This window comes from Streptomyces sp. CA2R106, from assembly GCF_037034245.1.
GTDB lineage: Bacteria > Actinomycetota > Actinomycetes > Streptomycetales > Streptomycetaceae > Actinacidiphila.
Genome location: NZ_JBAGKC010000018.1, coordinates 1 through 57,671, shown reverse-complemented (window position 1 = coordinate 57,671; position 57,671 = coordinate 1). Strand labels below are relative to the sequence as shown.

At 73.9% G+C, this 57,671-nt stretch carries 42 protein-coding genes and 2 pseudogenes (1 of these 44 running past the window's edge); 30 read left to right on the top strand and 14 right to left on the bottom strand.

Going from position 1 to position 57,671, the window contains the following annotated elements:
- From WA788_RS23530 to WA788_RS23495, 8 genes are all read left to right on the top strand, one after another.
- On the top strand, positions 1–955 hold the 3' portion of the coding sequence (locus WA788_RS23530) for an FAD-dependent monooxygenase (protein WP_443034084.1). Its footprint begins 314 nt before the window's first position; 955 of the gene's 1,269 nt are visible here — the last part of the coding sequence; its start codon lies beyond the left edge, outside the window; its stop codon occupies positions 953–955.
- Positions 956–1,191: 236 nt separating this feature from the next.
- A complete protein-coding gene (locus tag WA788_RS23525; RefSeq protein WP_335980510.1) occupies positions 1,192–1,800 on the top strand; it encodes a TetR/AcrR family transcriptional regulator in 609 nt (202 codons plus the stop codon).
- A 268-nt stretch (positions 1,801–2,068) separates the two neighbouring features.
- The gene (locus WA788_RS23520; protein ID WP_335980507.1) at positions 2,069–3,043 is read left to right on the top strand and encodes a phosphotriesterase; all 975 of its coding nucleotides are present in this window, start codon (positions 2,069–2,071) and stop codon (positions 3,041–3,043) included.
- Positions 3,044–3,092: 49 nt separating this feature from the next.
- On the top strand, positions 3,093–4,049 hold the full coding sequence (locus tag WA788_RS23515) for a phosphotriesterase (protein ID WP_335980506.1): 957 nt from the start codon (positions 3,093–3,095) through the stop codon (positions 4,047–4,049).
- A gap of 12 nt (positions 4,050–4,061) precedes the next feature.
- Complete coding sequence (locus tag WA788_RS23510) at positions 4,062–5,240, top strand: FAD-dependent oxidoreductase (RefSeq protein WP_335980505.1); 1,179 nt, start codon at positions 4,062–4,064, stop codon at positions 5,238–5,240.
- 5 nt (positions 5,241–5,245) lie between these two features.
- Complete coding sequence (locus WA788_RS23505) at positions 5,246–6,169, top strand: alpha/beta hydrolase (protein ID WP_335980503.1); 924 nt, start codon at positions 5,246–5,248, stop codon at positions 6,167–6,169.
- A gap of 37 nt (positions 6,170–6,206) precedes the next feature.
- On the top strand, positions 6,207–7,145 hold the full coding sequence (locus WA788_RS23500) for an MBL fold metallo-hydrolase (protein ID WP_335980501.1): 939 nt from the start codon (positions 6,207–6,209) through the stop codon (positions 7,143–7,145).
- Between the two features lie 15 nt (positions 7,146–7,160).
- Positions 7,161–8,894, top strand: coding sequence for a CocE/NonD family hydrolase (locus tag WA788_RS23495; protein WP_335980500.1), 1,734 nt, complete (start codon positions 7,161–7,163; stop codon positions 8,892–8,894).
- 82 nt (positions 8,895–8,976) lie between these two features.
- Here WA788_RS23495 and WA788_RS23490 read toward each other — a convergent pair whose 3' ends face one another.
- Positions 8,977–9,618, bottom strand: a complete 642-nt coding sequence (locus WA788_RS23490; RefSeq protein WP_335980498.1) for a DNA-binding response regulator — start codon at positions 9,616–9,618, stop codon at positions 8,977–8,979.
- 96 nt (positions 9,619–9,714) lie between these two features.
- On the opposite strand from WA788_RS23490, the gene WA788_RS23485 reads away from it, so the two are divergent.
- Together WA788_RS23485 and WA788_RS23480 are read left to right on the top strand one after the other, a co-directional pair.
- Entirely contained in the window at positions 9,715–10,611 is an 897-nt protein-coding gene (locus WA788_RS23485; protein ID WP_335980496.1) for an oxidoreductase, read from the top strand.
- Positions 10,612–10,631: 20 nt separating this feature from the next.
- Positions 10,632–11,501 carry a class I SAM-dependent methyltransferase gene (locus tag WA788_RS23480; protein ID WP_335980494.1) on the top strand — a complete coding sequence of 290 codons (870 nt, stop codon included), beginning with the start codon at positions 10,632–10,634 and terminating at the stop codon, positions 11,499–11,501.
- A gap of 46 nt (positions 11,502–11,547) precedes the next feature.
- Here the strand turns inward: WA788_RS23480 and WA788_RS23475 are convergent, their stop codons facing one another.
- Positions 11,548–12,408, bottom strand: coding sequence for an NmrA family NAD(P)-binding protein (locus tag WA788_RS23475; RefSeq protein WP_335980493.1), 861 nt, complete (start codon positions 12,406–12,408; stop codon positions 11,548–11,550).
- A gap of 124 nt (positions 12,409–12,532) precedes the next feature.
- On the opposite strand from WA788_RS23475, the gene WA788_RS23470 reads away from it, so the two are divergent.
- On the top strand, positions 12,533–12,916 hold the full coding sequence (locus WA788_RS23470; RefSeq protein ID WP_335980491.1) for a winged helix-turn-helix transcriptional regulator: 384 nt from the start codon (positions 12,533–12,535) through the stop codon (positions 12,914–12,916).
- 60 nt (positions 12,917–12,976) lie between these two features.
- Here the strand turns inward: WA788_RS23470 and WA788_RS23465 are convergent, their stop codons facing one another.
- From WA788_RS23465 to WA788_RS23445, 5 genes are all read right to left on the bottom strand, one after another.
- Positions 12,977–15,130: an AAA family ATPase gene (locus WA788_RS23465; RefSeq protein ID WP_335980489.1), complete on the bottom strand. Its 2,154-nt coding sequence runs from the start codon at positions 15,128–15,130 to the stop codon at positions 12,977–12,979.
- A gap of 295 nt (positions 15,131–15,425) precedes the next feature.
- A complete protein-coding gene (locus WA788_RS23460; protein ID WP_335980487.1) occupies positions 15,426–15,617 on the bottom strand; it encodes a hypothetical protein in 192 nt (63 codons plus the stop codon).
- Positions 15,618–15,734: 117 nt separating this feature from the next.
- Positions 15,735–19,136 (bottom strand): type 2 lanthipeptide synthetase LanM family protein, encoded by a 3,402-nt coding sequence (locus WA788_RS23455; RefSeq protein WP_335980485.1) that lies wholly within the window; start codon positions 19,134–19,136, stop codon positions 15,735–15,737.
- 174 nt (positions 19,137–19,310) lie between these two features.
- On the bottom strand, positions 19,311–20,168 hold the full coding sequence (locus tag WA788_RS23450; protein ID WP_335980483.1) for an NmrA family NAD(P)-binding protein: 858 nt from the start codon (positions 20,166–20,168) through the stop codon (positions 19,311–19,313).
- A gap of 45 nt (positions 20,169–20,213) precedes the next feature.
- A complete protein-coding gene (locus WA788_RS23445) occupies positions 20,214–20,822 on the bottom strand; it encodes a TetR/AcrR family transcriptional regulator (protein WP_335980482.1) in 609 nt (202 codons plus the stop codon).
- A 209-nt stretch (positions 20,823–21,031) separates the two neighbouring features.
- On the opposite strand from WA788_RS23445, the gene WA788_RS23440 reads away from it, so the two are divergent.
- The 7 genes from WA788_RS23440 to WA788_RS23410 all read left to right on the top strand — a co-directional run bounded on the left by WA788_RS23440 (position 21,032) and on the right by WA788_RS23410 (position 28,953).
- Positions 21,032–21,970 (top strand): DUF5996 family protein, encoded by a 939-nt coding sequence (locus WA788_RS23440; protein ID WP_335980480.1) that lies wholly within the window; start codon positions 21,032–21,034, stop codon positions 21,968–21,970.
- A 65-nt stretch (positions 21,971–22,035) separates the two neighbouring features.
- Positions 22,036–23,514, top strand: a complete 1,479-nt coding sequence (locus WA788_RS23435) for an aminotransferase class I/II-fold pyridoxal phosphate-dependent enzyme (RefSeq protein WP_335980478.1) — start codon at positions 22,036–22,038, stop codon at positions 23,512–23,514.
- Between the two features lie 187 nt (positions 23,515–23,701).
- Entirely contained in the window at positions 23,702–24,472 is a 771-nt protein-coding gene (locus WA788_RS23430; protein WP_335980476.1) for a sigma-70 family RNA polymerase sigma factor, read from the top strand.
- A 395-nt stretch (positions 24,473–24,867) separates the two neighbouring features.
- Positions 24,868–26,496: a cytochrome bc1 complex cytochrome b subunit gene (gene qcrB, locus WA788_RS23425; RefSeq protein ID WP_335980472.1), complete on the top strand. Its 1,629-nt coding sequence runs from the start codon at positions 24,868–24,870 to the stop codon at positions 26,494–26,496.
- Positions 26,497–26,582: 86 nt separating this feature from the next.
- Complete coding sequence (gene ctaD / locus WA788_RS23420) at positions 26,583–28,226, top strand: aa3-type cytochrome oxidase subunit I (protein WP_335980608.1); 1,644 nt, start codon at positions 26,583–26,585, stop codon at positions 28,224–28,226.
- The gene (gene ctaF, locus WA788_RS23415; protein ID WP_335980469.1) at positions 28,223–28,618 is read left to right on the top strand and encodes an aa3-type cytochrome oxidase subunit IV; all 396 of its coding nucleotides are present in this window, start codon (positions 28,223–28,225) and stop codon (positions 28,616–28,618) included. The genes ctaD and ctaF overlap by 4 nt, the downstream gene beginning before the upstream one ends.
- Before the next feature lie 110 nt (positions 28,619–28,728).
- Positions 28,729–28,953: a hypothetical protein gene (locus WA788_RS23410; RefSeq protein WP_335980466.1), complete on the top strand. Its 225-nt coding sequence runs from the start codon at positions 28,729–28,731 to the stop codon at positions 28,951–28,953.
- Between the two features lie 114 nt (positions 28,954–29,067).
- Here the strand turns inward: WA788_RS23410 and tkt are convergent, their stop codons facing one another.
- The 3 genes and pseudogenes from tkt to WA788_RS23395 all read right to left on the bottom strand — a co-directional run bounded on the left by tkt (position 29,068) and on the right by WA788_RS23395 (position 34,551).
- A complete protein-coding gene (gene tkt, locus WA788_RS23405) occupies positions 29,068–31,284 on the bottom strand; it encodes a transketolase (protein WP_335980463.1) in 2,217 nt (738 codons plus the stop codon).
- Positions 31,285–31,482: 198 nt separating this feature from the next.
- Positions 31,483–32,701: pseudogene (locus tag WA788_RS23400) on the bottom strand (pectate lyase family protein); the annotation flags it as partial.
- A 116-nt stretch (positions 32,702–32,817) separates the two neighbouring features.
- Positions 32,818–34,551, bottom strand: coding sequence for an RICIN domain-containing protein (locus WA788_RS23395; protein WP_335980461.1), 1,734 nt, complete (start codon positions 34,549–34,551; stop codon positions 32,818–32,820).
- 605 nt (positions 34,552–35,156) lie between these two features.
- On the opposite strand from WA788_RS23395, the gene WA788_RS23390 reads away from it, so the two are divergent.
- From WA788_RS23390 to WA788_RS23360, 7 genes are all read left to right on the top strand, one after another.
- Positions 35,157–35,828 (top strand): GntR family transcriptional regulator, encoded by a 672-nt coding sequence (locus WA788_RS23390; protein ID WP_335980459.1) that lies wholly within the window; start codon positions 35,157–35,159, stop codon positions 35,826–35,828.
- 7 nt (positions 35,829–35,835) lie between these two features.
- Positions 35,836–36,777, top strand: coding sequence for a dihydrodipicolinate synthase family protein (locus tag WA788_RS23385; protein ID WP_335980458.1), 942 nt, complete (start codon positions 35,836–35,838; stop codon positions 36,775–36,777).
- Positions 36,774–38,525: an IlvD/Edd family dehydratase gene (locus WA788_RS23380; protein ID WP_335980457.1), complete on the top strand. Its 1,752-nt coding sequence runs from the start codon at positions 36,774–36,776 to the stop codon at positions 38,523–38,525. The genes WA788_RS23385 and WA788_RS23380 overlap by 4 nt, the downstream gene beginning before the upstream one ends.
- Positions 38,526–38,654: 129 nt before the next feature.
- Positions 38,655–39,887: an extracellular solute-binding protein gene (locus tag WA788_RS23375; protein ID WP_335980455.1), complete on the top strand. Its 1,233-nt coding sequence runs from the start codon at positions 38,655–38,657 to the stop codon at positions 39,885–39,887.
- Between the two features lie 17 nt (positions 39,888–39,904).
- A complete protein-coding gene (locus WA788_RS23370; RefSeq protein WP_335980454.1) occupies positions 39,905–41,167 on the top strand; it encodes an ABC transporter ATP-binding protein in 1,263 nt (420 codons plus the stop codon).
- Positions 41,164–42,096 carry an ABC transporter permease gene (locus WA788_RS23365; protein WP_335980452.1) on the top strand — a complete coding sequence of 311 codons (933 nt, stop codon included), beginning with the start codon at positions 41,164–41,166 and terminating at the stop codon, positions 42,094–42,096. The genes WA788_RS23370 and WA788_RS23365 overlap by 4 nt, the downstream gene beginning before the upstream one ends.
- On the top strand, positions 42,093–42,971 hold the full coding sequence (locus WA788_RS23360; RefSeq protein ID WP_335980450.1) for an ABC transporter permease: 879 nt from the start codon (positions 42,093–42,095) through the stop codon (positions 42,969–42,971). Before WA788_RS23365 ends, WA788_RS23360 begins: the two co-directional genes overlap by 4 nt.
- A 72-nt stretch (positions 42,972–43,043) precedes the next feature.
- On the opposite strand, the pseudogene WA788_RS23355 reads toward WA788_RS23360, so the two are convergent.
- The 3 genes and pseudogenes from WA788_RS23355 to WA788_RS23345 all read right to left on the bottom strand — a co-directional run.
- A pseudogene (locus WA788_RS23355) lies at positions 43,044–43,253 on the bottom strand (Gfo/Idh/MocA family oxidoreductase); the annotation flags it as partial.
- Positions 43,254–43,440: 187 nt separating this feature from the next.
- Positions 43,441–45,003, bottom strand: a complete 1,563-nt coding sequence (locus tag WA788_RS23350; RefSeq protein ID WP_335980449.1) for an MFS transporter — start codon at positions 45,001–45,003, stop codon at positions 43,441–43,443.
- Complete coding sequence (locus WA788_RS23345; RefSeq protein ID WP_335980447.1) at positions 45,000–45,452, bottom strand: MarR family winged helix-turn-helix transcriptional regulator; 453 nt, start codon at positions 45,450–45,452, stop codon at positions 45,000–45,002. Before WA788_RS23345 ends, WA788_RS23350 begins: the two co-directional genes overlap by 4 nt.
- A gap of 386 nt (positions 45,453–45,838) precedes the next feature.
- On the opposite strand from WA788_RS23345, the gene WA788_RS23340 reads away from it, so the two are divergent.
- Positions 45,839–48,736: a helix-turn-helix transcriptional regulator gene (locus WA788_RS23340; RefSeq protein WP_335980607.1), complete on the top strand. Its 2,898-nt coding sequence runs from the start codon at positions 45,839–45,841 to the stop codon at positions 48,734–48,736.
- 115 nt (positions 48,737–48,851) lie between these two features.
- Here the strand turns inward: WA788_RS23340 and WA788_RS23335 are convergent, their stop codons facing one another.
- Positions 48,852–50,084 (bottom strand): macrolide family glycosyltransferase, encoded by a 1,233-nt coding sequence (locus WA788_RS23335; RefSeq protein ID WP_335980445.1) that lies wholly within the window; start codon positions 50,082–50,084, stop codon positions 48,852–48,854.
- Between the two features lie 556 nt (positions 50,085–50,640).
- On the opposite strand from WA788_RS23335, the gene WA788_RS23330 reads away from it, so the two are divergent.
- The 4 genes from WA788_RS23330 to WA788_RS23315 all read left to right on the top strand — a co-directional run.
- Positions 50,641–51,663 carry a methyltransferase gene (locus WA788_RS23330; protein WP_335980443.1) on the top strand — a complete coding sequence of 341 codons (1,023 nt, stop codon included), beginning with the start codon at positions 50,641–50,643 and terminating at the stop codon, positions 51,661–51,663.
- Between the two features lie 74 nt (positions 51,664–51,737).
- A complete protein-coding gene (locus tag WA788_RS23325) occupies positions 51,738–52,550 on the top strand; it encodes a hypothetical protein (RefSeq protein ID WP_335980440.1) in 813 nt (270 codons plus the stop codon).
- A 157-nt stretch (positions 52,551–52,707) separates the two neighbouring features.
- Complete coding sequence (locus WA788_RS23320; protein ID WP_335980438.1) at positions 52,708–54,948, top strand: condensation domain-containing protein; 2,241 nt, start codon at positions 52,708–52,710, stop codon at positions 54,946–54,948.
- Positions 54,949–55,112: 164 nt separating this feature from the next.
- The coding region (locus tag WA788_RS23315) for a beta-ketoacyl synthase N-terminal-like domain-containing protein (RefSeq protein WP_335980435.1) at positions 55,113–57,671 on the top strand (2,559 nt) is incomplete at its 3' end.

Genomic DNA, 57,671 nt, shown 5'->3' with positions numbered 1-57,671 from the left:
CGGCCTGCTGCTGCGCGCCTGCGAGCGCGCCGGCGTCGAACTGGTCACCGACGCCCAGGTGACCGGCTACCGGAACACCCCCGGCGGCGCCGCGGTGACCCTCGCCTCCGGCGCGGTCCACGAGGCCGCCGTCGTGATCGCCGCCGACGGCCTGCACTCCCTCGCCCGCAAACTGCTCGTCGACGACGAGCCGGTCTCCTCCGCCTACGTCGCCTACCGCGGCACCGTGCCCGCCGAGCTGCCGCGGGCCCGCTCCGCCGACCTCGGCGAGGTCGTGGTCCACGTCGGCCCCGGCTGCCACTTCGTCCACTACGGCCTGCGCGGCGGCGAACTGCTCAACCAGGTCGCCGTCTTCGAGTCGCCCAAGGCACGGGCCGGCGAGCAGGACTGGGGCACCCCCGACGAACTCGACGCCGCCTTCGCCGGCACCTGCGACTTCGTCCGGGACGGCCTGCCCTTCCTGTGGCGGGACAAGTGGTGGCGGATGTTCGACCGCGACCCGGTCATGACCTGGGTCCACGGCCGGATCGCGCTGCTCGGCGACTCCGCGCACCCGCCGCTCCAGTACATCGCCCAGGGCGCGATCATGGCGATCGAGGACGGCTGGGTACTGGGCCGGCACGCCGCCGGCCACCGCGCAGCCGACGGCACGGTCGACTGGGACGCCGCGCTTGCCGCCTACGAGGCCGTCCGCCCCGAGCACTGCCGCCGCGTGGTGACCACCTCCCGCGCCTGGGGCGAGCTGTGGCACCTCGACGGCACCGCCCGGCAGGAGCGCAACACCCTGCTGCGCGCCCGCGACACCCGCGACTACGCCTTCACCGACTGGCTCTACGGGCCGACCGCCCTCACCCCGGACCAGGAGCCGCCCATGTTCACGCCCGTCCCGCTCTCCTCCGCCCGCACCGGCCGGCTGGAGACGGCCGAGCCCCTGACCGCGGGGCGGCCCCGGTGAGCGACGCCTACCTGTACGCCGCGCTGCGCACCCCCTTCGGCAGCTTCGACGGAGCCCTGGCCGCAGAGGGGTACGGGCGCGGGAGACGTACGGCATCACGCGCGCCGAGCTGCGCCGGCGGCTGAGCGTCGACCTGATCGGCTGAGGCTTTACGCGCCGTCAAGGAGCCGTGCGGGGTGTGCGCCGGCGAATCGGCGCGTACGGCCGCTGAGCGGTGGCGCGTTAGGATCGCCGGCATGGCGAACCTTCGACAGGCGCAGAAGCAGATGACGCGCCGGCTGCTGCTGGAGTCGGGCCTCGAACTGTTCACGACGAAGGGATACGCCGCCACCACGGTCGACGACATCGCGAGCGCGGCGGGCACCACCCGGGTGACGTTCTACGCCTACTTCCCCTCCCGCAGCGAGCTGATGAAGGCGCTGATCGACGAGCGGCTCAACGAGGCGCTCCAGCGCGTCAGTTCGCCCGAACACGGCTCCACCGCCCTGGGCCTGGTCGCGACCGTGGCCGACGGCACCCCGGAGGCGGTCGCCGCCTGGCTGCGGCGCACCGCCGACAGCTGGCCGGCGATCCGGCCGATCATCCGCGCGGGCCGCGACGCCGCGGCGGTCGACCCGGAGCTGACCGACCTCGTGGAGCGGTGGCTGGAGGAGGCCATCAGCGACATCGAGGACGGACTCGCGCAGGCCGGCCGGCTGGCCCCCCACCAGCGCCGCTTCCGCGGCGCGCTGGCGATGGCGGAGCTGGACTTCGTCGCCCAGCACTGGGACGGCGCCGACTGGAAGCTCACCCGCGAGCAGATGCTCGCCGAGCTGAGCGCCAGCTGGGTGCGGCTGCTCGCCTGATCCGGGCTGTTCCGACGGACCCGACCCGACCCGGCCCGACTTGGCCCGACCCGACCTGACCCGTTCCGCGGTCGCGGGCCGGGCCGTCGGCGTGCCCGGGCGCGCCGCTCCGACGTCGCTTGACAACGTTGTCAAGCGCCCTTGTGAAACTCAATGGCCAATCTATTTTCATGACGTTCGTTTCATTGACGTTGCGTAAAGTGAACGGTTAGCGTGGCCGAAGCCACCGGGTGCACAGCCGCACCCGCACCGGACACGTGAGGCAGTCATGAGCGAGAGCAGCAAGGTCGTGCACACCGTCCTGGGCCCGGTACCGGCCGGCGAACTGGGAGTCGTCTCGGTGCACGAGGCGCTGCTGTCGGTGCTCCCCGGCGCGGAGCACGCCTTCGACATCACCTTCGACCGGTCCGCGATCTTCGAGACGCTGGCCGCGAAGCTGCGGGATTTCCGCGCGTGCGGCGGCGGCACGATCGTCGACAGCACCGGGATGTTCCACGGCCGGGACGTCCGGCTCTACGAGGCCCTGTCGCGCGCCACCGGAGTCCACCTCGTCGCCTCGACGGGCCAGGGCCCGGAGGAGCTCCTCGGCGGGTACTTCCTCACCCCGCAGACCAACCCGCCCACTCCCTGGCCGGCCGAGCGGTTCGCCGACCTGTTCACCAAGGAGATCACCGAGGGCATGGCGGTCCCGCGCGTCGAGCGCCGCGGCCCGGCCGGCCTGGTGGCCACCGCCGTGACGCGCGGCGGGATGACCGCGACGGACGAGAGCCTGCTGCGGGGCGCGGCGCGCACCGCGCTGGCCACCGGCGCCGCGCTCTCGGTCCGGTACGGCGCCGACCCCGTGGCCGAACTCGGCGTCGTCCTCGACGAGCAGCTGCCGCCCGGGCGGGTCGTGGTCGGCGGGCTGGACCGCAAGGACGCCGTCGCCGCCGGCGCCCCCGCGAAGGTCGCCGCCATGGGCGCCCACGTCGCGCTCGACCACGCCGGCACCGAGGACGCCGCGCACGTCACCGACGCCGAACGCGCCCGTTTGGTCGCCGAGTTGGTGGCGGCCGGACACGCCGACCGGATTCTGCTGTCCACCGGCGCGACCGGGGTCGCCAAGGGGCACCCCGCCACCGACACGCCGTACGGCCATGTCCTGACCGTCCTGGTGCCGCTGCTGAAGGAGCAGGGCGTCGGCGACGACGACGTGCGGCGCATCCTCGTCGCCAACCCGCGCGACCTGCTCGCCCTGCGGTGAGCGCGCCGACCCCCACCCCCGTCAAGTCCTCTTCTCAAAGGTGAGTGTTGTGTCGAGAGTGAACACCGTTCTGGGGCCGGTCGCCGCCGAGGAACTGGGTTTTGTGGCGATCCACGAGCACATCGGGTACGGCATGCCCGGCTCCGAGCTGGACACCCGGTGGTGGAAGACGCCCGAGGAGCGCTACGAGGAGACCGTGCCGAAGCTGCGCCGGTTCCACGAACTGGGCGGCGGCACCTTCGTCGACGTGACCGGCATCTGCAACGGCCGCGACATCGACGCCTACAAGTCCCTGTCGGCGAAGACCGGCGTCCACATCGTCGCCTGCACCGGCTTCGTCGGCGGCGACACCGCGCTGCCGCACTTCGCGCGGGCGGACGTCGACTACCTCACCCGGCAGTTCGTGCACGAGATCACCGTCGGCATCGGCGGCACCGGGAGCCTGGCGGGCGTCATCAAGGTCGGCGTGAGCCGCGGCGGCCGCATGACGGACCTGGACAAGCGCATCTACCGCGCCGCGGCCCGCGCGGCGCGCACCACGGGCGTGCCGATCCTCACGCACCTGGCGATCGACGCCGAGAACGCCGTGCGGATCTTCGCCGAGGAGGGACTCCCGCTGGACCGCGTGCTGTTCGGGCACGTCGACGACGGCGTCAACGCCGACAAGACGCGCGACGTGTGGATCGCCGAGCAGGGCGGCCGCCTCGGCTTCGACACCTTCGGCTACGAGACCGAACTGCCGGACCCGCCGTTCTGGGCCCGCCCGCGCAAGGAGCGGCTGGACCACTTCCTGCGGTTCATCGACGGCGGCCGGCGGCTGACCCGGGTCCTCGCCTCCGCGGACGCCAACTGCAGCCCGCTGGGCTGGCCGGGCGTCAAGGGCCACACCGTCAACTACCTCTTCGACGACCTCCTGCCGGACCTGCGGGCCGCCGGGCTGGACGAGGCCGCCCTCACCACGCTCTTCGTCGACAACCCCGCCGGCTTCCTGACCATCCAGAAGTAAGAGAGACCCAGCATGCAGTCCTCGGACCTGAAGAACCTGAAGATCGCCGTCGTCGGGGCGGGGTACGGCGGCGCCGCCGCGGCCAAGGCGCTGAGCCTGCTCGGCGCGGACGTCGGCGTCTACGAGCAGGCGACCACGATCCGAGAGGTCGGCGCGGGCATCGGCCTGCGCCCCGCGACCCTCGAGCGCTTCGGCCAGTGGGGCATCTTCGACGCGATCGCGAAGGTCAGCTCGCCCAGCGACTACTTCGAGATCCTCACCGCCACCGGCGAACCCCTCATGAAAGAGGAGTGGCCGGCGGCCGGGGAGCGCAAGCAGACCCGGCTGATCCACCGCGGCGACTTCATCGACGCCCTGCTCGGTGTGCTGCCCCAGGGCATGGTGCACCTCGGCCACCGGCTGCGGACGGTCCAGGACAAGGGCGGCAGCGCCGTGCTCGCCTTCGAGAACGGCGCCACCGTGGAGGCCGACCTCGTGGTGGGCGCCGACGGCATCAAGTCGGTCGTACGGCAGCAGCTGTTCAGCGACAAGGGACCGGTGTTCTCCGGCGAGCACGCCTACCGCGCCGTGGTCCCGGTGGACGACACCCACGGGATGGTCACCGACGACAACCTGCGCATGTACATCGGCCGCGGCACCAAGGTCTACCTGCTGCCGCTGCGGCACCGCGGCCAGGTGTCGTTCGACATCACCGCCCTGTGCGCGGACAGCACCTGGAACCCCCGGGTGACCAAGGACGACCTGCTGCGGACGGTCGAGGGCTTCGACCCGCGCCTGGTGGACATCACCCGGGGCCTGGACATGAGCACCGTCAACATCCGCGCCGTCTACGACATCGACCCGGTCGACACCTGGCACTCCGACTCCGTGGTCCTGGTCGGCGACGCCGCCCACTCGATGCTGCACCACCAGGGGCAGGGCGCGAACTCCGCCATCGAGGACGCCGGCGCCCTCGCCGACGCCCTGCGCGTGGCCGACTCCCCGCGGGAGGCGCTCGCCCACTACCAGGCCGCCCGCAAGCCGGTGACCGACACGCTCCAGGCCGTCTCGCGCCAGGGCTGGACCGAGGACGCCATCGACGACGTCTTCCCCGGCCAGCGGCCCGCCGGCCAGCAGCCCGCCGGTCGGGCCGCAGGGACTCCCGCCAGCCGGACAGCCGGCACGTCCGCGGCCGCCGCGGCGGGGGAGTGACGGCCGTGCCCCTGCACCCGCAGATCGCCGCCTTCCTCGCCGACCTGCCCGCCCCGGCCGCCGGGCCGATCGACCCGGCCGCGCTGCGCGCCGCCGAGGAGGCTCACCTCGCGCCCGCCGGGGAGCGCCTGCCGCTGCACTCGGTGCGGGACCTGAGAGCGCCGACCGCGGCCGGCGAGGTCCCGGTACGGATCTACACCGCGACGCAGGCTGCCGCACACGGCCTGCTCGTCTACTTCCACGGCGGGGCCTTCTTCCTCGGCAGCCTGGAGACCCACGACCACGTGGCGCGCGCGCTGGCCGCCGCGACCGGGCTGAAGGTGGTGTCCGTCGGATACCGCCTGGCGCCCGAGGCCGCCTTCCCCGCCGGGCTCGACGACTGCCACGCCGTGGTGCGGTGGCTCGCCGAGGAAGGGACGGGCCTGGGCTGGGACGGCACGACCCTGGCGGTGGCCGGCGACAGCTCCGGCGGCAACCTCGCCGCCGCCCTCGTCGCCATGGCGCACGACGAGGGCTTCGACCGGATCACCCACCAGGTCCTCTACTACCCGTCGCTGGACCTGGACTTCGACGCCGACCGCTATCCGTCGCTGCGGGAGAACGCCACCGGCTACGGCCTGGAGACGGCGGGCCTGAAGCCGTTCAACGCCTTCTACGTCGGCAGCGGCGCGGACCCGGCGGACCCGCTGGTCTCACCGGCCAAGCGGGCCGATCTGCGCGGGCTGCCGCCCGCACTCGTCGTCACCGCGGAGCTGGACCCGCTGCGCGACGAGGGCGAAGCGTACGCCCGGCGGCTGCGGGAGGCCGGGGTCGAGGTGGAGCTGCGGCGCTACGCGGGCGCGAACCACGGGTTCGTCCAGCACTTCTCCTTTGTTCCCGAGTTCCACGAGGTCTTCGCGCTGACCCGCGACTTCCTTCGCACGCGGTGACCGCGGGACCGGGTACGCACGTCAGGAAAGAGGGATCATGACGCAGGACGTCGCCGTCCACCCCCTGGTCTCGCCGTGGGGTCGGTTCGGGCTGTACAGCTTCTTCGTCGACGCGCCCGAGCCGGCGATCGTCGACACCGGCATCGCGTCCTCGCCCGCCGCCATGGCACCGGCCCTCCAGGCGCTCGGGCGCCGGATCGAGGACGTGCGCTGGATTCTGCTGACGCACGGCCACATCGACCACGTCGGAGGGGCGTTCGCCCTGTGGAACCTCACCGGGCGGCGTGCCCGGGTGGTCATCCACGAGGCCGACGCGCCGATGCTCCGCTCCCGCGCGGCCCATGTGGCGGAGTACCGCGCGGGCCGCGGCCGGTATCTGCGCGACCCGCAGGGCGCGGCACGGGTGGCGGCCGCCGCGGACGCCGTCATCTCCGGCGAGATGGAGCCCACCGTGCTGGTCCGCGGCGGCGAGATACTGCCGCTCGGCGGCGGCGTCACCGTGTCGGTGCACGCCGTTCCGGGCCACACGCCCGGGTCTGTGGCCTACGCCGTCGACGGGCAGCGGTCGGTCTTCACCGGTGACGCCGTACAGGTCCACGGTGCCGCGAACGGCTTCCCCGGGTACACCGACCCGGCCGCCTACCGCGCGGGCCTGACCCGCCTGCGGGACGAGGTGCGGCCGCGGACGCTGTACCTCGGGCACCCCTACCGCCGCGCCGACGGCAGGCCGTACGGCGTCGCACTCGACGAGGCGCAGACCCGGGAGGCGCTGACCCAGAGCCTCGACGCCGAGCGCCGGGTCGCCGCGGCCGCCTGCGCCTGCCTGGCGGCCGGGCCGGCGGAGAGCGACTCGCCGTACTCGCCCTTCGCACCCGTCGCCGACGCCCTCGGCTACACCGGCGACCCGGCGCTCGAGCCGTCGCCGTTCTTCACCACGCTGCACGGCTACCGCGCGCAGCACCACCGGACCGTGTAGGACAGGAGCCCCACCATGACCGACTTCCGTACGCTGCGGGCCGGCGAGGAGACCATCGCCGTCCGCAAGGACCTGCGGGTGCCGATGCGGGACGGCGTCGAACTCGCGGTGGACGCCTACCGCGGCACCGACGACACACCGCGGCCGGCGCTGATCGCGATGAGCGCCTACGGCAAGGAGCTCCAGGCGCTGGCCCTCACCACGCCGCCGCAGCGCCGCCCCAGCCCGATGTGGGACGGCTGCATCGAGGCCGGCGACATCGCCCGCGTCGTCCGCGAGGGCTACGTCCACGTCATCGGCGACATGCGCGGCACCGGCGACTCGGGCGGCACCATGGTCGGCAACTACAACTTCGGCGGGGTCTCCCAGGGGCAGGACCTGTACGACCTGGTGGAGTGGGTCGCCGCGCAGCCGTGGTGCGACGGCAACGTGGGCATGATCGGCATCTCGTACTTCGGCTCGATGCAGGTGCTCGCCGCCGCCGAGCGCCCGCCGCACCTGAAGGCGATCTTCGTCAGCGGCGGCCACTACGACTTCTACGAGACGACGTACCACGGCGGGATCATGTGGTTCATGCCCCGCGCCGCCCGCGAGGGCCGCGGCGGCGACTCCGGCATCGCGCACACGGACGTCAGGTCCCGCATGCAGGACGTGTACGGCCCCGAGGAGCTGAACACGCTCGTCGACGCGCGGCTGGCCGACCCGGACGTGGCGGCCTGGCCGAACCTGGTCCACGTGCTGAAGTACCCCAAGAACCGCGAGTTCTGGTTCGACATCGTGATGAACCCGCTCGACGGCGACTGGTACGAGGAGCGCAACCCGATCACCCTGGCCCGGAACATCGACATCCCGGTCTACCTCCAGATCGACCAGGGCCGGGGCTGGACCGTCGACGGCCACATCGAGCTGTTCGACGTGCTGAAGGGCCCCAAGAAGCTCGACATCGGCTCCTACCCGCCGATGCAGTCGCGCCCCTGGATCGAGGAGCACGACACGATGTTCCGCTGGTACGCGTACTGGCTCAAGGGCATCGACAACGGGATCATGGACGAGCCGGCCGTGCGCGTGTTCGTGGAGGGCTCCCGCGAGACGGTCACCGCCGCGCAGTGGCCGCCCAAAAAGATCGCCTACCGGCCGCTGTACCTGCGCCCGCGCCACAAGCTGTCGGGCGAACCTGAGTTCATGGGCGCCGAGCACGCCGCCCCCGACGGCTTCTACCAGGCGCCGCTGACCGTCACCGACACGGTGCAGGTGCTGACCTGGCGCACCGAGCCGTTCGCGGAGCCCACCGAGATGATCGGCGCCGGCGCGGCACACCTGTTCGCCGAGATCGACCAGGACGACACGAACTTCATCCTGCGGCTGTGGGACGAGGCGCCCGGCGGCGCCCGGCAGCTGATCACCACCGGCTACCTCAAGGCGTCCCACCGCGAACTGGACGAGGACCGCACCACCGAGGGCAACCCCTACCACCCGCACACCCGGGCGGTGCCGGTGGAGCCGGGGCGGATCGAGGAGTACGTACTGCGGCTCTACCCCTTCGCCGCCACCTTCCGGCCCGGCCACCGCCTGGTGGCCGAACTGTCGAACGACGAGCCGCTGGCCGACGCCCACAACGCGCTCCTGCCGCCGGACGCCTTCCACCTCCCGGTGGGCCGCCCGGTCACCCACAAGATCTACCGGGACGCCGCCCACCCCTCCCGGCTCCTGCTCCCCTTCACCACCCCCGAGCCCCCGACCACGGCATGACCCCGCCGGCCGGCCCGCGGGAGAGCCCGCCGGCCGGCCCGCGCAGATCCGCACGGCGGCCCCCGGACCGGCTGGATCAGTCCTAGATCAGCCCGAGGTCGCGGGCCCGCATGCCGGCCTGGAAACGGGACTCCGCGCCCAGCGCGGACATCAGCTCCGCCACCCGGCGCCGGTAGGTGCGCACCCCGAGGCCCAGCACCCGGGCCGCCGTCTCGTCCTTGCACCCCGACGCCAGCAGCTCCAGCACCCGCGGCGCCATCTCGCGCAGCTCCGCGTACTGCGCGTCGTACACCGCCAGGTCGGTCGCCGACCGCCAGGCCGCCTCGAACAGCGAGGTGACGTTCTGGACCAGCGCCGGTTCAAAGACCACGCTGTAGCTGCGCCGGCCCGCGCTCAGGTCGCCGGCGAGGATCGCGAACCGGCGGTCGATGATGATCGTCTCGTTGACGCTGTCGGCGGTGATCCGGACCTGCGCGTCGGGGCCGGCCGCCACGGCCCGCAGATGCCCGGCCGTCCGCGGGCTCATCAGCGCGCTCGGCTGGTACAGCTTGCGCAGCCGGGGCCGCGCCCCGGACAGCCGGTCCGCGACGTCCTGCCCGAGGACCCAGGTGTTCAGGTCCCGCGCCGCACACCACAGCTCGCCGGCCGTGGCGAACAGGTGCCCGGTCCGGGCGAACACCTCCGCCTCGCCGTGCAGCACGCGTACCCCGCTCTCCACCGTCATGGCCCCAGTCTTCCCCGGCGCCCCCCGTGCCGCCAAGCGCGGCAGGAAGTTGCCACCTGCGGCCGCCGGCCGCCCCGCGGGGGAAGACTTCCTCCCATGACTACGAACAACGCCGGCGCCGCCGGCACCTGGACGCTCGGCGACCGCACCGTCAACCGCCTCGGCCTGGGCGCGATGCGCCTGATGAGCAAGGCCGACGGCAGCCCGAGCGACCGCGCGCAGGCCGTCGAGGTGCTCCAGCAGGCGGTCGAGCTGGGCGTCAACCACATCGACACCGCCTCCTTCTACTTCTCCGCCCTGCGCTCCGCGAACGAGCTGATCAACACCGCGCTTGCCCCCTACCCGGACGACCTGGTCATCACCACCAAGGTCGGGCCCGGGCGCGACCCGTCCGGTGCCTTCCTCAGGGCCCACACCAAGGACGAGCTGCGCGGCCAGGTCGAGGAGAACATCCGCCAGCTCGGCCTGGACCGCCTCGAGGTGGTCAACCTCCGGATCGGCACCGGCCTCGAACGCGGCGAGGGCTCCCTCAAGGAGCAGTTCGCGGCACTGGCCGAACTGCGGGAGGAGGGCCTCATCCGGCACCTGGGCGTCTCCAACATCGGCCCCGAGCACCTGGAGGAGGCGCTGGACATCGCGCCCGTGGTGTGTGTGCAGAACCAGTACGGGCTGACCACCCGCCGGGAGGACGACGTGATCCAGCAGGCCTGCGCCGAGCGGGGTATCGCCTTCGTCCCCTTCTTCGCGGTGGGCGGCGGCCCCGCCGGTGTCACGGCCGCCGCCGACGCCCCGCTGGCCGCGGCGGACCGGGCCGTCGCCGAGGTGGCCGCCCGCCACGGCGCCTCGCCCTCCCAGATCCGCCTGGCCTGGACCCTCCACCAGGGCCCCAACGTGCTGGCCATCCCCGGCACCGGCAACCCCGCGCACCTGCGGGAGAACGTGGCGGCCGCCGCCCTGCGCCTGACCGAGGAGGACTTGGCCCTGCTCGGCTAGGACGGCCACAATGGGGCGCCATGAGTGAGAACGGGCGCGCGGCGAGCCGGACGGCGGTACTGGTCTGCCAGGGGCGGGCGGCCGCGGACGGCAGGACGGACACCGACCGGTTCGCCGACCCGGTGGCGGCGCGGCTGCTGCGCGGCGCGGAGCGCACGCCCGTGGAGCAGGTCCGCGCGTCCGCGCAGCCCGCCGGGTGGGGCGAGCGCATGGCGTACGAGAAGGTGCGGGCGTGCGCGGAGCTGATGGTGCCGCGGACCGTCGCGATCGACGAGGCGCTGGGCGCGCGCGGGGCCGGCCAGTTGGTGGTCCTCGGCGCCGGGCTGGACACGCGCGCCTGGCGGCTGGCCGGCCTGGCGCGGACCGACGTGTGGGAGGTCGACCACCCGGCCTCCCAGCAGGACAAGCGCGCCCGCCTCGCCGAAGCGGAGCCCGCCCTCGCCGCCCGCTCCGTCCGCTTCGTGCCGGTCGACTTCGCCGTCGACGACCTCGGTGCGGCGCTGGACGCCGCCGGGCACGACCCGGCCGCGCCGACCACCTGGCTGTGGGAGGGCGTCGTGCCCTACCTCACGCGCGACCAGGTGCGCGCCACGGTCGCGGCCCTGGCCGCCCGTACGGCCCCGGGCAGCGCACTCGTCGTCAACTACCAGGCGCCCTCGGTCCGGGCGGCGCTGGGGCGGCTGCTGGCCCGCGTGCTCCGCGGCTCCGCCACCTCCGGCGAGCCCTGGCGGTCGCTGTGGCGGCCCGACCGCATGGCGGCGCTGCTCGCGGAACACGGCCTGGCCGTGGCCTCGGACCGCAGCCTCCTCGACCTCGCCCACGACATCGGCAGCCCGACCCGCGGCGGCACGTCCCTGGCGTCCGGCCGGGTGGCCGTCGCCACGGCGTGACCGGAGCGGCGGGCCGGGCGCCGCGGCCGCCCCGCGGGGACGGCGGCTATCCCTGCGCCCGGAACGCGTCGGTGTGGTCGGTGACGAAGGCGCGCAGGGTGCGGGGCGCGCTTCCGGTGAGCGCGGCGACGTCCTCGGACCGCCAGGCCGCGTCACCCTCGGCGATCAGGGCGAAGACCTGGGCGTTGGAGGCGGCGACCGCCTCGGGCACCCCGGCCCGCACCATCAGCTCCCGGTGCCGGTCGGGCGTGAGCCGGCGGTAGGCGATCGCGCGGCCCAGCGCGCGGGTCAGCTCGGCGGCCACGTCGGCGTAGCCGACGAGTTCCGGGCCGGTCAGCAGGTAGGTCCGCCCGGCGTGGCCGGCGGGCGCGGCCGCCACCGCGGCGGCGGCCGCGGACACGTCCCGCGCGTCGACCATGCCGAAGAGGCCCTCGCCGGTCGACATCGCGAACTCGCCGGTCTGCCGGATCGCCGGGGCCGCGAGGAACAGGTTCTGCATGAGCAGGTTCGGCGCGAGCAGCGTGAAGGGCAGCCCGCTCGCCCGCAGGTGGGCCTCGATGCGCGCGTGGTCGCGCCGGCGGTCGACGGGGGAGTCCGCGGTGGCCCGGTGGTTGGTGATCTTCACCAGGTGCCGCACGCCCTGCCGGACGGCGCTGTCGATGACCGCGATCTCCTGGGCCGGCACCGACGGGCTGATGAGCAGCAGCGTGTCGGCGCCGCGCGCGGCCGCGTCCAGGGTGTCCGTCCGGTCGAAGTCGCCCACGGCGAGCTCGGCGCCGCGCCAACTGCCGTCCTGCGGGGCGCGGGAGATGTCGCGTACCAGAGCCCGCACGGGAAGGCCCCGCGCGGCCAGCAGCCGTACCGCCTCGGTGCCGATCGTGCCCGTCGCCCCGGTGACCAGGATCATGGTGCCTCCGCTGTCGGCGCCGGGACGGTCGGTCCGCTGCCCGGCGTGATGAGTGATCACCTCCAGCCTGCACAGCGACGGTTTCGTTTGTGAAGTAGGCACCGGTTGGATATACAGGTACCTGATGGATACCGACTCGACGACCGTCTACGCGAAGGACTGCCCGTCACGCACCGTCCTGGGCGTGCTGGCGAACAAGTGGTCGCTCTACGTCCTGGGCGTCCTCGGCCGGTACGACCGGCCGCTCCGCTTCACCGAGGTGCGCCGCCGGGTCGAGGGCGTCACCCAGAAGTCCCTCACCCATGCGCTGCGCAACCTCGAACGCGACGGCCTGGTCCGCCGGACCGTCTACCCGACGGTGCCGCCCCGGGTCGAGTACGCCCTCACCGCACTGGGGCGCGAGGCGGAGACGCTCACCACGGCCGTCGCCGACTGGTCCAGGACCCGTGCCGACCGCGTCCACCAGGCCCGTGCGGCCTACGACTCCCGCCCCGCCGACGGGAGTTGACGCACCCGAAACCCGGACCCGCACCCCGCACCCGAACCCCGGGCCCGCACCCGCCCGCGCTCAGCCGGCGTCGCGTTCCGGCGCGGTCAGCACGGCCAGGTCGCGGCGGTTGGCGCCGCCGGTCTTGGCCAGGAGGTTGGCGACATGGCGCTCGACCGTGCGCGGGGAGATGTGCAGGTCGGCGGCGATCTCGCGGTTGGTGCGGTGCCGGGCGAGCTGCACCAGCACCTCGTGCTCGCGGACGGTGACGCCCATGAGCCACAGCCGGCGGGGGACGCCGGCGCTGCCGTGGCGGCGCTGGCGGACGGGTTCGCCCAGGCCGCGCAGGAGATCGCGGCAGTGCCGGGCGGCGGAGTGGATGCCGTGCGCGGTGAAGAAGGACTCGCCCTCCTGGAGGGAGCGGGCCGGGTCGCCCCAGCCGTCGCGGGCGGCGGCCGGGGCGACCAGGAGCAGGCCGAGGTGGCGGGCGAGCGGGAAGGGCGCGGAGGCGGCGAGCGCCTGGGCGAGGGCCTGTTCGGCGCCCGCGGTATCGCCCGCGCGCCCGGCCAGCACCGCCCGGCTGAGGTGCACGAACTGGCTGTTCCAGGGCAGCCGGCCGGCCGCATGGCACGCGAGCGCGTCGTGGTCGGCCCGGGTCGCGGCGCCGTGCACCGTCTCCACCAGCAGCCCGAGGCCGTACTGCCCGCACAGGTAGGACGGCGTGGCGGCGCCGGTGCCGTCCAGGCCCTTCAGGTGGGTGCGGGCGGCGGCGGTGGCGCCGTGCAGCAGCGCGCAGACGGCGAGACCCAGCCCGGTGACGAGCGGGACCTCGTCCTTCCGGGTGCCTCGCCACCGGTCGAAGTCGGCCAGCGCGGAGCGCAGTTCGGCCTGCCGGCCGCGGTGGGCGGGTACCAGCGCCCGGACCGCGAGCGCGTAGCTGCCCAGCGCGGGCAGGCGCAGCCGGGCGATGTCGCGCCAGGCGGCGGCGAGCAGTTCCTCGGCGTCGGCGAAGCGGGCGCGCAGCAGTGCGTCGACGGCCAGCGCGAGGCGCAGGTGGCAGTCCTCCACGACGGCGCCACCGGCCTCGAACCGGCCGCGGGCGCCGGTGAGCAGCATCGTCTCGGGCGCGGGCACATGGGCGCCGCCGGTGAGCAGTTCGGGGCGCGCGCCGGGTGCCGCGGCCGGGTCACGAGGGGCGGCCACGGCCACGTGTGCGGTCACGTCCGGTGCCGCCGGGGCCCGTTCGCCGCGCTGCCGGGCGGCGGGCCCGTACGGTCCCGGCCGGCGCGGGCGGGGGGTGAGCGGGGTGACTGTCGCGGACCGGGCGGGCGCCCGCACCGGTGCCGGGCCGCCACCTGGTGCGACGCCGGCCCGGTCCTCGCCCTCGCGCGGCGCGTGGAGCGGCCGCCATGGCGCGGGCACCAACCCGCCGGGCGCCGCCCCGGCGAGCACCGGTCCGCGCAGCAGCTCGGTGACGGCCAGCGGGTTGCCGCCGCTCTGTCGGAACACCGCGTCGCACAGGCCCGCGGGCACCGGCCTGCCCTGCGCCCCCAGGAGCGCGGCCACCAACTCCGCGGTGGCCGACCGGTCCAGGCGCGCCAGGGGCAGCAGCGCGGCCGGGTCGCGCCGCCGGGCGTAGTGCGCGAGGTCCGCCGCCGGGCCGGGTACGTCGCGCAGGGTGCCGATGACCGCGACCGCCTGGCCGGCGAGGTTGTCCACGAGGTACTCCAGGGCCGCCAGCGTGTGCGGGTCGGCGTCGTTGAGGTCCTCCAGGACCAGGACGTACGCGTCCGCGGGCGCCGCCGCCAGGACCCGCAGCACCGCCTCTCCGTGCAGGTACGGTTCCGCGGGGACCGCCGCCGGCAGCAGCGCGCCGCGCCGCCAGTCCGGGACGAGCCGGCCGAGCATTCCCGCGTACGGTTCCAGCCGGGGCGGCGGCGACCAGCCGGTACGGGCCAGCCCGAGCAGCGCCTCGGCGAACGGCCGCAGGGCGGGGCAGCCGGCCGGCCCGGACCGGACCGCGCGGCCGCGCAGCACACCGACGCCCGCGGCCTGCGCGGCGGCGGCCGCCCGGTCGGCCAGCCGCGACTTGCCGACGCCGCCTTCACCCGTCACGAACACCGCGCCGCCGTCCCCGGCCGAGGCGGCCGCGACCAGGTCGCACAGCGCGCCCGCCTCGGCCTCCCGGCCCACCAGACGCGCCGGACGCCTGCTCCCGAAGCGGGGCTCACCCATGCCCGGCACCGGCTGTGCCCTTTGCCCCGGCCGAGGGCCGCACGGGCCGACCCGGGCCTGCCCCACGGGTCCTGACGCGGCGCCAGGAGCCGCGTGCGCTGCATGGTGGAACGGTCCCCACAAGCCTGCTCCGGTCATCAGCAGTCGTTAAGAACGATCACCGGGATAATAGCTGAGATGAATGGCGCGGTCGTGGGGCGGCGCAGGCGGTCACAGGCGCGGGCGGTCACAGGCGTGGGCGGTCACAGGCGTGGACCGCACCCCCCTGAGGTGCGGCCCACGCGAGCGGCGCTGATCAGTTGATGGAGCAGTCCGAACACAGCGTCGTGTCGCAGCAGCTGAACGACCACTGCCAGCTTCCGCCGACGACCGAGCCGCCCTGTGCGACGTCGGCGATGTCGATCGAGCTGACCGGGCTGAAGCCGGTCGTCGTCCCGGCCGGGGCGTATTCCTTCCAGGAGCGCACGACGGCGTTGTCCATGTCCATGAGTCGACCTCTCTCTTCGGTGGTGCCGGATGGGGAACCGCAACATCGCCGGGAATCCCCGGCGCATGCGCGCTTGGTCGACCCGCGGGCCCGGGCGCCTGCGCGGGCCCGCGGATCTCAGACCGGGGGAGGGGGTGCCAGCAGCAGGACCGGAGCCACCCGTCCGGGAGCGGCGATCCGGAGCAGCCCGTGGCCGATCCCGGCCAGCCCGGTCATGAGCCCGGGCGTCGCGATCCCGCCCGGTGTCCCGCAGACCGGCCCGTCCCGCTCGATCCGCCGTACGACGGCCGCCGCGTCCCGGGACCACGCGCCGTCCGCGGCCATGCCGTCCGATGCGGCGGCGGCGAGCAGTTCGAGGTTGCCCAGGGCGCCGTGGCACAGGCTGTCGTTGCGGTGCCGTCCGAAGCGGGCGGTGCTGTCCAGCGCCCGCCGCAGGTCCGCGCGGCTGTCCGCCAGGGCGTCCGCCGCGCCGGTCCCCGCACACCTGCGCAGCACCGAGGCCCTGGCCAGACCGACCCCGGGCGCGCCGTGGCACCAGGAGTGCTGGCCGCCCGGCTCCGCCCTGCGGTGGTCCGGCCAGTTGTCCAAGGCGGCGTCGTACGCGCCGTGTTCGTAGCCGAACGCACGCAGGCCCGTGGTGCGGGCGGCCTCGTCGCCGGTGCGCGCGGCGTACGACAGCAGGGCCCAGCCGGCGCCCGCGGCACCGTGGGAGAAGCCGAGCAGCGGGCGCGGCGCCGTACCCGGCCAGCCGGCACCGGCGCCGGCCGGCACCGCGCCCGCGACGAGCGCCTCGGCGCAGCGCTCCGCCAGCCGGCGCGCCGCGGCCCCGTGCCCGGCACCGGCGGACAGGGCCTCGGCGACCGCGAGACAGCCCGCGGTGCCGCTGATCACGTCGTGGGCGACGCCACCCGACACGCGCTCCCGGGCATGGTCCAGCAGGGGTGCGACCAGGGCCCCGGCGGAGGTGTCGCCGAGCAGCGCGGAACAGCAGGCCAGCGCGTACGCCACCCCGCTCACACCGGTGAACGCCCCCACGGCCGCCTCGGCTTCGTGCGGGCCGCCGCCGTCGAGCACCTCCCGCGCGTACCCGGTGACCGGGTCCAGGGCCCGCCGGGCCAGGTCGGCGTGGACCGGCTCGCCGGTGACGCCGGCGAGTTGTGCCAGGAACAGGGCGATGCCCGCGTACCCGTTGTACAGGTCGACGCCCAGCGGCCGTACGGACCAGCGCGACTCCTGCCACAGGTCGAGCCCGAGCCAGCCGAGCCGCCCTGCCGCGCCGGGCGCTCCGGGACCGGCGAACGCCGACGCCTCGAGGCGGTCCGCGACGGCGCGCGCGGCCTTAAGCGCCCGCGCGGCCAACTCCGCGGGCACGGCGCCGGGTTCGGGCCCGGCGCCCTCGGGCGCGGGGGCGCTGTCGGCCGGGCGGGGCGCGGCGCCGTCGGTCCGGGTGGCCAGGTGCGCCGCGACGATCCACCCCTGGTCGGCGAGGTCGCGCTCGCCCATCCCGGCCAGGGTGCGCCCGACCCGCTCCGTGCCGGATTCCGGCAGCAGGCCCGGGATGACCGTGCCGCTCGCCGCGCGCACGTCGCGGGAGCCGGCGCGGGCGGTGAACAGCGGGACGTCGCCCGCCCACAGGTCGGCCACCTCGTGCCGGACCAGCCGGGCCCGGGCCGGGTCGGCGGCGGCCCTGGCCCACAGCACGCCGAACACCTGGTCCCGGTCGAGCGCGTCACGCAGCGCGTCCGGGTGCGTGGTCTCGGCGAGCAGGGTGGCGTACTCGTGGGTGGGCCGCGGGATGATGCGCGCGGGGTCGTCCGCGAAGCGTGCCAACACGCCGTCCGCCGCGAGGAGTTCGGTGCGTGCGGCGGCGAGCGCCTGGTACCCCTCGCGGTAGCCGGCCAGCAGCGGGGCCGCGTAGCGCACCGCGTCCAGGTCGGTGCCGTCCAGCCGGGGCCGGTTGCGGACCTCGCCGAGCACGGGCCGCACCCGCTCCACGCGCATCGTGTCGGTGCCCGCCCCGGCGAAGTCCGCGACCCGGTACGGCAGCGCCGCGGCCTGGTCGCCGCCCATGCCGCCCGCGTCGAACGCCTGCCCGTCGGCGCCGATGACGACGGACGGCAGCAGGCCGACCCGGCCCACCGACTCGCGGTAGGCCGTCACCGCCGGGTCGCCGTCCAGCGTCGGGCTGCCGTAGGTGCGGGGGAGGTCGGCGCAGAACAGCGACTCGAGGTCGATCGGGACCGGCTGGTCGCCGACCGCGATGAGGTTCTCGAAGTGGAAGTCGACGCCGCCCAGGGTGTGCAGCAGCGCGAGCAGCACGCCCTGGCGGTGGAAGTACCGGGTCGCGGCGGCGGCGTCCGCGCACGGCGCCGGGTGGACGAACCCGACCCAGCCGTGGCCGCCGCGGTCGAGGACGGGGAGTGTCATCAGCCGGGACCGCGCCGGCAGCCGCCCGTTGTACCACTCGACGGCGTCGTTGAAGTGCCGGTGCATGCGCAGCGGCCGGGGCTTGTAGACCGCGCGGGCGCCGGAGGCGAAGGCGGCGACGCCCACCGAGCGGCCGCCGTCGTGCGGGTCGCCCTTGGCCGGCTCGAACGACGCGAGGGCGCCGGGGTCGGCGCCGCCGAACAGCCGGCGCACCAGCTCCGGCCGGTCGTCGGCGAGCCGCCGCAGGAACTCGGCGTGCACCGCGGCCACTTGGGCGGCGGTGTCGACCAGCAGCCGGGCCAGTACGGCGTACTCGTCGAGGAGTTCGGCCAGCGGCTCCGGGCGGCGGAAGTGCCGGACGAACGAGCCGAAGCGCGCCTCGGGGGTCTCGCCCTCCAACCGGCCGGTGACGCGCAGGACGTTCAGTTCGAGGACGAGCACCCGGGCGGACAGGCGGACCAGGCGCCGGGTGGCGTCGGCGCGGACGGCCTGCCTGACCACGGCGCGGTCCGCGGCGGCAAACGGCCCGGCGGGCCCGGCGCCGTCGGCCGCAGCGTCGAAGCGGCGCAGGGCCTCGCGGACGAACGGCGCGACGACGCGGGCGAAGCCGCGCTGCCATCCGCCGGGCCCGTCCCCGTCGAGCGTGTCGGGGTCGTCGGCGCCGATGGGGTCGTCGGGGGCGTCGTGCGCGGCCGAGGCCGCCACCCGTTCGACGTCCAGCGCCCACGCGGGCTTGGCCGCGCCGCACCGGCGGGCGAGGCGCTCGGGCGGTTCGGCGAGCAGCGCCCGCAAGGCGCGCGGGGTGCCGCCGTACTCGGCCGTCTGGCGCTCCAGCGCGTCTGCGGCCAGCTCGCGGAAGGCGTCGCGCCAGCGCCGGAAGCGGATGTCGGCCACGGCCGCCCGGTCGGCGTCCTCGGGGTGCGAAGCGTCGCCGGTGCCGCCGGCGTCCTCGGTGTCCGGCCACCCGGCGGCGGCGCGCTCGTCCAGGCGGAGCGCGCGCACCCACCAGGCCCCGGTCAGCGCCGGCCGGCCGCGCCGCTCCCACGGCATGGCGAGCGGGCGGTCGGCGGTCGGCCCGGTTGTCGGCACCATGCTGGCCTTCCTCGTCCTCGGTCCGGTTTCCCGGCCACGAGTCGACCGCGAGCCGCGGCCGCGCCGCATGCGCGCCCACCACCCACATTCATCCCGCGCGCACGGCCGGCAGGTCCCCGCCCGGCGCGGAAACATGGGTGCGCACCACCCACCCCGCCCCGCCTGGTCGCGGGTTCAAACGGTGCCCGCGTCCGCGAACTGGTCGGCGACGGTGCGCGGTTCGCGGCCCAGCAACGTGCCGAGCAGCGGATCGACCGCCGCGAAGCGGCCTTCCCGGGCCGCCTGGAAGGTGGTGAGCGTCATCCGGGCCATCGCCTCCGGGGTGCCGGCGGCGGTCCGGGCCGCGATCCACGCCTCGTCGTCGGTGGTGACACGTGTGACCGTACGGCCACTGGCCTTCGACGCGAGGGCGGCGACGTCGTCGAACGTGAGGGCCTGACGCGCCGTCAGGGTGACCGGGCCGTCGACGGTCCGGTCGCCGGCGAGGAGGGCCGCGGCCGCCTCGGCGGCATCGGCCCGGTCGGTCCAGGACACGGGCCCGTCCGCCGGGGCGGTGATGGTGCCGGTCCGCTGCCACGGGCCGAGCAGCCAGGCCAGGCTGTGGGCGTAGAAGCCGTTGCGCAGCGCGGTCCAGGCGACACCCGAGGCCGCCAGGAGCCGTTCGGTGGCGGCGTGGTCGCGGGCCGGGGGGAAGGGGCTGTCGGCGCCGGCGCCCTGGTGGCTGGTGTAGAGGATGCGCCGGGCGCCGGCCGCGACGGCGGCCTCGATCCCGGCGCGGTGCAGTGCGACGGCGTCGGCGTGCGGGTCGTTGGAGGAGACGAGCAGGACCTGCTCGGCCCCGTCGAAGGAGTGGCGCAGCGCGGCCGGGTCCTCGTAGGAGCCCTGGCGCACGCGCACGCCCCGGTCGGCGAAGTGCCGGGCCCGCTCGACGTCGCGCACGCTGACGCCGATCCGCTCGGCGGGTACGCGCGTGAGGAGGTGCTCGACGGTGGCGCCGTTGAGGGCGCCGGTCGCGCCGGTGACGACAATCATGGGTTTCCCTTTCGTTTCCGCGGCGCGCCTGGCGCCCGGCCGGTGTCAGCTCGCGCGCAGGAGCGGCAGGAGGATGTCGTCGACGAGGTGCGCGACGAACGCTTCGTCGCAGGGCGCGCCCGCGACCACGACGCGGTGGACGATCACCGCCGGCGCGACCTCGGCGAAGAGCTCCGCGGCCCGGGGGGACAGCCGCTCGCCGTGCAGGGCCGCCCTGCGCAGCGGCTCGCCGGTCATGGCGGCCTCGTCCCGGCGCCGGATGCGCCGCATCTCCTCCGCGAGCCGGGGATCGCCGCGCATTCCGGCGAACAGCGCTCCCAGCAGGCCGATCTCCTGCTCGGCGATCTGGCGGCCCAGCCAGCCGACGAGCGCGAGCAGATCGCCGCGGAGGTCTCCCGCGGCGGGCTCGGGCGGCACGGCCGGCGAGCGGTACTCGACCGCGGCCGCGACCAGCGCGGCCTTGTCCCGGTGGCGGCGGTAGATCGTCGTCTTCGCCGCCCCGGAACGGCTCGCGACCGCCTCCATGGACAACTGCTCGTAGCCCACCTCGGTCAGCAGCGCCAAGGTCGCCTCGTAGATGGCCACGTTCCGGCTGCTGTCGCGCGGCCGCCCCGTCGCGCCCGCCCGGCCCGGACCGCCCGCTGCCTCCGCCACACCCGCTCCCCACTTTCGCTACGCTACCGTTGCGTATCGAAAGTACTCCGCCGCCGCCTCCCACGGCAACCCGTCCGCGCCCCGCCCGCCCCCTGGCCGGAGTTGCAGGGCTGCCTGGCGCTGCTCAGCATGGTGAGGAGTGGACCGCCGCCCGCCCGCCCCGCCGTCCGACGGCCCGTCCGGCCACCGCCGAGCGAAGGACCACCGACATGGCCACCACGAACCCCCGCCGAGCCGTACCGCCGTGGCCCCGGCTGCGGGTCGCGGACTGGGAGGACACGCGCGAGACGCTGCACATGTGGGTCCAGATCGTGGGCAAGGTCCGGCTGGCTCATGCGCCCCTGCTCAACCACTGGTGGCAGGTGACGCTCTACGTCAGCCCGCGCGGGCTGACCACCTCCGCGGTGCCCTGCGGCGGCGAGGTCTTCGACATCGAGTTCGACTTCGTGGACCATGTGCTGCGCCTGCGCAGCAGCGACGGCGGCCTGCGCACCGTCCCCCTGGAGTCGATGCCGGTCGCGGAGTTCGCCGCGCGCGTCAGCCGGGCGCTGGAGGAACTGGACCTGCACACCACCATCCAGGACCACCCCAACGAGGTCGAGCCGGCGATCCCCTTCTCGCAGGACCACCGCCACCACACCTACGACCCGCGCGCGGCGCACCTGTTCTGGCGCCAACTCCTCCAGGCCGACCGCGTGATGGGCGCCTTCCGGGCCCGCTTCGCCGGCAAGGCCAGCCCGGTGCACTTCTTCTGGGGCGCCATGGACCTGGCGTGCACCCGCTTCTCCGGCCGCCGCGCCCCCCGGCACGCCGGAGGAGCCCCGAACTGCGGCGACTGGGTCATGGTGGAGGGCTACTCGCACGAGCTGAGCAGCTGCGGCTTCTGGCCGGGCGGCGGCGAGGAGGGCGCCTTCTACTCCTACGCCTATCCCGAACCGCCCGGCTACGCCGACCGCCGTGTCACACCCTCGGACGCCTTCTACAGCCGCGAGCACGGGCAGTTCCTGCTCCCGTACGAAGCGGTGCGCACCGCCGACGACCCGGACGCGGCCCTCACCGGCTTCCTCCAGAGCACCTACGAGGCCGCCGCGGACGGCGCCGGGTGGGACCGGGCGTCCCTGGAGGCCGACCCGGAGCGCTGGGGGTAGGCCGTCCGGTGGATGTTGCGGCCCGCTACCGCTTGGCGGGGCGGGCGCGGGGCAGGGGGGACCGTATGGACCACTCACAAGCGCCGGTGCTGGAGGCCGTGGCGGCGTACCACGCCGAGGGACAACTGCCGTTCACCCCGCCGGGGCACAAGCAGGGCCGCGGCGCCGACCCGCGCCTGCGCGCGGTGCTGGGGGAGGAGGTCTTCCGCGCGGACGTCCTCGCGACCGGCGGGCTGGACGACCGCACGTCCTCCGGGCACGTCCTGCTGCGCGCCGAGGCGCTGATGGCCGACGCCGTCCGCGCCGACCACACCTTCTTCTCCACCTGCGGCAGTTCGCTGTCGGTCAAGGCCGCCATGCTCGCGGCCGCGGGCCCGCACGAGAAGCTGGTCGTCAGCCGCGACGCGCACAAGTCCGTGGTCTCGGGGCTGATCCTGGCCGGCATCCGCCCGGTGTGGGTGGAGCCCCAGTGGGACCCCGGGCTGCACCTCGCCCACCCGCCGTCCCCCGCGTCCTATGAGGCGGCCTTCGAGGAACACCCGGACGCCCGGGGCGCTTTGGTGACCAGCCCGACGCCGTACGGGACGACCGGCGACCTGGCGGAGATCGTCCGGATCGGCCACGCGCGGGACCTGCCGGTGATCGTCGACGAGGCGTGGGGCGCGCATCTGCCCTTCCACCCCGACCTGCCGACCTGGGCGATGGACGCGGGCGCGGACCTGTGCGTGACGTCCGTGCACAAGATGGGCGCCGGCTTCGAGCAGGGTTCCGTCTTCCACCTCCGAGGCGGCCGGATCACGCCCGCGACCCTGGCGGCGCGCGCGGACCTGCTCGGCACCACCAGCCCGTCGGTGCTGCTGTACGCGGGGCTGGACGGCTGGCGGCGCCAGATGGTCGAGCAGGGAGCCGAACTGCTCGACCGGGCGCTGACGCTGGCCTCGCAGGTCCGCGCCACCGTCGAGGGCATCGACGGCCTGCACGTCCACGGGCGGGACGACTTCTGCGGCCCCGGCCGCGGCCACGACCTGGACCCGTTGCAGGTGTTCGTCGACGTCTCCGGGCTCGGCGTGAGCGGCTACCAGGCCGCCGACTGGCTGCGCGCGCACCACCGGATCAACCTGCACGTGTCCGACCACCGCCGGATCAGCGCCCAGTTCACCCACGCCGACGACGCCGGGACCGCCGACCGGCTGGTGGGCGCGCTGCGCGACCTCAGCCGCCGGGCCGGCCGCACGGAGGGCCTGGAGCGCGACCACCGGCAGGTGGCGGTGCCCGCGCCGGAGCGGTTGCGGCTGGAGCAGGCGATGCTGCCGCGGGACGCGTTCTTCGGCCCCGTCGAGTCCGTGCCGAGCGAGGCCGCGGCCGGCCGGGTCGTGGCGGAGATGCTCACGCCCTACCCCCCGGGCATCCCCGCCGCCCTGCCCGGCGAGCGCCTGGACGAGGCCGTGGTGCGCTACCTGCGCACCGGTGTCGCCGCGGGCATGGTCGTGCCCGACGCCGCCGACGGCTCCCTGGGCACGATCCGGGTGGTGGCCGACAGCTGAGGGGGCGGCGCACCCCGTGGCCGTCCGGGGCGTTACGGCCGGTCGGCCGTTTGGCCCGGGGCACAGCGGTTAGGCGTCGGAGTGTGCTTCGGAACGGCAGGCGCACGAGGCCGTGGACAGCCCCCCGCGCTGCCCGCGGGCCCCCGCCGAGGGGCCGCCACTCCCCGCCGTCCGAAGGATGCGTCTCATGCGCCAGCGCCGTTCCGCCACCCCGCACGAGGAGCCGGCCGAGTCCGCCGACCTGCTGCGCCGCCTGTCGACCGCCGGGCCCGAGCAGCGCGAGGCGCTGCGCGAGCGGCTGGTCGTCGTGTGGATGCCGATGGCCCACCGGCTCGCCGGGCGCTATCGCGGTCGCGGCGAGTCGCTGGAGGACCTGCGGCAGGTGGCCGCCCTGGGCCTGGTCAAGGCGGTGCGCCGGTACGACCCGGTGCGCGGGCACGCCTTCCCGAGCTTCGCGGTGCCCACGATCGACGGCGAGCTCAAGCGCCACTTCCGCGACTACGTCTGGAGCGTGCATGTGCCGCGCGCCGTGAAGGAACTGCGCGCCCGGGTGCGTACGGCCTGCCGTGAGCTCGGCACGGACGACCCGGGGGCGGTCGCCGCGCACACCGCGCTGCCCGAGGGCGCGGTGCAGGAGGCGATCGCGTCGATGGACGAGTTCTCCACCCTGTCCCTGGACCACCGCGTCCACGACGGCACGGCCACGCTCCACGACGTCGTGGGTGCCACCGACCCGGCGTTGGAGACGGTCGAGCGACGGGAGGCGGTCCGGCCGGGCATGGGCGCGCTCACCGAGCGTGAACGCATGCTGCTGTACCTGCGCTACTTCAGGGACATGAAGCAGGCCGACATCGGGGAGCTGCTGGGCATCTCCCAGATGCACGTCTCCCGGCTGCTGAACGAGATCTGCGCGACGCTGCGGGCGGGCATGTCGGGGGAGGCGCCCGCCGCCGGGTGACTGCCGGCACACGCCCTGTACGGCGCCGCTGTCCGCGGCGCTCCGCCGTCACCCCCGGTCGGCGGTCGCCCCGGCGTGGAGGTGCTCGAGGGCGTCGAGCACGACGGTGCGCCGGTACCAGGACTTCCAGGCCGCGGCGTCGGCGGCCGGGGAACCAGGGGCCGTCGGGCGGGGGAGCGGGCGCGGTGGTGACGGCGGAGGCGAGCGACCTTCCCGTGTGGAGCGCGCTGTGGCAAACGGCGCGCGGGCCGTCGGCCGCGCGGCCCCGGCGACCGGGTGAACTCGCCGCGCACATCCGCCCATTCGGGGTATCCGGCGGTCCGGCGCCGGTGGGCCGGGCGGATACACCTGGTCCCATGTCCGTCGGCGAGGGCGGAGAAGGGAGCGGGTGGCGGATGACTTCGGGCGGGCGCCGGAACGGCAACCACACGTCGGCGCGGGAGACCGCGCTGACCGGCGTCGCGGTGCTCGACCGGCGCCTTCCGCTGGCGGAAGGCGCCAAGTCGCTGCTGCGGAAGGCGTTTCCGGACCACTGGAGTTTCCTGCTCGGCGAGTTGGCGCTCTACAGCCTGGTCGTCCTGGTCCTCACCGGCACCTGGCTCACGCTGTTCTTCCAGCCGGGCACGAAGCAGACGCCGTACCACGGTTCGTACCCGCCGCTCGACGGCCTGCCGGTCTCCGCCGCCTACGACTCGACCCTCCACATCAGCTTCGAGGTGCGCGGCGGCCTGCTGATCCGTCAGATGCACCACTGGTCCGCCCTGGTCTTCGTCGCCGCGATCGGCGTCCACCTGCTGCGGAACTTCTTCACCGGGTCCTTCCGCCGGCCGCGCGAGATCAACTGGATGATCGGCGCGACGCTGTTCCTGCTGGCGATGCTGGAGGGCTTCTGCGGCTACTCGCTGCCGGACGACCTGCTGTCCGGAACGGGGCTGCGCACCGCGAACACCATCGTGATGTCGATCCCGGTGGCCGGCACCTACCTGGCGCTGCTGCTGTGGGGCGGCTCCTATCCGGGCACGCTGCTCAACAGCCGCCTCTACATCCTGCATGTGCTGTTCCTGCCCGGGGTGCTGATCGGGCTGGTGACCGTCCACCTGGTCCTCGTCGTGTACCACAAGCACACCCAGTGGAGCGGGCCCGGGCGGACCAACCGCAATGTCGTCGGGCAGCCGATGTTCCCGCAGTTCATCGCCAAGACCGGCGGGCTCTTCCTGCTGGTGACGGGGGTGCTGGCGGTGCTGGGCGCCCTCGTCCAGATCAACCCCGTATGGGAGTACGGCCCCTTCCGCGCCGACCAGGTGAGCACCGACGCCCAACCCGACTGGTACGTGGGGTTCCTGGAGGGCGCGCTGCGGTTGATGCCGCCCTGGGAGAGCGCGGTCGGCGGGCACACGGTCATGTGGAACGTCCTGCTGCCGGCACTGGTGCTGCCCGGGCTGCTGTCCGCGGTGCTGGTCGGCTATCCCGTCTTCGAGCGCTGGGTGACCGGCGACCGCGGCGAGCACCACCTGTGCGACCGGCCGCGCGACCGCCCGTTCCGCACCGGCCTCGGCGTGGCCGCGATCGTCTGGTACGCGGTGCTCCTGGCGGCCGGCGGCAACGACGTCAGCGCGTACGCCTTCCACCTGTCGGTGAACGCGCTGACCTGGATCTTCCGGGTCGCGGTGTTCGCCGGCCCGGTGATCGCCTTCGCCGTCACCCGCCGACTGTGCCTGGCCCTCCAGACGCACGAGCACAAGGCCCTCACCGAGGGCGTGCCGACCGGCGACGTCGAGCAGACCGTCTACGGCGGGATGCGGCCGGTGCACGTACCGGCCGACCCCGTGCGGCGGTACCGGTTCGTCGTACGCGACCTGCCCCGGCCGGCGCCGCCGCCCGACGACGGGGCACCGTACCGGGCCCGGCTGCGGTCCGCCCTCAGCCGCTGGTACTACACCCGCCGCGTGGAGCTTCCCGCGACGGCCGAGGAGCGGCGCCGCGCCGACGAGGCGCTGGCCGACCCCGAACGGAGGCAGCGGTGACACGCACCGGCCAAGACCCCGCGAAGGCGCGGACGGACGGGGACCTTCAGCCGCCGGCCGAGCAGCCGGCGGACCGGGGCAGCACGCTGGGCAACCGCCTGCTGAACTACGCCACCACCACCGACCACAAGGTCATCGGCAACATGTACATGGTCACGGCGTTCTGCTTCTTCCTGTTCGCCGGGCTGCTGGCGATGGGGATGCGGGTCGAACTGGCCCGGCCCGGACTCCAGTTGTGGAGCGCCGAGCAGTACAACCAGCTGGTCACGATCCACGGCACGATCATGATGCTGCTGTTCGCGACACCGATGTTCGCCGGGTTCGCCAACGCCGTCATGCCGCTCCAGATCGGCGCCCCCGACGTGGCCTTCCCCCGGCTGAACGCGCTGACCTACTGGCTCTACCTCTTCGGCGGCCTCGTCGTCGTCTCCGGCTTCGCGGTGCCCGGCGGCGCGGCGGCCTTCGGCTGGTTCGCGTACGCGCCGCTGAACAGCGCCATCGACTCGCCGGGCACCGGCGCCGACCTGTGGGTCATGGGACTGGTGCTGTCCGGGCTGAGCACCACCCTCGGCTCGGTGAACTTCGTCGCGACCATCGTGTGCCTGCGCGCCCCGGGCATGACCATGTTCCGGATGCCGATCTTCACCTGGAACATCCTGTTCACCTCGATCCTGGCGCTGCTGGCCTTCCCCGTGCTGACCGCGATCCTGCTGGCGCTGGAGGCGGACCGGAAGTTCGGCGCCCATGTCTTCGACGCGGCCAACGGCGGCGCGATCCTGTGGCAGCACCTGTTCTGGTTCTTCGGCCACCCCGAGGTCTACATCGTGGCGCTGCCGTTCTTCGGGGTGGTCACCGAGATCATCCCGGTCTTCAGCCGCAAGCCGGTCTTCGGCTACATCGGCATGGTCGGCGCGACGATCGCCATCACCATGCTGTCGGCGACCGTCTGGGCCCATCACATGTTCGCCACCGGCGCCGTGCTGCTGCCGTTCTTCTCCCTGATGTCGTTCCTGATCGCCGTGCCCACCGGGGTGAAGTTCTTCAACTGGATCGGCACGATGTGGCACGGCACGCTCTCCTTCGAGACGCCGATGCTGTGGTCGGTGGGCTTCCTGGTGACCTTCCTGCTCGGCGGGCTGAGCGGGGTGCTGCTGGCGTCCCCGCCGCTGGACTTCCACGTGACCGACAGCTACTTCGTCGTGGCGCACCTGCACTACGTGCTCTTCGGGACCGTGGTCTTCGCGATGTTCGGCGGGTTCTACTTCTGGTGGCCGAAGTGGACCGGCCGGATGCTGGACGAGCGGCTGGGCCGCATCCACTTCTGGACGCTCTTCACCGGCTTCCAGACCACCTTCCTCGTCCAGCACTGGCTCGGCGAGATGGGCATGCCGCGCCGGTACGCCGACTACCTCGCCCAGGACGGCTTCACCACGCTGAACACGGTCTCCTCCATCGGCGCCTTCCTGCTGGGACTGTCCACCCTGCCGTTCCTCCACAACGTCTGGCGGACCACCCGGCACGCGCCGAAGGTCGACGTCGACGACCCCTGGGGCTTCGGCCGCTCCCTGGAGTGGGCGACCAGCTGCCCGCCCCCGCGCCACAACTTCCACACCTTGCCCAGAATCCGGTCGGACTCGCCGGCGTTCGACCTCCACCACCCCGAGGCGCTGCCGGCCGGCTCCGCCCCCGGCACCCCCACCCCCGACACGTACCAGGAGGCCGGCGCGTGAGGAGCGAGGCGTACCTGTTCGGCGGAGTCGCCGGCTTCTTCCTGGTCACCGGCGTCGGCTACGGGTGGTGGTCGCGGCAGGAGCCGGCCGGCACGGCCGCGCTGGCCGTCGCCTTCGTCATGGCGTCGCTGATCTGCTTCTTCTTCACCCAGAACTACCGCCGGCGCGGCGCCCGGCCCGAGGACCACCGGGACGGCGAGATCGCCGACCGGGCCGGCCCGCTCGACTTCTTCCCCGCCCGCAGCCCCTACCCGCTGGTCACGGCGACCGGCGCCGTGCTGTGCGCGCTGGGCATCGTCTTCGGGCTGTGGCTGTTCCTGCTCGGCCTGGGCACCCTCGCCTCCGGCGTCGGCGGGATGGTCTTCCAGTACGTCCACCGCGGCGAGGAGTAGCCGCGCCCGTACCGTCCGCCGATCCGTTTCCACACATCCCCGGCGCCATGCATCAAACCACACCGAACGGACACCCGAGCGGCAGTCCATCGTCCATGTGAGGAGCGATCATGATCGTCGAGATGCTCTACGACAAGGGCCTGCGGGCCGACCACTGCTACGACGCCGCCCTGGTGTCGGTCGGACTGGCTCTCGTGTCCTGGGCCACCTCCGTCAAGACGGAGTCCCACGGCGTGGAGCGAGCCGACCGCTGGGGGATCTTCGTCGGGGAGTGGGCCCCCACCTTCTTCGGACTCGGGCTGGCGCTGGCGCACCACGAGAAGAAGAAGACCTGACGCCTGCCGGACGGGCTCGGGCCGCGGACCGGGGGATGCTCCCGGTCCGCGGCCCGCGCGCGGGGCGCCCCCGCCGTTTCACCTGCCGGTCCACCGCCATGCGGCGGCGGGCGCCTACGGGCGGTCGCCGGTCCCTCCTTCGGTGGGGGCCGAGGTGTGCTGGTGGCCGCCGGGGCGGATCGCGCCCCGGCTGTCGTCGATGCTGTCGCGGGCGGCGGCGGCGACCGCTTCGGGGGTGATGCCGAACTCGCTGTACAGCCGCTGGTAGGCGGCGGAGGCACCGTAGTGCTCCAGGCTGACCGTCCGCCCCGCGTCGCCGACGATCTCCCGCCAGCCCTGCGCCACCGCGGCTTCGACGCTGACCCGGGCCCGCACCGAGGGCGGCAGCACCGAGTCCTGGTAGTCGCGCGGCTGGTCGGCGAACCACTCCCGGCACGGCATCGAGACCACCCGCGCCGCGATGCCCTCCTCGGCCAGCAGCGCGCGGGCCTGAAGGGCGATGTGGACCTCCGAGCCGGTGGCCACCAGGATCACCGCCGGCTCCGCTCCGCCGGCCGGGTCCGCCAGGACGTAACCGCCGCGGGCCGCGCCCCGGGCCGGGGCGTGCTCGCCGCTGTCGCGGTCCAGGACCGGCAGGTTCTGCCGGCTGAGCACCAGTCCGGCGGGCCGGTCGGTGCGCTCCAGGATGGCCTGCCAGCAGACGGTGGTCTCGTTGGCGTCGGCGGGCCGGACGACATGCAGGCCGGGGACGGCGCGCAGCGCCGCGAGGTGTTCGACCGGCTGGTGGGTGGGGCCGTCCTCGCCCAGGCCGATGGAGTCGTGGGTCCACACGTACGTGGTGGGCAGCTGCATCAGCGCGGCCAAGCGTACGGCCGGGCGCATGTAGTCGGAGAACGTCAGGAAGGTGCCGCCGTAGGGGCGGGTCAGGCTCTGGAGCGCGATGCCGTTGAGGATCGCGGCCATGGCGTGTTCCCGGATGCCGAAGTGCAGGGTCCGCCCGTAGGGGCCGCCCTTCCAGTCCTTGGTCTGGCGGTCGGGCGGGACGAAGGACGGTTCGCCGGACATGGTGGTGTTGTTGCTCCCGGCCAGGTCGGCCGAGCCGCCCCACAGCTCCGGCAGGACCGGGGCGAGCGCGTCGAGCACCTTCCCGGAAGCCGCCCGGGTGGCCATCCCCTTGGCGTCGGCGGGGAAGACCGGCAGCACATCGGTCCAGCCGTCCGGCAGCTCCTGCCGCTGCAACCGGTCCAGCAGCGCGGCGCGCTCCGGGTGGGCCTGCCGCCAGGCCGTGAACGTCTCGTCCCATGCCGCGTGCGCCTGCCGGCCGCGCTCGGCCGCCCGCCGGGTGCGGGCCAGCACGCCGTCCTCGACGGTGAAGTGCGCCTCGGGGTCGAAGCCCAGCAGCTTCTTCGTGGCGGCCACCTCGTCCTCGCCCAGCGCGGAGCCGTGCGCCTTGCCGGTGTTCTGCTTGTTCGGGGCGGGCCAGCCGATCAGGGTGCGCAGCATGATCAGCGACGGTCGGCCGGTCTCCTGCCGGGCGGCCCGGGTCGCGGCGAGCAGGGCGTCGACGTCCTCGACGTACTCACCGGTGCCGGTCCAGTCGACGGTCTGCACGTGCCAGCCGTAGGCGGCGAACCGCGCGGGGACGTCCTCGCTGAAGGCGACGTCGGTGTCGTCCTCGATGGAGATGTGGTTGGAGTCGTAGAAGACGGTGAGATTGCCCAGTTCCTGGTGGCCGGCCAGGGAGGCGGCCTCACTGGTGACGCCTTCCATCATGTCGCCGTCGGAGGCGACGACGTAGACGTGGTGGTCGAAGGGGCTGGTGCCCGGTTCCGCGTCCGGGTCCAGCAGGCCCCGTTCGCGGCGGGCCGACATGGCCATGCCGACCGCGCCGGCCATGCCCTGGCCCAGCGGCCCGGTGGTGATCTCCACACCGCGGGTGTGGCGGTGCTCGGGGTGGCCGGGGGTGGCCGAGCCGAAGGTCCGGTACGCCTCCAGGTCCGACAGCTCCAGTCCGTAGCCGGCCAGGTACAGCTGGATGTACAGGGTCAGGCTGGAGTGCCCGCAGGACAGCACGAACCGGTCCCGCCCCAGCCACTGGTCGTCGGCCGGGTCGTGCCGCATGACGTTCTGGAACAGCAGGTAGGCCAGCGGGGCGAGGCTCATCGCGGTGCCCGGGTGCCCGTTGCCGACCTTCTGCACCGCGTCGGCCGCCAGCAGCCGGACGGTGTCCACCGCCCGCACGTCGACCTCGTCCCAGCCGGCCCGCTCCGCCACCGGGAGCGCCAGGGACCTGTCGCGTCCTGCCGTGCCGTCGGACTGTGCACTCGCCATGCCGTCGCTCCTTCGTCGGGTGGGGTCGAGCCGTGCCGGGCGCTGGCGCAAGGGCTCCCGTCCCCTACGGCTAACCGCACGCGGCCGCCTCAATCACCGAAACGCGGGAGTGCACCGGGACGGCGCCTTCCGCAAGCAGCGGCGGACGCCGTTCCACCGGGCCGCCGCGCCGCGTGGAACCTGGCGGAACCGCGGCTGCGGCGGCCCGGACGGACCGGGGATCGTGCTGCTATCCGGCGTGGGTCCCGTACCCGTCCACCTTCGGCGTGCCGGTCGCGCCGTTCGGTGACCGGTAGCCCGAGCAGGTGCCGTCCGACACCTTCATCCCCTTGCCGGCGCCCGCGGTCTGGTCGACGATGTCCGGCACACAGGAGGCCGGGTCGAGACTGTAGGAGTAGGGGATGCTGACCGTGGTGTCGGACTGCGGGTCGGGGCCTGCGGGATGGTTCTCGTCACTGTCGGCGGACCAGGTCACGTCGTCGTAGATGTTGCCGCTGACCTGCCAGTAGCCGAGCTCGTTGGTGTAGAAGGTGCCCAGGACGTCGTGGGAGTCCTGGAAGTAGTTGTTCTCCACCTTGATGTGCGCCCCGACCCGGGAGTTGATGCCGGACTTGCCGAGGTTGACGAAGTAGTTGTCGTAGGTGTGGACGGTGGCGCCGCGATCCAGGGGCGTACGCGAGCCGATGTTCTCGTACAGGTTGTGGTGGTAGGTGATGTACTGGCTCGAGGTGTCGCTGTCCGTGTGCCCGACGAGGCCGGCATGGTCGATGTCGCGCATGATGCTGTAGGAGAGCGTCACGTACTGGGTGTCGTTCTTCAGGTCGAAGAGGCTGTCGTACCCCTGGTCCTCGGTGCACAGCGGGCATCCCGACGCCTCCAGGGTGACGTGGTCGACCCAGACGTTGTGGACGTCGCTCTCCATCCCGATGGCGTCCCCGCCGTTGGACGTGGGCGAGCCCGGTGACTTCTTGACGTTCTCGACGGTCACGTTCTGGATGATGATGTTGGAGGCCTCGCGGACGTGGATGCCCAGCTGGTCGAAGACGGCTCCGCCGCCGACCCCGACGATCGTGATGTTGCTGACGTTCTTGAACTGGATCGCGTCGTCCTCCGTGTCGCAGCTGCTGCCCGAGACCTTGCTGGTGTTGCCGTGGTCGATGGTTCCCTCGACCTCGATGGTGATCGGGGTGCTGCTACTGGCTCGGCCGCACAGTGCCGCGTTGATCTCGGTGCCGGTGGTGGCCCGCACCGTCTGGCCGCCCGCACCGCCGGTCGTGCCACCGTTCTGGGTCGCGTAGCCGGTGGCGCCGCTGCCCGCTGCCGACGCCTCGGGTGTCGACAGCGTCACCATGGCCGCGGCCCCCAGGGCCATCGTGGCCAGTGCCGCGGAAAGCCGCAGTGCGACTGGTCGTCTCATCGTCGTTACTCCGTTCGTCTTCCGTTGCCGGACGTTGCCGCCGGTGTCCCGTGCCGCTCCGCCGCGGGAGCGGCACGGGAGAACCGGGGATGTGCGACGGATCTGCCCGAAGGGCGTTACGGCGTCACCTGCCGGCCGCCGAAGGTCACGACGAGGTGGCCGTCCGAGGCGAACGACCAACCCAGAGCGCCGTCGTAGGAGGCGCACCCGGAACCGTTGGAGCCGGCCCAGAACTGGTCGGAGCTGTCGGTGTCTCCGACGACCTTGTCGTTGCTGCCGTCCCCGTCGAACCGGCAGGAGGTGTCGTTGCGGAACTGGGAGTTGCCGCTCTCCCAGTGGAAGTTGCGTTCGGCGTTGTCGATGCTGACGTCGTCGGTGATGGTCATGTCGCCGGGGTTGCTGTTGTAGGTGAACCCGTCATGGCCGTTGTGGTAGGCGATGTCGCGCACCGCGACGTTGTCCACGGCGATCTTGTCGCCGCCGAGCTTGAAGCCGTTGCGGTCGCCGTCCGGGGTCGCGGTGCCGTCGGAGAGGGTGCCCTGGTCGTAGGAGAGCGAGTCCTCGATGGTGACCGGGCCGATCGGTCCGGTCTCGGTCTTGGCGTACAGGTCCCAGCCGTCGTCGCTGTTGTTGTGGGACACGTCGTAGCGGAAGACGTTGCCCGTGCCCACCGTGAGTTTCGCGGCGAAGCCGTCGGCGTTCTCGCCTGAGGAGTCGGCGTTGTCGTGCGACTCGGCGCTGATGACGAGGTTGTCGGACGGCCACTGGTCCTGGGGAGTCGTGGAGTCGATCCGGGAGATCTGCAGTCCCGTGTCGCGGTTGTAGCGCGTCACCGTGCGCTCGATGACGTTGTGGCTGCCGCCGACGAAGATGCCGTTGTCGCCGGCGTGCTCGACGACGATGCCGTACACGTGCCAGTACGACCCGTCCACCTCGAGCCCGCGGTTCGTCGACGCCTCGCTCTGGGCCGAGAAGTCCAGCACCGGGGTCTCACCCGGATAGGCGGACAGCAGGGTGGGGGAGCCGGCCGTCCCGTTGTCGCCCTGCGGGATGGTGACGGTCTGCGCGTAGTCGTACGTCCCGCCGCGCAGGTAGATCGTCCCGCCGGAGCTGACGCGGCCGACCGCCGAGGCGAGCGTGGTCGGGTCCGACTCGGTTCCGGCGGCGTCGGAGGTGCCGTCCGGTGCTACGTACAGCGCACCGGACGCCGGCGGGGTGGAAGGCGGCGTGGTCGTGGGGCTCGGCGAGGTCGTCGTCGGTGTCGGGCTGCCGGTCGCGGTCAGCGTCCACTGCTTCGTGGAAGCGCTGTCGCAGGAGTTCGTCTGGACCAGGGCCCCTGTCGCCGTGGAGTTGTCCTTGAGGTTGGCGCACTTGCCGCCGCCCGCGTTGACGACCTGGTAGCCGCCGCCGGCGGCGGTCAGCGTCCAGGTCTGGCCGGCCGCTCCCGTGCAGGTCTCCTGCTCGATCGGCGCACCCGCGTTGGTCCTGGCGCCCTGGACGCCCACGCACAGCCCACTGGAGACCGAGGCGATCTGGTACCCGCCGCCGGCGGCGGTCAGGGTCCACTTCTGGCCGTCACCGCCGTTGCAGGTGCTCTGCTCCAACTGCACGCCGGTGGCTTTGCTGGAGCCGGGCAGGTCCAGGCAGAGCGAGCTGCCGGCGTTGGTCAGCGTGTAGGTGCCGGGGCCGGCGCCGGTGGCCGCCCCGGCGGCCCCGGCGGGCGTCGAGGCCAGCCAGGCGGCGGCCGCGGTCGCCACGGCCGCCCCGCCGGCGATCGCGGCGACCATGCGCCGACGTGTTCGCCGGTGCCGGGGCCTGCGCCCCGGCGTGAGTCCGTCTGCTGCGCTCATGGAGTGACTCCGTTTCATCGGTACGGAAGGGACCCCCATGGAGAACCGCAACACTGGTGGCGCGGAGGTGGCAGGCGCGGCGGACCGGCAGGCGACATGACCGGTCCGCCGGTGGTGCTTCCGGACGTCCCGGCACCGGTGGACCCCGCGTGCGCCCGACGCTGCTCGCCGCACACATCCGCGGCAGCAGACCACCCCCGACCCGGAGGCCGGCGGTCGTACGGTTACGGCTCGTCGCCCGGCACGGTGGGGGGAGCGGGCCGGGTGCGGTCGTGCGTCACGTCCGCAGACGTGGCGGAAGATCACTCCTCTGGTACGTCATATACGACGTATCGAGTAGCACCGCCGAACGTACGAGCGTGCCCAGGACGTGTCAAGGCACCGCGCACCGGTCTTCCGTGGGTCGCAAGTCGAGGCGCTGGATGCGTAGATCGGCCATATGCCGCCTTTGAAGGGGGACTTCGGGGCACCCGAGGTGAAACGTGCCCGCACCCTTGACCGTCCCGGACGGCGCCCTTAAATTCTGGAACGTCATATATGAGACGCCGTAGGGGTCCTTCGGTTCTCGCACCCACCGCCCCGATCGCACCACAGGAGCCCGCACAGTGGCCGATATCCTTGCGCCGCACGGCAGTCCACGATCCGGAGTACTGCCGCCCTCTCGTACCGAGGCGGTTCTGGAGTCCATCAAGCACGCGATCCTGACCGGAGAACTCACGCAGGGTCAGGCCCTGGTGGAGGCCGAACTGGCCGAGCGGATGGGGGTGTCCAAGACCCCGGTGCGAGAGGCGCTCAAGACGCTGGCAGGCTCGGGCCTGGTGGTGATGCTCCCTTACAAGGGAGTCACCGTCCGCCGCGTGGACCAGGCGCTGGCCCGCGCGGTGTACGACATGCGTCTGCTGCTGGAACCGGTGGCGGCCGGCCGGGCCGCCCTGTCCGGCCGGGCGCTGGAGGAGGCCGGCAGCGCGCTGGACGCCGCCGACCGGGCCGAGGACGCCGCCGACAGGTCGCTGGCCAACCGGGCCTTCCACCGCGCCCTGTACGCGGGCTGCGGCAATCCGCTGCTGGTGAAGGCACTGGACGATCTGCGGGACCAGACGGCGCTGGTCTCCAGCGCGGCCTGGGCCCGGCAGCCGTCGTGGGAGCAGGAGGCCCGCGAACACCGCGAGATCCTCGCGGCTTCCCGGGCCGGGGACTCCGACCTCGTACGGACCTTGATGCGCGGCCACATCAGCGCCTTCGTGGCCCGCAACTTCCCCGAGAGCGAAGCGGAGTAGGCCACAGATGACCGTGGACACGCATGACAGCACGACGTCCCTGGACGATCTGCGCGGCAGACTGTCGACGGTGGTGGCCATCCCGGTCACGCCCTTCCACCGGGACGGCAGCGTGGACTGGGACACCCACGCGGCCCTGATCCACCGCCTGGTCGGCAACGGCGTCGAGGTGGTCACCCCCAACGGCAACACCGGCGAGTTCTACACCCTCACCGCCGCCGAGACCCGGCGGGCCGTGGAGTCGACCGTGGCGGCGGTCGCCGGCCGGGCCGAGGTGGTGGCCGGCGTCGGGCTGGACATCGCCGGCGCGGTCGCGGCGGCCCGGCACGCCCGGGACGCCGGGGCCGGCTCGGTGATGGTGCACCAGCCGGTGCACCCCTACCGGTCCGTCGAGGGCTGGATCGACTACCACCGCGCCATCGCCGACTCGGTGCCCGAACTGGGCGTGGTGCTCTACGTACGCGACCCGCGCGTCTCCGGGGCGCAGATCCGTACCCTCGCCGAGCACAGCCCGAACGTGGTCGCCGTCAAGTACGCCGTCCCGGACCCGGTGCGCTTCGCCTCGGTCGCGCGGGACGCCGGGCTGGGGCGTTTCGCCTGGATCGCCGGCCTCGCCGAGCTGTCCACGCCCGGCTACTGGGCGGTGGGGGCGACCGGTTTCACCTCTGGCCTGGTCAACGTGGCGCCGCGGTTGTCCGGCGCGCTGCTGGACGCGCTGCGCGCCGGCGACTTCACCGGGGCGATGGCGGTGTGGGAGACCGTCCGCCTCTTCGAGGAACTGCGGGCGGCCGACGCGTCGGCGGACAACGTCAGCGTGGTCAAGGAGGCGCTGGCCCAGCTGGAGCTGTGCGGATCGGCGGTCCGGCCGCCGTCCCGGGTGCTGCCCGACGACGTGCGGACGAAGATCGCCGGGCTGATATCCGCCTGGCGGGAGGGTGGTTGGCTGTGAGCGACGACGCGACCGGGCAGGTCACGCTGCGCAGCGCCGCGTGGTTCGGGCAGGGCGCGACCGGCGGCGAGCTGCGCGCCTTCAGCCACCGCTCGCGGATGCGCCAGCTCGGCTACCTGCCCGAGGAGCACCTGGGCAAGCCGGTCATCGCGATCCTGAACCCGTGGTCGGACATCAACCCCTGCCACATGCACCTGCGGGAGCGTGCCGAGCAGGTCAAGCGCGGGGTGTGGCAGGCAGGCGGGTTCCCGCTGGAGTTCCCGGTCTCCACCATGTCGGAGACCTTCCAGAAGCCGACGCCGATGCTCTACCGCAACCTGCTGGCCATGGAGACCGAGGAGCTGCTGCGGTCCTACCCGGTGGACGGCGCCGTGCTGATGGGCGGCTGCGACAAGACCGTGCCGGCCCTGCTGATGGGCGCCACGAGCGCGGCGCTGCCGGCGCTGGTCGTCCCGTCCGGGCCGATGCTGCGCGGCCACCACCGCGGCCGGACGCTGGGCAGCGGCACCGACCTGTGGTCGTACTGGGACGGGCACCGGGCGGGCCGGATCGACGAGTGCGAGATGGCCGGGGTCGAATGCGGGCTGGCCCGCTCGCCGGGCCACTGCATGACGATGGGCACCGCCTCGACCATGACGGCCGCCGCCGAGGCGCTGGGCCTGGCGCTGCCCGGTTCCTCCGCCATCCCGGCCGTGGACAGCGCCCACCACCGGATGGCCGCCGCCTCCGGGGCCCGGGCCGTGGCGCTGGTACGTGAGGGGCTGACGCCGGCGAAGGTACTCACCCGGGACGCCTTCGAGGACGCCGCCGCCACGGTGCTGGCCCTCGGCGGCTCCACCAACGCGCTGATCCACCTGATCGCGATGGCCGGCCGGGCCGGCGTCGCGCTCTCGCTGGAGGACTTCGACGCCATCGGCACCCGGGTGCCGGTGCTGGCGGACGTGCGGCCGGTCGGCGCGCACCTGATGGAGGACTTCTACTACGCCGGCGGCCTCCCGGCGCTGCTGGCCCAACTGGCCCGGGTCCCGGGCGCGTTGCACCCGGACCGGATGACCGTGACCGGCAGGCCGTTCTCCTCCTACTACGCGGACGCCGAGATCCAGGTGCCGAAGGTGATCCGCACCCCCGAGGACCCGGTGGCGTCCGAGGGCGGGGTCGCGGTGCTGCGCGGCAACCTCGCACCCGGCCGGGCGGTGATCAAGCACCTGGCTGCGGACCCGAAGCTGCTCACCCACACCGGTCCGGCCGTGGTCTTCGACTCCTACCCGGAGCTCAAGCGCCGGATCGACGACCCGGCGCTGGGCATCACCGCGGACACCGTGCTGGTGCTGCGCGGCGCGGGACCGCTCGGCGGGCCCGGCATGCCCGAGTACGGCATGCTGCCGATCCCCGCGTACCTGCTCGAACGCGGGGTCGAGGACCTGGTGCGGATCTCCGACGCCCGGATGAGCGGCACCAGTTACGGCACCTGCGTCCTGCACGTCGCCCCCGAGTCGCACGCGGGCGGCCCGCTCGCCCTGGTGCGCACCGGGGACCTGATCACCCTGGACGTGCCGAACCGGCTGCTGACCCTCGAGGTGGACGACGAGGAGCTCCGCCGCCGCCGCGCCGCCTGGCAGCCGCCCGCACCCCGTTTCGAACGCGGCTACGGCGCGCTCTACGCCGAGCACATCACCCAGGCGGACGCCGGCTGCGACTTCGACTTCCTGGCCCGGCCGGGATACGACCCGGCACCCGACCCGCACTGAACCACCCGGCCCCGCTCCGCATCGCTGTTCGGACCCTCTTGTACCGGCTCCACCCGGGAGGTTTTCCCACCCCCGGTCCCCGCACGTCAGCTGCTCGTGACCTGTACCCGACGAAGGGCCGCAATCGTCATGTCCGAGTTCGACGGAAATCTGTCCCGCCGCCTGCTGATCGGCGGCATGGCCGCCGCCTCGGCCGCCCCCGTGCTGGCCGCCTGCGGCTCCCCGAGCAGCGGCGGCAGCCCCGGCAAGACCGCCGCGGCCGGCACCCTGGCCACCAAGCCGTCCAAACCCGTCACGCTGAACATCCTGGACGTCGCGGGCAACCTGGCGCTCACCAAGCCGATCATCGACGCCTTCAAGGCCCAGCACCCCGACGTCGTCTCGCACATCACCACCACCACCGGCACCGCCCCCGACCTCGCGCCGAAGGTGCAGGCCCAGCAGCAGGCCGGCAACGTGCAGATCCAGCTGGTGCTGACCGGGACCGACGGCCTGGCAGCCGGTATCCAGAAGGGCCTGTGGTACGACCTCAAGCCGTACTACGACCGCTTCTTCCCCGGACTGATGGCCGGCTACAACGGACCCGCCGCGTCCATGGCGACCCTCGCCCAGGACCAGGGCATCGAGCTGGTCACCACACCGGGCGGCCCGCTGCTGGAGTACGACCCGGCCAAAGTGACCTCCGTGCCCACCACCACGGACGCCCTGCTGGAGTGGGCCAAAGCGAACAAGGGCAAGTTCCAGTACGCGCAGCCGCGCAACTCCGGCCCCGGCCGCACCCTCCTGATGGGCCTGCCGTACCTGCTGGGCGACTCCGACCCCAGCGACCCCACCAACGGCTGGTCCAGGACCTGGGCGTACCTGACGGAGCTGAACAAGTACACCGCCCCCTACCCGCCCAAGACCTCCACGGTCATGACCAACCTGGCCCAGGGCACGGTGCACGTCATCGCCAGCACCATGGGCTGGTACATCAACCCCCGGGCCCTGGGCACGGTGCCGGCCGGCATCAAGGCGGCCAGGTTCGACAACCTCACCTGGGTCACCGACGCCCAGTACGGCGTCATCCCCAAGGGCGTCTCCGACGACGAGCTGATCGCCACGATGCGGCTGCTGGCCTTCGCCCTCACCCCGGACCAGCAGGCCGTCACCTACGACCAGGGCTACTTCTACCCGGGCCCCGCGGTCAGGAACGTGGCCCTCAGCCAGGCCCCGGCCGCCTCGCGGACGACCCTCCAGAAATACGGCGACACCGAGTTCGACGGCTGGATCTCGAAGTTCCCGGCCAAGAACTCGCTGCCCGCCACCGCCCAGGTCACCGCGTTCGACCTGTGGGACAAGAAGATCGGCTCGACCAAGTGAGCACGGTGACCCCTGGCATGAGCCCACGGAAGGCCCCTCCGCCGGCCGCGGAGGCGCGCAAGCGCTCCGGGTCCCAGCTCGACGAGTTGCGGCTGCGCGGGGTCAGCCGCGCCTACGGCGGGCACCTCGCCCTGCATCCGCTCGACCTGACCATCCGCGGCGGCGAGTTCGTCGCCCTCCTCGGTCCCTCCGGATGCGGCAAGACCACGGCGCTGAACTGTCTGGCCGGACTCCTCCCGCTGACCGGCGGCGAGATCGTGCTGGACGGGAAGCGGGTGGACACCCTGCCGCCGGAGAAGCGCGGATTCGGCATGGTGTTCCAGAACTACGCCCTCTTCCCCCACCTGACCGTGCGCGCCAACGTCGCCTTCGGGCTGAAGATGCGCGGGGTCGGCAAGCAGGAGACGCGGGCGCGGGTGGCCGAGGTGCTGCGCCTGGTCCGGTTGACCGACCACGCCCACAAGCACCCGGGCCAGCTCTCCGGTGGACAGCAGCAGCGGGTCGCGATCGCCCGCGCGATCGTGATGGAGCCGCCGCTGGTGCTGATGGACGAGCCGCTGTCCAACCTGGACGCGGCCCTGCGGCTCCAGATGCGCAGCGAGATCCGGCGTATCCACCAGGAGTTCGGGCTCACCACCCTGTACGTCACCCACGACCAGGAGGAGGCGCTGTCGCTGGCCGACCGCCTGGTGGTGCTCCGCGAAGGCCGGGTCAGCCAGGTCGGCACCCCCGCCGAGCTGTACGAGCACCCCGCCGACCCGCACGTCGCCGCGTTCATGGGCTACCGCAACCTGCTGCCGCTGCGCGTCGCCTCGGCCGACGCCGCCGGCGCCGTCGCCGAGGGGCGGGGTCTGCGGCTGCGCGGCACCCCGGCCGGCGCGCGGCCGCCGCAGGCGGGGCAGGACGTCGTCGTCGCGATCCGCCCCGAGGACCTGCGGCTCGCCGTGGCGGGCGAGCGGCCGCTGAGCGAGGCGGTCGCCGAGATCGTCGAGTACCACGGCCGGGTGCTGCACGTGGAGGCCGTCACGCCGGACGGCGACCGGCTGTACTTCACCGCCCATGAGCAGGTCCGGCCGGGAGAACCGGTGTCCCTCGCCGTCGACCCGGAGCGCGCGCTGATCTTCCCCGCGAAGGACGGTCCGGCCGCGGAGAACGGTGCGCCGGCGGACCGGGACGGCGAGGCCCGCGCGGCGGCGGGCACGGCGGACGGAGCCGCCGGCCGGCCGGGTGAGCACGGTGGAGAGCCCGACGGGCAACCCGGGGCGGAGGGCGCGTCATGACCGCCCCGGTCCCCGAGGTGACCGCCCCCGCCCCGGGCCCGCCCGGCCCGGCGGCCAAAGCCGCCCTGCGCCACCGCCTCGCCGAGCGGGGCGTGGACCGGATGCTGCTCCTGGTGCTGCCCGGCGCGCTCGCCGTCGTCGCGCTGTTCTGCTACCCGTTCCTGTACGGGCTCCAGTTGTCGTTCCAGCCCTCGCACGGCGGACCGCTGGGCGCGTACCGGCACTTCTTCGCGGACCCCTTCGCCCGCAAGTCCATCTGGGCGACCTTCTCGCTGGCGATCCCGGCCGCCCTGATCAACGTCGGCGCGTCGGTGCCCATCGCGTACCGGATGCGCCGCGACTTCCGCGGCAAACGGCTGCTGCTGGCCCTGCTGGTCGTGCCGATCACGCTGGGCACGGTGCTCACGGCGGAGGGCATCCTGGAGTTCTACGGTCCCTCCGGGTGGTTCAACCGCACCCTGCACCTGCTGGGGCTGGCGGACTCGCCGGTCCGTCTGACCATGAACTACACGGGGGTGCTGCTGTCCCTGATCATCAGCGGCTTCCCCTTCGCCTACCTGCTCACCCACTCCTACCTCTCCGGCATCCACCCGAGCCTGGAGAAGGCCGCGTCCACCCTGGGCGCCGGCTGGTGGCAGCGCTTCCGCCACATCACCTTCCCGCTGCTGCTGCCCGGCCTGATGACCACCTTCTGCCTGACGTTCGTGATGGCCTTCGCCGTCTTCCCCTCCGCGATGATGGTCGGCGACCCCGACGGCAAGACCCACGTGATCTCCATCGAAGCGTACGAAGCCGCCCTGCAGCGCTTCGACTACGCGCAGGGCTGCGCCGACGCGATGATCATGACGGTGCTGATGTTCGCCGTCCTGGGCGCGGTCACCGTCGCGCGCTCCCGTCTGTACACCGGAACCACCGGAGGCAAGGGATGACCGCCGTACTCAGTTCCCCGCCCGCGTCCACCCCGGCGCCACCGGCACCCGGCCGGCGCCGGATCGTGCTGCGGCCGGGCACCTGGCTGACCTGGGCGGTCCTGGCGTTCTTCTTCGTCAACCTGCTCGGCGTGATCGTCACGGTGCTGCTGAACTCCTTCGGCCGGGCCTGGTTCGACCACTGGCTGCCCAACGGCTGGACCGGCCACTGGTACAGCGACGCCTGGAAGGAGTTCAGCCTCGGCCAGGTGCTCGGCACCACGCTCGAGGTGACCCTCGCGGTGGTGGTGGTCTCGCTCGTGCTCGGGGTGCCCGCCGCGTACGCGCTGGCCCGCCGGTCCTTCCCCGGGAAGAGGCTGCTCACCACCCTGTTCGTGCTGCCCATCCTGGTCCCGCCGATCGCCTACGGCATCCCGCTGGCCACCGTGCTGTACAAGTTCCAGCTGGCCGGCTCCGTGACCGGCGTGGTGCTGGCGAACCTGGTGCCGTCCATCCCCTTCGTGGTCTTCACGATGACGCCGTTCATCGAGCAGATCGACCCGAAGATCGAGCACGCGGCACGGATGTGCGGCGCCTCCACCTGGACCGTGCTGACCCGGATCGTGTCGCCGCTGCTGCTGCCCGGCATGCTCGCGGCCGGCATCCTGGTACTGGTGCGCACCTTCGGCATGTTCGAGTTGACCTTCCTCACCTCGGGGCCGACCAGCCAGACCCTGATCGTGGCGCTGTTCTCCGCCGTGAACTCCGCCGGCATCCGGGCCACCCAGTCGGTGGACGCCATGGCCGTCCTCTACACCGGCTCGATGGCGGTCCTGCTGCTGATCGCGCTGCGCTTCGTCAACCCCACCCAACTCGTCGCCCGCTCCCACGACTGACCGGCCCCGCCACCATGAACCCCGCTCACCCACGGGCAAACCTGCGTCCAGACCGCCGGAAAGCCGCTCGAACTCGGCCCAGGACGGGGCGGGCGGCTTCTCCAGCAGGACGTGCGCCCCGCAGGCCGCCGCGGTCAGTGCCAGGGGAGTGTGGGTGTGGATCGGCGTGCAGACGATGACGACCCGGGCCCCGGTCCGCTCGACCAGCGCTCCCAGCGAACTCGTATATGACGTACGAAGTATGATGCGTCGAAGGTAGGAGCGGCCGGGGGAGCGTGTCAACCACGGCGGCAGGACGTTCGTGCGGCGTGGGCGAGCTGTCGCACCTGCTGGCGGCGGCCGCGGTCCTGCGGGGCGCCCTGAGGCGTCCGGGGCTCGCCGGGCGGGGGAGACGGCAGCCCGGCCCGGCTCCTGGCAGTCGGGGGTGTCTGCGGAGCCGGGCCGGGGGTTTCGGGGCGGGGGCAGGCCGTCAGGTGCCGGGGGACGGGGCCGGGCCGCGGTGGTCGACGGCGGGCCCGCTCTCGACGCGCGGCGCGGTGCCGCCTTCCTGGGCGCGGCGCGGGTCGGCGTCGATCATGACGGTGCACACCACGGCGCCGACGACGAGGACGCCGCTGACCCACCACGCGGCGGACGCGCTGCCGTGCACGACGGACTTCAGGATCAGGTCGGCCTGGGCGCCCTGGTGGCGGTGGCCGGTGAAGTAGGCGGCCGCGGCGTCGGCGGCCAGGGTGTTGCTCAGCGCGAGCCCGATGGCGCCGCCGACCTGGCGGGCCGTGGTCTGGAAGGCGGAGACCGCGCCCGAGTCGCGTTCGGCGACCCCGGCCAGCGAGGCGTGGGTGGTGGGGGAGTAGCTCAGCCCCATGCCGACGCCCAGCAGCAGCCAGGCGGGCAGCACCCCGAACAGGTAGGAGCTGTGCTCGGACAGGGTGGTGAACATCCACACCCCGGCCGCGGTGAAGGCGAGGCCGGGGCCGACCAGCCAGCGGGTCGGGACGCGTCCCATCACGCGGGCGACGACCTGGGTGGCGACCACCATGACCGCACCGACCATCGGCAGGAACGCCAGCCCCGCCTTCAGCGGCTTGTAGTGCATGACGGTCTGGAGGTGGTAGGTGGCGAACAGGGAGATGCCCATCATGCCGAAGTTGAGCAGCGCGGCTCCCAGGAAGGAGCCGGCGCGGGTGCGTTCGGTGACGACGCGCAGCGGCAGCAGCGGCTGCCGGATGCGGGTCTGGGAGAACAGGAACGCGCAGATCAGGACGGCGGATACGGCGAGCAGGCCGATCACCAGTGCGGAGTCCCAGCCGCGCTCGGGCGCCTCGGACAGCCCGTAGACCAGGGCGACCGGGCCGAGGCAGCCGAGGACCGCGCCGGTCGGGTCGAGGCTGATGTCCCGGTGGCCGCGGTCGCGCGGCAGGGTGGCGACGCCCAGCGCGGTGACGGCGACGGCGAGCGGCACGTTCACGTACAGGCACCAGCGCCAGCCGGCGTACTCGGTGAGCACGCCGCCGACGATCAGCCCGATCGCGGCCCCGCTGCCGACGATCCCGCTGAACAGGCCGAACGCCTTGGCGCGTTCCCTGGTGTCGGTGAAGGTGGTGGTCAGCAGGGACACCGTGGCCGGGGAGAGGATCGCGGCGAAGACGCCCTGGAGGGCGCGGGCGGCGATCAGCGTGCCGGTGTCCGGCGCGGCGCCGCCGATCGCGGAGACGACGGCGAAGCCGACCAGGCCCACCAGGAAGGTCCGGCCGCGGCCGAAGCGGTCCGCGAGCCGGCCGCCGACCAGCAGCAGCCCGCCGAAGGCCAGGGCGTAGGCGGTCACCATCCACTGCCGGTTGGTGTCGGACATGTGCAGGGACTGCTGGGCGGAGGGCAGGGCGATCTGCACGATGGTGCCGTCGAGCATCACCATCAGCTGGGCGGTGGCGATGACCGCGAGGACGTACCAGCGGTTGCGGTGGGCGCGGTCGGCGGCCGGGGCGCTCCCGGCACCCCCGGCGCCCTTGGTCAGGGACGGGCCGGCACTCATGCGGGGGACCCCTTCTCGTGGCCGGGGGCGACCCGCAGCTTGGCGAGCAGGCGGGCGAACTCGGCGCGCTCGTCCGCGGTGAGGCCGTTGACCAGTTCGTCGGCGAGGGCCTGCTTGCCCCACTCGATCTCCTGCATCAGCGCGTTGCCCTTGCCGGTGAGGCTGACCAGGATGGCGCGCCGGTCGTCGGGGTCGGGGGTCCGCTGGACCAGCCCGCGGCGCTCCAGGCCGTCGACGAGCGCGGTGACGGTGCGCGGGGCCACCTCGAAGCGCTGGGCGAGCGTGCTCATGCGCTGCGGGGCGCCCAGTTCGTAGACGTCGGTGAGCAGGCTCGCCTGGGAGAAGGGCACCTGGTGGCTGGCGAAGACGGCTCCGGCGTGCCGCAGCAGCGGTGACACGGCCTCGGTGAGGGCCGAGACGAGCCCGGCGGCCGCGGGATCTTGGGGCACGGACACTCCCTGGTGAGTCGGTGCACATCTTGAGTGTGTGCTCACTATGTCATGGTGCTCACTGAACGGTCAAGGAAGCATTTCCGGCGGGCGTCCGGGGAATTCCCGCATATACATTCCAAAAGGTCCGCCCTTTTATGGCCGTCCGTGGGGCGGAAGGGGCGGGTGTGACAAGCTCCGGTGTTCGGTGATCACGCTGCGCGACGGGCTGGCGAAGCCGACAAGAGGCGCATCCCCGCCGAATTCGCAGGCTGGAATGTTTTGCTTGCACTTTGCATTAGCGTGTGGTTCAATCGCCTGGTTGGGAGCCATTGTGTGGAGGATTTGCGAATCTTTTCGATCGCGCCTCGCCGCGGGCGGTGCCGGTGACCCCGGAATCCGCGCCCATGTGGTGGCCATCACGTTTGATGCCGAGACAACAACGGGGGTTGTGTCAATTGGCTTCGCTGGCCGAGCGAAAGAACGAACTCGCCGCACTGTGCAGAATGGTGGCGGCAGGGAAGAACGGGAGCGGGGGAATCGCTTTCGTCAGCGGTGTGGCGGGCAGCGGGAAGACCGCTTTACAGGTGGAGGCGGCCCGCTGGGCGGCCGGGCAGGGCGTCGCCACCGTCACCGTCTCCTGCTCCCCGCTGGAACGGAATGTGCCGCTGACCGTCATACGCCAGGTCTTCGACGCGCTTCCGATGGGTACGGAACGCGCCGGGCGGCTGGGCGAGCTACTGGCCGAAGGGGCGCGGGCCGACGCCGACGGGGCCGCCAAGGACCTCACGCCGGACCACGCGAGAGTCGCCGAGGGACTGTGGGAGCATCTGCTCGCCTTCTCCGAGCGCACACCCGTCGTGCTTCTCCTGGATGACGCACAGAATTCCGACGTCATTTCCCTGCTGTATCTTCTCTATTTCGCCCGCCGAATGCGCTCGGCGCGCGTCTCCATGGTGCTGGCGGAAACCGACGGACTGCCGCCGCGTTTTCCGCTCCTGCGGGCGGAGATCATGCGGCTGCCGGGGCTGAACCATATCCGCACCGGGCTGCTCAGTCCGGTCGGGGTCGCGGAACTGCTCGCCGACCGGATCGGCGCCGAGAAGGCCGTTCTTATGGGTACCGGATATTACGACATCAGTGGGGGAAGTCCCCTGCTGCTGCACGCATTGCTGGGTGATCTGGACGATTCCGCACCACCGGCCCGCGGCCACCGCGAACCGGTGGTCGGGGAGCACTTCGCCCAGGCCGTCGCCGCGTGCCTGGGCCGCTCCGGGCCGATGACGCGAGAGGCCGCCCAGTGGGTGGCGCTGCTCGGTGACAGTACCGGCAAGGAACTGCTGGCCGAGTGCCTCGGCACCAGCCGGGACACCGCCCACCGGCTGCTGCGGATGCTCGACTCCGTCGGCCTGACCGGTGGCGGGCGCTTCCGCCACCCCGCCGCCGCGGCCGCCGTCATGGACCGCATCGCCGAACCGGAGCGCGCCGGGATGCAATTGCGGGTAGCCCGCATGCTGTACGACGCCGGCGCCCCCGCCACCGAGGTCGCCAGCCGCCTCCTCGGCTCCGCACGGGAGACCGAACCGGGCACCGAGCGCGCACAGTGGGAGGTCTCGGTGCTGCGGGAGGCGGCCGACCGGGCCCTGACCGACAACCGCGTCGAGGAGGCCATCGCCTGGCTGCGCCAGGCCCACCGGCTGTGCGCCGACCGCTCCGAGCGCGGCGCCATCCTCTTCCGGCTCGCCCGCATCCAGTGGCGGCACAGCCCGATGGCGGCCCTGCGCTGCCTGGACCAGATGACCAAGCCGTTCGTGCAGGAGCGCTACGGCACCCCGTACACGCTGCTGCTCGTCCGCTACCTGCTGCGCAGCGGCCGGCACCAGGAGGCGCAGGAGATCCTGCACCGGCTGCACCGCGACGCCGACTCGCTGCCCGAGGAGGTGTGCGCCGAACTGCGGCTGCTGGAGATGTGGCTGGCGGTCACCTTCCCCTCGGTGGCCGAGCGCTTCCCCTACGACCAGAGCCTGGTGGTGCGCCGCAGCGGCCCGGTCACCGGGCGCGACGAACTCCAGTGGCAGGCCACCCGGCTGCTCGTCGGAGTGCTGGGCGGCGGTGCGGACAGCGGGTTCATCAGCGAGGTCGAACAGGCCCTGCGGCTCTACCACGTGGCCGAGGCCACCGTGGAGCCGCTGGCGATGGGGCTGTCCGCGATGATCTTCGCGGACCGGCTGGACAGCGCCGGCTCCTGGTGCACCACCTTGATGGCGGAGGCCGAGAGCGTCGACGCCCCCGCCTGGCGGGCCACCCTGGCGGCGCTGCGCGCCGAGATCGCCGTGCGCCAGGGCGACCTGGGCCACGCGGTGCGGCTGGCCGCGCGGGCCCTGAAGGACGTCGACGCCGAAGGGTGGGGCGTGGAGATCGGCAGCCCGCTGTCCACACTGGTGCTCGCCCACGTGGCGATGGGCCGCACCGAGGAGGCGGGCGCCTGGCTCCAGCTCCCGGCCGCCGCCGGGCGCCACCACGGCAGCCGGTTCGCCCTCCAGTACCGCTACGCCCGCGCCCACCACCACCTCGCCGCCGACCGCCCGCACGCCGCCCTGCGCGACTTCGTCGACTGCGGCGCGCTGATGCGGCGCTGGAGCCTGGACGCGCCGGGACTGGCCCTGTGGCGGGTCGGCGCGGCCGAGGCGCTGCTGCGGCTGGGCGACCACACCCGGGCGAAGGCGCTGATGGACGAGCAGTGGGCACTGCTGGCGGGCAACCGCACCGGCCGCAGCGCCGGGATCGCGCTGCGGCTGTGCGCCGCGGTCGCGCGGCCGGAGCAGCGGCCGACGCTGCTGCGCCAGTCCGCGGAGATCCTCCAGGGCTGCGGCGACCGCTACGAGCTGGCCCGGACCATGGCCGACCTCGCCGACGCCCACGAGGCGGTCGGGGAGAGCGCGCGGGCCCGGCACGCCTCGCGCAAGGCGCTGCGGCTCGCGCAGGCGTGCGGCGCCGCCGGCATCGTCAGCCGGCTGCGCCCCGCGCAGAGCGCGGAGCCGTCCGCCGCCGACGAGGTCCGGGCGCCGCGGTCCGCGGCGAGCCCGGCCGCCGTGCCGGCCGACCCGATCAACGAGCTGAGCCGGGCGGAGAGCAAGGTGGCCGCGCTGGCCTCGATGGGCTACTCCAACCGGGAGATCGGCGACCGCCTGCACGTCACCATCAGCACCGTGGAGCAGCATCTGACGCGGGTCTACCGGAAGTTGAACGTCAACAGCCGCGAGGACCTGCCGACCGCCGGGCTCCAGCCGATGGTGCCCTGCTGAGCACAGCGGCCGGCCCGGCGCCGCGGGGCGGGGGAGCCCCGACCGGGCTCCCCCGCAAAGCACCGCTCGTACGGTCCGGCGCCGCGGCCCGCCGGCGGCAGGTCGCGGGCGCCGGTCAGCGCACGCCATGGCGCTCCAGGACGTCGGCGGCGCGGGTGGTGCCGCCCGCCTGCCGGATGTGCTCGCGCATCGCGGCCAGGCTCGCGCGCACCTGCGGGTCGTCCGCCACCGAACCGACGGCGTCCAGCAGCACGTCGCCGGTCAGGTCGTCGCCGCCGGGCACCTCGGTGCCCAGGCCCAGCGACACCGCCTGACGGGCCACCAGCTGCTGTTCGCGGGCCTGCGCGGCCAGCACCAGCGGTGTGCCGCAGACCAGCGCCTCCATCACGCTGCCCATGCCCGCCTGGCAGACGAACGCCCGCGCGTGCGGCAGCACCGCCAGGTGCGGCATCCAGCGGTGCACCTCCACCTGCGGGGGCAGCGGGCCGAGTTCGGCCGGGTCGACGCCCGCGCGCCCGACGGTCAGCACCACGTGCCAGGGGCTGTCCGCGAACGCCTTCACGCAGGTGCGGAAGAACTCCGGGCGGTTGCCGTAGGAGGTGCCGAGCGAGACCAGCACCACCGGCCGGCCGTCCGCGGGCGGCTGCCACCCCGAGGGCGCGGCCGTGTCCAGGCACGGCCCGACGAACACGTGCCGGTCGTCGAACGACTCGCCGCCGGGCTGGAAGGCGCGCGGGAAGAACGCCATGCGCAGGCCGCGGAAGCCGGTGACGAAGTCGAGCGGGGAGACGTCGGCGGCACCGTACGCGGCCAGCAGCGCGGTCAGTTCCTCGCGGAAGCGCCGCACGGCCGGGCGCTGCCCGGCGCCCTCCTCGACGCCGCCCTCGGCGCCGCCCTGGAGCATGGCCGCCAGGGAGAAGCCCGGGTTGCTGGTGCGCTGCGGCAGGAAGACCGGGGAGACCTCCACCGCGGGCGCCTGCCACAGCCGCGCCAGCAGCCGGCCGGCGGGGTTCATCGTCGTGTCGTAGACCACCACATCGGGCCGCTCGTCGGCGAAGTGGCGGGTGAGCACCGGCAGCAGCGCCGCGGACTCGGTGATCGCCGCGGTCATCGCCAGCGGCAGCCAGTCCGGCGAGTCGCCCGGCGCGGCGGCCGCGAAGTCCGGGACACCCGGCTCGTACAGCAGCGTCCGCGCACCCGTGGCGGCGGCCTCGGCGGCGAACCGCTCGGTCGTGGCGTACGTCACCTGGTGGCCGCGGCGCACCAGTTCGGCGGCGACGGGCAGCGTGGGGCGGATGTGCCCGTGGGCGGGGACGGTGAAGAAGAGGTAGCTGCGCGGGTGCGTCAAGGGGACTCCTCGGAATTCGGGGGCCGGCGCGGCCGCTCGCGTGCCTGCCGTGGCCGGCGCGCGTGCGGGCCCGCCGCATTCCGGTCCACCGGTCCGTCGTGGAATCCGGGTCCGGTCCGATGAAAGGCGGAACACCGGAGAACGCCGGGAACTCCCAGGAGAATCGGGGCAGAATGCGGGCGGAGGCAATGCGGGCGGACGGAATACGGCGGACGGAATGCGGGGCGGCGAGGCCGGCGGCCCGGTCGCCGGGCGCGCAGGGCGTTCCGCCCGCTTGCCCGGACGATAGCGGTGCCACTGTAATGGGCGCCGCGAGCGGCGGTCCATACCCTTATCCGCGGCGCGGGGGCCGCCGGGCTAGGGGGTCCTAAGGGTTCAGCTCGGGTGGGGGTGGCTCCGTAGGTTCAGTACGGGGCGGGTCGCGAGGGGCACGTTCCGGCCTGCTGGCTGCGGCGACGCGGTACGGGACCCACCGGTCCCGGCGCGCGGGCCGCGGTCGCGGCCGACCGCCCCACCGGCGCACCGGCCGGACGAACCCGGAGAAGGGATGGCAGGGGTGGAAGTCAGTCTCATGGGCCTGGCGGGAATGGGCTGGATAGCGAAGTCGCTGACCGCCGCCGCGGAACTCGATCTCGCCGAACACCTCGAGGGCAGGCCGATGACGGCCGAGGAACTCGCCAAGTCGACCGACACCCACCCGGAGACACTGGACGCGCTGCTGCGGATTCTCTCCGCGCTCGGCGTCTTCCAGCGCGAGGAATCCGGGGTGTACCGCAATTCCGCGCTGTCCGCACAACTCCGCGACGCGCACCCGCAGTCCATGCGGCACTACGTGATGCTGTCGGGCGGCCTGTACGCCGACACCTTCACCGCCCTGCCGCACACCCTGCGCACGGGCGAGTCCGCGTTCCGGCACCTGCACGGCACCCGCATCTACGAGTACCTCGAGGCTCACCCCGCCGACGCCGACCTGTACGACCGGGCGATGGCGGACCTGGCCCGCCCGGTCGCCGCGACGCTCGCCGACGCCTACGACTTCACCGACGTGCGCAGCGTGCTGGACGTCGGCGGCAACACCGGGGAACTCCTCAAGGGCCTGCTCACCGCCCACCCGCACCTGACCGGCGTCTGCCTGGACCGCCCCGACGTGTGCACCCGGGCCGCCGCCGAACTGGCCGCCGCCGACCCCGGACTCGCCGCCCGGCTCACCTACCACCCCGGCGACTTCCGCACCGAGGTCCGCGCCGGCGCCGACCTCTACACCGTCAAGAACGTGCTCCACAACTGGAACCACGACAACAGCGTGGTCATCCTCGGCCGCATCCGCGAGGCCATGGAGCGCACCGCCGCCGACCGGCCGGGCGGCGTACGGCCCCGGCTGCTGGTCATCGAGCCGCTGATCGAGTCCGGCCTGGACTGGATGCGCGTGCTGTTCCAGATGGTCGTCTGCGAGGACGGCACCCGCGGCCGCACCGACGAGGTGCAGCGTGCCCAGATCACCGAGGCCGGCCTGGACGTGCTGGACACGCTGCGGCTGTCGACCGGGCACACGGTCCACATCTGCGCCGCAGACCGCTGAGCCGGCCCGCCGAGCCGACCGCTGAGCCGCTCGCCGAGCAGCCCTGACCAGTAGACCGCTAAGGAGCCCCTGCCGTGACTGTGCCGCAGTCCCTGCTGACCAGCGCGCCGCCCGCCTGGAAGGTCCTCAACGACGGCGGCGACGAACCCCTCGTGCTGGCCGTGGACTTCGCCGTCTCCGGCCGCCCGGAGTCCACGTTCAAGGAACTGGCCTGCCTGCTCGACCCCTGCACGCCGCTGTGGGAGACCCGGCAGCCCGAGCCGGCGCAGGCCCGCACCTTCGGCGGCGAGGACTTCGCGGCGTACTGGGCGGAGGCGGTGCGCGGCACCGGCCGCCCGGTGCGCGCGGTGCTCGGCTACTGCGTCGGCGCGCTGTACGCCGGGCGCCTGGCGCAGCTGCTGGCCGCCGAGCAGGACGCGGCACCGGCCGTGGTCCTGTTCGACCCCGAGCCGCCGAGCCCGGCGGGGATGACCGCCGACTTCCGCGCCGCGGTGGCCCGGCTGTCGTCGGTGCTGAGCCCGGAGGAGTCGGCGCTCGCCGCGCAGGCCGCCGAGGAGGCCGCCCGCGACAGCGGCAGCATCGCCGCGCTCGGCACCACGCTCACCGGGATCTTCTCCGACATCGCCGGGGCCGCCTTCACCCGGGCCGGGCTGGACGCCGAACTCGCCGACGAACTCAGCACCGCCTACCAGGCGTTCGTCTCCTACATCGCGGCCGCCGGGGACTTCGACCCGGTCGCGTCCTGGGCCGGCGCCACCGCGCTGACCACCTCCCGCACCGACCCGCACGCCCGCCACGCCGGGCAGCGCCGCTTCGTCGAGGCCGACCACGACGACATCCTGCGCAGCCAGGCCACCGCTGACCTGCTCACCGACCTGCTCGGCTGACCCCGCGGCGCGCGGCCGCGACAACGCCGGCCCCCGGCCGGCCGCGCCGGCACCGACCGCCGGCACCGACCGCCGGTCACCCCCCCCACCGACCACCGGACACCGGACGACCGACCGACCACCGGGCCACTTGGCACCAGCGAAAGGGTGAACCACCGTGCAGCCAGCAGAGAAGGCGAGACCCGCCGACGGCGCCGCGGCGGCGCTGCTCGCCGCACTGACCCGCAAACGGCGGCTGGACGCGGCCACGCCCAAGGAGAGCGCCCTGTGGCTGCTCGACCGGCTGCTGCCCGACGCCGGTGTCAACAACGTGCCGCTCGCCGTCCGGGTGGAGGGCCGGCTGGACCCGGCGGCGCTGCACTCCGCCGTCGAGGCCGTGGTCCGCCGCCACGAAGTGCTGCGCACCGCCTACCTCGACCGGCAGGCGGGCCTGGTCCGCGAGGTGCTCGACCCCGACACCCCCGCACCGCGCCCCGAGGTGCACACCATCGGCGACGACGGGCTGGACAAGGCGCTGCGCGCGTTCGCCGCGGACCCGATCGCCTGCGACGGCCGGCTCATGCTGCGCGTGGCGGTCTTCCGCGGCCCCGCGGCCGACACCCTCGCCGTGGTCGTCCACCACCTCGTCTTCGACGCGCTGTCCGTCCCGGTCCTGGTCGCCGAACTGGCCGCCGCCTACGACGCGTTCGCCGCCGGCCGGCCGCTGCCGGACGAACTGCGCGCCGCCGTACCCGCGCTGCGCGCCGCCGAGCCGACGCCGGACAGCCTCGCGTACTGGCGCACCGCGCTGGACGGCTTCGACCCGGCCGGCCTCGACCTGGACTGCGCGGCCCCGGCCCCCGCCCGGCCGGATCTGGCGGGCGACACGGTGCTCCAGGTCCTGGACGACGAGACCCGGGACCTGGTGCGCGGCCTCCAGCGCACCCTGCGCGCGCCAGAGGCCGTGGTGCTGCTGGCCGCGTTCGGTGTGCTGCTGGCCGCGCACGGGGCCGGGCCGGACCTGGTCGTCGGCTCGCCGGTCAACATCCGGCCGCCCGAGGCGCAGTCCGCGATCGGCTACCACGTCAACACCCTGCCGCTGCGGCTGGCCGTCACCCCGGACCGCGGCTTCCGCGACCTGGTGAAGGACGCGCGCACCGCCTTCTTCGGCGCGCTCGCCCACAGCGACGTGCCCGTCGACGCCCTCGCCCACGAGACCCGGCGCGAGACCACATCCTGGCGTGACACGCTCTTCCAGCACATGTTCAACTACGTGCCGGCGGCGCCCGAGGCGGACCTCACCCTCGGCGGGCTGCCGGCCAGGCCGCTGCATGTCGAGACCGGCTACAGCAAGTTCGACGTCGAGCTGTTCGTGCAGTCCGCCGCCGACCGGATCGGCCTGCGCCTGCTGTACTGCACGGATGTGCTCGACCGCGCCGACGCGGAGGCCCTGGCCCGACGGTACGCGGCCCTGCTGCACACCGTCGCGGCCGAACCGGACCGGCCGGTGGGCGAGTTGGACGTGTGGAGCGCCGCCGACCGCGCGCTGCCCGGCGCCGGCACCGTCCGTTCGGCGGCCACCGCCGCGGTGGAGGCCGACCGCGACCTCGACGCCTTCCGGGTCCTGGCCGGCGGCCCGGCCCTGGGCCTGCCGGACGCGGCTGCCTGGGCGGCCGCGAACGGCGGCTACCCGTACGTCGTGCACCCGCTGGACGCCCGGCACACCGCCGTGGCCGGCCCCGGCGGCAACCGGCTGCCGGCCGGGGTGCGCGGCGAGGTGTGCCTCGTCCGGGCCGACGGCGCCACCCATGTGCCCACCGGCTGGATCGGCCGGCTGCGGCACGACGGCGCCTTGGAGCTGTACGGCCGCGCGGACCGCGTCTGCCGCCCGTACGGCCGCGTCCTGCACCCGGAGCGGGTGGAGGCCGCCCTGCGCGCGCACCCGGAGGTCACCGCCGCCGCGGTGGTCCCCGCGGGCGGGGAGACGATCGCGTTCGTCACCGCCCCCGACCGGCCCGGCCTGGCGGACTCCGTGGCCGCGCACGCCGCCCGGCTGCTGCCGCGCGCCGCACTCCCGGCACGGGTGGTGCGCACCGACGTGCTGCGGCTGCGCCCGGACGGCACACCGGAGGCCGAGGAGCTCCTGGCGCTGGCCGCGCGGCAACCGGCGGACGGCCAGGACGACAGCGACGGGCTCGTGGGCGAACTGCGCGGACTGTGGTGCGAGCTGCTCGGTGTGGAGACGGCCGCGGCGGACGCCAACTTCTTCGCGCTGGGCGGGCACTCGCTGCTCGGCGCCCACCTGGTGCGGCGCGTCGAGGAAGTGACCGGGACCCGGCTGAAGCTGGCCGACCTCTTCGACAGCCCCACCCCCGGCAGCCTCGCCCGGCACCTGCGGGCGCTGCGCGACGACGCCTGAGCGCCGCCACCTCACAGCCGTAACACGACCGACCGCGCCACCGACCACCCTGAGGGCCACGCAAGTGGCAGGACCCTCGCCGTTCCCCCCGACGGCGAGGGTCCCCGGGCCGTCCGGCCGCCGCTGAACTCGCGTGAAGAAGAAAGACGACGGGAGCCAAGAACGTGTCCGAACACCGTGGCAGCGCAGCCGGCTTCGCACTGTTCTCGCCGCCGGAGGCCGTACTGCCCTGGGTCCTGAGCGGGCCCGGCGCCGCCGCCGTGGGCGCGCGTGCCGCGGCCCTGCACCGGTACGCCGCCGAGGCCGGCACCTGGGACCCGGCCCGCGTCGGACACGCCCTCGCCGCCGCTGACGCCGCCGCGGCCGCCGACGCCGGTCCGGACGCGGGCGCGTACCGCGCCGTGGTGCTGGCCGGCGACCGCACCCCGACCCTGGAGGCGCTGGACGCGCTGGCCGACGGGACCGGCCACCCCGCGCTGACCGCCGGCGCACCGCTCGCCGCCCCCGGCGGCGGCCCGGTGTTCGTCTTCCCCGGCCAGGGCCCGCAGTGGGTCGGCATGGCGAGCGAACTCATGGAGACCGCACCGGTGTTCGCCCGCCGGATGCACGAGTGCGCGGACGCCCTCGACCCCTACCTGGACCACTCGCTGCTCGACTCCGTGACGGGTGCGCCGGGCGGCCCCGCGCTCACCGGCGCCGACGTGGTGCAGCCCGCGCTGTTCTCCGTCATGGTCGCGCTGGCCGGCCTGTGGCGCGCGGCGGGAGTCGAACCGGCCGCCGTCCTCGGCCACAGCCTCGGCGAACTCGCCGCCGCGCACGTCGCCGGGGCGCTGTCCCTGGACGACGGCGCCCGGGTCGTGGCCCGCTGGAGCCAGGCGCAGGCCACCCTGGCCGGCCGCGGCGACATGGTGTCGGTGCTGCTGCCCGCCGCCGAAGTCGCCGACCTGCTCCAGCAGCGCTGGCCCGGACAGCTCGTCGTCGCCGTGGAGAACAGCCCCGGCGCGACCGTCGTCTCCGGGGACAGCGACGCGGCAGCCGACCTGGTCGCACACCTCACCGCCGGCGGCGTCCACGCCCGGCGGGTCGACGTCGGGCTCGCCGCGCACTCCCCGCACACCGACGCCATCCTCGACCGCGTCCGGGCGGACATCGCGCCCATCCGGCCGACCGCACCGCGTATCCCCGTCTACTCCTCCGTCCTCGGCGGCGCGCTGGACGGCACCCCCATGGACGCCGACTACTGGGTCCGCAACCTGCGCTCCACGGTCCGCTTCGCCGACGCCCACCGGGCGGCGCTGGCCGCCGGGCACCGCACCCTGATCGAGGTCAGCCCGCACCCGGTGCTCACCACCGCCATGGAGGTCACCGCCACCAGTGCCGCCGTGCCCGCCGCGGTGCTGGGCACCCTGCGCCGCAGGGAGGGCGGCCCGGCCCGCTTCACCGCCTCCCTCGCCGAGTACTGGGTCGCCGGCGGCGCCACCGACCTGGGCGCCCTGCTGCCCGCCGATCAGCAGCCGCCGCTGCCGCTGCCCGCGGCCGTGCGCACCGGCGGCCCCGACGCCGCCGGGTCCCGTACGACGCCGTCGGACGCGCTGCGGGACCGGCTCGGTCCGCTGGATTCGGCCGAGCGCCGCGCGCACCTGCTGGAGGCGGTGCGGGACGCCGTGGCCGCGGCCGGCACCCCCGGGGACGGGGACGAGGACGAGGACGGGGCCGCGGACACCGCCGCTGTGGACGCCGGGCGGACCTTCCGCGACCTCGGCATCACCTCGCTCGCCGCCGTCGCCATCCGCGACCGCCTCACCACCGCGACCGGCCTGCGGCTGTCCCCGACCGTCGTCTTCGACCACCCCACGCCGGACGCGCTCGCCGCCCACCTGGACGCCGAACTGTTCGGCGCCGCCGACCCGGGGCAGCAGGCCGCGGCCGGTCCCGTCGCGCGCCCGGACGAGCCGATCGCGATCGTGGGCATGGCCTGCCGCTACCCCGGCGGCGTGGCCTCGCCCGCCGGGCTGTGGGACACCGTCGCCGCCGGCATCGACGCGGTCGGCGGGCTGCCCACCGACCGCGGCTGGAACCTCGCCGACGGCTACGACCCCGAACTGCGCGCCCCCGGCACGTTCTCCCAGCACGAGGGCGGATTCCTCCACGACGCGGCCGAGTTCGACGCGGAGTTCTTCGGGATCTCCCCGCGCGAGGCACTGGCGATGGACCCGCAGCAGCGGCTGGCCCTGGAGGCCGCCTGGGAGGCCGTCGAGGACGCCGGGCTGGACGCCCGCGCCCTGAAGGGCTCCCGCACCGGGGTGTACCTCGGCCTCATCGCGCAGGACTACGGCCCGCGCACCGGAGAGCCCACCGAGCGGGCCGGCGCGCTGGAAGGGCACCTCTTCCTCGGCAGCACCGGCAGCGTCGCCTCCGGGCGGCTGTCCTACGTACTCGGCCTGGAGGGGCCCTCGCTGACGATCGACACCGCCTGCTCGTCGTCGCTGGTCGCCCTGCACGCGGCCTGCCAGTCCCTGCGGACCGGCGAGTGCGACCTCGCGCTCACCGGCGGCGTCACGGTGATGCCGAGCACCGGCATGCTGGTTGAGTTCTCCCGCCAGCGCGGCCTGTCCCCGGACGGCCGCTGCAAGGCGTTCTCGGCCGGCGCCGACGGCTTCGGGCTGGCCGAGGGGGTCGGGATGGTGCTGGTGGAGCGGTTGTCGGATGCGGTGCGGCTGGGT

What these genes read in the sequence shown, in the direction of transcription:
- WA788_RS23525 (WP_335980510.1), top strand. Translation starts at nt 1,192, where the DNA reads ATGGCGAACCTTCGACAGGCGCAGAAGCAGATGACGCGCCGGCTGCTG.
- WA788_RS23520 (WP_335980507.1), top strand. Translation starts at nt 2,069, where the DNA reads ATGAGCGAGAGCAGCAAGGTCGTGCACACCGTCCTGGGCCCGGTACCG.
- WA788_RS23510 (WP_335980505.1), top strand. Translation starts at nt 4,062, where the DNA reads ATGCAGTCCTCGGACCTGAAGAACCTGAAGATCGCCGTCGTCGGGGCG.
- WA788_RS23500 (WP_335980501.1), top strand. Translation starts at nt 6,207, where the DNA reads ATGACGCAGGACGTCGCCGTCCACCCCCTGGTCTCGCCGTGGGGTCGG.
- WA788_RS23495 (WP_335980500.1), top strand. Translation starts at nt 7,161, where the DNA reads ATGACCGACTTCCGTACGCTGCGGGCCGGCGAGGAGACCATCGCCGTC.
- WA788_RS23490 (WP_335980498.1), bottom strand. Translation starts at nt 9,618, where the DNA reads ATGACGGTGGAGAGCGGGGTACGCGTGCTGCACGGCGAGGCGGAGGTG.
- WA788_RS23485 (WP_335980496.1), top strand. Translation starts at nt 9,715, where the DNA reads ATGACTACGAACAACGCCGGCGCCGCCGGCACCTGGACGCTCGGCGAC.
- WA788_RS23480 (WP_335980494.1), top strand. Translation starts at nt 10,632, where the DNA reads ATGAGTGAGAACGGGCGCGCGGCGAGCCGGACGGCGGTACTGGTCTGC.
- WA788_RS23475 (WP_335980493.1), bottom strand. Translation starts at nt 12,408, where the DNA reads ATGATCCTGGTCACCGGGGCGACGGGCACGATCGGCACCGAGGCGGTA.
- WA788_RS23470 (WP_335980491.1), top strand. Translation starts at nt 12,533, where the DNA reads ATGGATACCGACTCGACGACCGTCTACGCGAAGGACTGCCCGTCACGC.
- WA788_RS23465 (WP_335980489.1), bottom strand. Translation starts at nt 15,130, where the DNA reads ATGGGTGAGCCCCGCTTCGGGAGCAGGCGTCCGGCGCGTCTGGTGGGC.
- WA788_RS23460 (WP_335980487.1), bottom strand. Translation starts at nt 15,617, where the DNA reads ATGGACATGGACAACGCCGTCGTGCGCTCCTGGAAGGAATACGCCCCG.
- WA788_RS23455 (WP_335980485.1), bottom strand. Translation starts at nt 19,136, where the DNA reads ATGGTGCCGACAACCGGGCCGACCGCCGACCGCCCGCTCGCCATGCCG.
- WA788_RS23450 (WP_335980483.1), bottom strand. Translation starts at nt 20,168, where the DNA reads ATGATTGTCGTCACCGGCGCGACCGGCGCCCTCAACGGCGCCACCGTC.
- WA788_RS23440 (WP_335980480.1), top strand. Translation starts at nt 21,032, where the DNA reads ATGGCCACCACGAACCCCCGCCGAGCCGTACCGCCGTGGCCCCGGCTG.
- WA788_RS23435 (WP_335980478.1), top strand. Translation starts at nt 22,036, where the DNA reads ATGGACCACTCACAAGCGCCGGTGCTGGAGGCCGTGGCGGCGTACCAC.
- WA788_RS23430 (WP_335980476.1), top strand. Translation starts at nt 23,702, where the DNA reads ATGCGCCAGCGCCGTTCCGCCACCCCGCACGAGGAGCCGGCCGAGTCC.
- qcrB (WP_335980472.1), top strand. Translation starts at nt 24,868, where the DNA reads ATGACTTCGGGCGGGCGCCGGAACGGCAACCACACGTCGGCGCGGGAG.
- WA788_RS23410 (WP_335980466.1), top strand. Translation starts at nt 28,729, where the DNA reads ATGATCGTCGAGATGCTCTACGACAAGGGCCTGCGGGCCGACCACTGC.
- tkt (WP_335980463.1), bottom strand. Translation starts at nt 31,284, where the DNA reads ATGGCGAGTGCACAGTCCGACGGCACGGCAGGACGCGACAGGTCCCTG.
- WA788_RS23395 (WP_335980461.1), bottom strand. Translation starts at nt 34,551, where the DNA reads ATGAGCGCAGCAGACGGACTCACGCCGGGGCGCAGGCCCCGGCACCGG.
- WA788_RS23385 (WP_335980458.1), top strand. Translation starts at nt 35,836, where the DNA reads ATGACCGTGGACACGCATGACAGCACGACGTCCCTGGACGATCTGCGC.
- WA788_RS23375 (WP_335980455.1), top strand. Translation starts at nt 38,655, where the DNA reads ATGTCCGAGTTCGACGGAAATCTGTCCCGCCGCCTGCTGATCGGCGGC.
- WA788_RS23370 (WP_335980454.1), top strand. Translation starts at nt 39,905, where the DNA reads ATGAGCCCACGGAAGGCCCCTCCGCCGGCCGCGGAGGCGCGCAAGCGC.
- WA788_RS23365 (WP_335980452.1), top strand. Translation starts at nt 41,164, where the DNA reads ATGACCGCCCCGGTCCCCGAGGTGACCGCCCCCGCCCCGGGCCCGCCC.
- WA788_RS23360 (WP_335980450.1), top strand. Translation starts at nt 42,093, where the DNA reads ATGACCGCCGTACTCAGTTCCCCGCCCGCGTCCACCCCGGCGCCACCG.
- WA788_RS23350 (WP_335980449.1), bottom strand. Translation starts at nt 45,003, where the DNA reads ATGAGTGCCGGCCCGTCCCTGACCAAGGGCGCCGGGGGTGCCGGGAGC.
- WA788_RS23340 (WP_335980607.1), top strand. Translation starts at nt 45,839, where the DNA reads ATGTGGTGGCCATCACGTTTGATGCCGAGACAACAACGGGGGTTGTGT.